Annotated in this window: 57 protein-coding genes, 1 pseudogene and 1 riboswitch (1 of these 59 running past the window's edge); of the genes and pseudogenes, 30 read left to right on the forward strand and 28 right to left on the reverse strand. The window is 58.7% G+C overall.

The features are described 5' to 3' along the window. The 7 genes and pseudogenes from Q0955_RS00005 to Q0955_RS00035 form a co-directional block, all read left to right on the forward strand. A pseudogene (locus tag Q0955_RS00005) lies at positions 1–516 on the forward strand (acetyl-coenzyme A synthetase); the annotation flags it as partial. Between the two features lie 4 nt (positions 517–520). After that, positions 521–1,204: an adenylate kinase gene (locus Q0955_RS00010; RefSeq protein ID WP_299418484.1), complete on the forward strand. Its 684-nt coding sequence runs from the start codon at positions 521–523 to the stop codon at positions 1,202–1,204. A gap of 70 nt (positions 1,205–1,274) precedes the next feature. Then, positions 1,275–1,535 carry a DUF4212 domain-containing protein gene (locus Q0955_RS00015; RefSeq protein WP_168591549.1) on the forward strand — a complete coding sequence of 87 codons (261 nt, stop codon included), beginning with the start codon at positions 1,275–1,277 and terminating at the stop codon, positions 1,533–1,535. Between the two features lie 17 nt (positions 1,536–1,552). After that, the gene (locus Q0955_RS00020) at positions 1,553–3,340 is read left to right on the forward strand and encodes a sodium:solute symporter family protein (RefSeq protein WP_299418487.1); all 1,788 of its coding nucleotides are present in this window, start codon (positions 1,553–1,555) and stop codon (positions 3,338–3,340) included. A 177-nt stretch (positions 3,341–3,517) separates the two neighbouring features. Further along, positions 3,518–5,353 carry a DUF294 nucleotidyltransferase-like domain-containing protein gene (locus tag Q0955_RS00025; protein WP_299418489.1) on the forward strand — a complete coding sequence of 612 codons (1,836 nt, stop codon included), beginning with the start codon at positions 3,518–3,520 and terminating at the stop codon, positions 5,351–5,353. A 22-nt stretch (positions 5,354–5,375) separates the two neighbouring features. Continuing rightward, on the forward strand, positions 5,376–5,897 hold the full coding sequence (locus Q0955_RS00030) for a hypothetical protein (RefSeq protein WP_299418491.1): 522 nt from the start codon (positions 5,376–5,378) through the stop codon (positions 5,895–5,897). After that, entirely contained in the window at positions 5,897–7,321 is a 1,425-nt protein-coding gene (locus Q0955_RS00035) for a 3'-5' exonuclease (RefSeq protein ID WP_299418493.1), read from the forward strand. Before Q0955_RS00030 ends, Q0955_RS00035 begins: the two co-directional genes overlap by 1 nt. Positions 7,322–7,332: 11 nt before the next feature. Here the strand turns inward: Q0955_RS00035 and Q0955_RS00040 are convergent, their stop codons facing one another. The 7 genes from Q0955_RS00040 to Q0955_RS00070 all read right to left on the reverse strand — a co-directional run bounded on the left by Q0955_RS00040 (position 7,333) and on the right by Q0955_RS00070 (position 14,538). Next, the gene (locus tag Q0955_RS00040) at positions 7,333–7,755 is read right to left on the reverse strand and encodes a PaaI family thioesterase (RefSeq protein ID WP_299418495.1); all 423 of its coding nucleotides are present in this window, start codon (positions 7,753–7,755) and stop codon (positions 7,333–7,335) included. Positions 7,756–7,864: 109 nt separating this feature from the next. Then, on the reverse strand, positions 7,865–8,527 hold the full coding sequence (gene pdeM / locus Q0955_RS00045; protein WP_299418497.1) for a ligase-associated DNA damage response endonuclease PdeM: 663 nt from the start codon (positions 8,525–8,527) through the stop codon (positions 7,865–7,867). A 114-nt stretch (positions 8,528–8,641) separates the two neighbouring features. Next, positions 8,642–11,065 carry a ligase-associated DNA damage response DEXH box helicase gene (locus Q0955_RS00050; protein WP_299418499.1) on the reverse strand — a complete coding sequence of 808 codons (2,424 nt, stop codon included), beginning with the start codon at positions 11,063–11,065 and terminating at the stop codon, positions 8,642–8,644. A gap of 3 nt (positions 11,066–11,068) precedes the next feature. Continuing rightward, on the reverse strand, positions 11,069–11,359 hold the full coding sequence (locus tag Q0955_RS00055) for a metalloregulator ArsR/SmtB family transcription factor (protein ID WP_299420973.1): 291 nt from the start codon (positions 11,357–11,359) through the stop codon (positions 11,069–11,071). Positions 11,360–11,462: 103 nt separating this feature from the next. Beyond that, complete coding sequence (locus tag Q0955_RS00060; protein ID WP_299418501.1) at positions 11,463–12,692, reverse strand: mandelate racemase/muconate lactonizing enzyme family protein; 1,230 nt, start codon at positions 12,690–12,692, stop codon at positions 11,463–11,465. 122 nt (positions 12,693–12,814) lie between these two features. Then, positions 12,815–13,414 (reverse strand): HD domain-containing protein, encoded by a 600-nt coding sequence (locus Q0955_RS00065; RefSeq protein ID WP_299418503.1) that lies wholly within the window; start codon positions 13,412–13,414, stop codon positions 12,815–12,817. Further along, entirely contained in the window at positions 13,411–14,538 is a 1,128-nt protein-coding gene (locus Q0955_RS00070; protein WP_299418505.1) for a TauD/TfdA family dioxygenase, read from the reverse strand. Before Q0955_RS00070 ends, Q0955_RS00065 begins: the two co-directional genes overlap by 4 nt. Positions 14,539–14,645: 107 nt before the next feature. On the opposite strand from Q0955_RS00070, the gene Q0955_RS00075 reads away from it, so the two are divergent. After that, positions 14,646–15,509, forward strand: a complete 864-nt coding sequence (locus Q0955_RS00075) for a LysR family transcriptional regulator (protein WP_299418507.1) — start codon at positions 14,646–14,648, stop codon at positions 15,507–15,509. Here Q0955_RS00075 and Q0955_RS00080 read toward each other — a convergent pair whose 3' ends face one another. The 10 genes from Q0955_RS00080 to Q0955_RS00125 all read right to left on the reverse strand — a co-directional run bounded on the left by Q0955_RS00080 (position 15,510) and on the right by Q0955_RS00125 (position 24,446). Next, positions 15,510–15,869: a hypothetical protein gene (locus Q0955_RS00080; RefSeq protein WP_299418509.1), complete on the reverse strand. Its 360-nt coding sequence runs from the start codon at positions 15,867–15,869 to the stop codon at positions 15,510–15,512. Between the two features lie 39 nt (positions 15,870–15,908). Beyond that, positions 15,909–16,997 (reverse strand): Zn-dependent alcohol dehydrogenase, encoded by a 1,089-nt coding sequence (locus tag Q0955_RS00085; protein WP_299418511.1) that lies wholly within the window; start codon positions 16,995–16,997, stop codon positions 15,909–15,911. Positions 16,998–17,090: 93 nt separating this feature from the next. After that, positions 17,091–18,296, reverse strand: coding sequence for a TCR/Tet family MFS transporter (locus tag Q0955_RS00090; protein ID WP_366140639.1), 1,206 nt, complete (start codon positions 18,294–18,296; stop codon positions 17,091–17,093). Positions 18,297–18,467: 171 nt separating this feature from the next. Continuing rightward, on the reverse strand, positions 18,468–19,232 hold the full coding sequence (locus tag Q0955_RS00095; protein ID WP_299418513.1) for a hypothetical protein: 765 nt from the start codon (positions 19,230–19,232) through the stop codon (positions 18,468–18,470). A 4-nt stretch (positions 19,233–19,236) separates the two neighbouring features. Then, positions 19,237–19,947, reverse strand: a complete 711-nt coding sequence (locus Q0955_RS00100) for an alpha/beta fold hydrolase (protein ID WP_299418515.1) — start codon at positions 19,945–19,947, stop codon at positions 19,237–19,239. After that, the gene (gene pcaD, locus Q0955_RS00105; protein ID WP_299418517.1) at positions 19,940–20,728 is read right to left on the reverse strand and encodes a 3-oxoadipate enol-lactonase; all 789 of its coding nucleotides are present in this window, start codon (positions 20,726–20,728) and stop codon (positions 19,940–19,942) included. Before pcaD ends, Q0955_RS00100 begins: the two co-directional genes overlap by 8 nt. A gap of 2 nt (positions 20,729–20,730) precedes the next feature. Then, positions 20,731–21,933, reverse strand: a complete 1,203-nt coding sequence (locus Q0955_RS00110; protein WP_299418519.1) for an endonuclease/exonuclease/phosphatase family protein — start codon at positions 21,931–21,933, stop codon at positions 20,731–20,733. Continuing rightward, the gene (locus tag Q0955_RS00115) at positions 21,934–22,908 is read right to left on the reverse strand and encodes a threonine/serine dehydratase (RefSeq protein WP_299418521.1); all 975 of its coding nucleotides are present in this window, start codon (positions 22,906–22,908) and stop codon (positions 21,934–21,936) included. It abuts the gene before it with no gap. Continuing rightward, positions 22,905–23,750, reverse strand: coding sequence for an alpha/beta hydrolase (locus Q0955_RS00120; protein ID WP_299418523.1), 846 nt, complete (start codon positions 23,748–23,750; stop codon positions 22,905–22,907). The genes Q0955_RS00115 and Q0955_RS00120 overlap by 4 nt, the downstream gene beginning before the upstream one ends. Continuing rightward, the gene (locus Q0955_RS00125; protein ID WP_299418525.1) at positions 23,751–24,446 is read right to left on the reverse strand and encodes a haloacid dehalogenase type II; all 696 of its coding nucleotides are present in this window, start codon (positions 24,444–24,446) and stop codon (positions 23,751–23,753) included. 141 nt (positions 24,447–24,587) lie between these two features. On the opposite strand from Q0955_RS00125, the gene Q0955_RS00130 reads away from it, so the two are divergent. Beyond that, complete coding sequence (locus Q0955_RS00130) at positions 24,588–25,016, forward strand: peptidylprolyl isomerase (protein WP_299418527.1); 429 nt, start codon at positions 24,588–24,590, stop codon at positions 25,014–25,016. A gap of 59 nt (positions 25,017–25,075) precedes the next feature. On the opposite strand, the gene Q0955_RS00135 is transcribed toward Q0955_RS00130, so the two are convergent. Next, on the reverse strand, positions 25,076–25,405 hold the full coding sequence (locus tag Q0955_RS00135; RefSeq protein WP_299418529.1) for a hypothetical protein: 330 nt from the start codon (positions 25,403–25,405) through the stop codon (positions 25,076–25,078). Between the two features lie 283 nt (positions 25,406–25,688). Here Q0955_RS00135 and Q0955_RS00140 point away from each other — a divergent pair, with 283 nt between their 5' ends. After that, positions 25,689–26,744, forward strand: coding sequence for a nitronate monooxygenase (locus Q0955_RS00140; RefSeq protein ID WP_299418531.1), 1,056 nt, complete (start codon positions 25,689–25,691; stop codon positions 26,742–26,744). 61 nt (positions 26,745–26,805) lie between these two features. On the opposite strand, the gene fabB is transcribed toward Q0955_RS00140, so the two are convergent. From fabB to fabA, 6 genes are all read right to left on the reverse strand, one after another. Further along, positions 26,806–28,035 (reverse strand): beta-ketoacyl-ACP synthase I, encoded by a 1,230-nt coding sequence (gene fabB / locus Q0955_RS00145; RefSeq protein WP_299418533.1) that lies wholly within the window; start codon positions 28,033–28,035, stop codon positions 26,806–26,808. Between the two features lie 158 nt (positions 28,036–28,193). Then, on the reverse strand, positions 28,194–28,601 hold the full coding sequence (locus Q0955_RS00150) for a GFA family protein (RefSeq protein ID WP_299418535.1): 408 nt from the start codon (positions 28,599–28,601) through the stop codon (positions 28,194–28,196). 83 nt (positions 28,602–28,684) lie between these two features. Next, positions 28,685–29,485 carry an ABC transporter ATP-binding protein gene (locus Q0955_RS00155; RefSeq protein ID WP_299418537.1) on the reverse strand — a complete coding sequence of 267 codons (801 nt, stop codon included), beginning with the start codon at positions 29,483–29,485 and terminating at the stop codon, positions 28,685–28,687. Then, positions 29,482–30,543, reverse strand: a complete 1,062-nt coding sequence (locus Q0955_RS00160) for an iron ABC transporter permease (RefSeq protein ID WP_299418539.1) — start codon at positions 30,541–30,543, stop codon at positions 29,482–29,484. Before Q0955_RS00160 ends, Q0955_RS00155 begins: the two co-directional genes overlap by 4 nt. A 70-nt stretch (positions 30,544–30,613) precedes the next feature. Continuing rightward, positions 30,614–31,768, reverse strand: a complete 1,155-nt coding sequence (locus Q0955_RS00165; RefSeq protein WP_299418541.1) for an ABC transporter substrate-binding protein — start codon at positions 31,766–31,768, stop codon at positions 30,614–30,616. 458 nt (positions 31,769–32,226) lie between these two features. Continuing rightward, the gene (gene fabA, locus Q0955_RS00170; protein ID WP_299418543.1) at positions 32,227–32,733 is read right to left on the reverse strand and encodes a bifunctional 3-hydroxydecanoyl-ACP dehydratase/trans-2-decenoyl-ACP isomerase; all 507 of its coding nucleotides are present in this window, start codon (positions 32,731–32,733) and stop codon (positions 32,227–32,229) included. A 180-nt stretch (positions 32,734–32,913) separates the two neighbouring features. On the opposite strand from fabA, the gene irrA reads away from it, so the two are divergent. Together irrA and Q0955_RS00180 are read left to right on the forward strand one after the other, a co-directional pair. After that, positions 32,914–33,330 (forward strand): iron response transcriptional regulator IrrA, encoded by a 417-nt coding sequence (gene irrA, locus Q0955_RS00175; RefSeq protein ID WP_299418545.1) that lies wholly within the window; start codon positions 32,914–32,916, stop codon positions 33,328–33,330. Positions 33,331–33,417: 87 nt separating this feature from the next. Then, on the forward strand, positions 33,418–34,401 hold the full coding sequence (locus Q0955_RS00180) for an NADPH:quinone reductase (protein ID WP_299418547.1): 984 nt from the start codon (positions 33,418–33,420) through the stop codon (positions 34,399–34,401). Positions 34,402–34,405: 4 nt separating this feature from the next. On the opposite strand, the gene Q0955_RS00185 is transcribed toward Q0955_RS00180, so the two are convergent. Both Q0955_RS00185 and Q0955_RS00190 read right to left on the reverse strand, forming a co-directional pair. Continuing rightward, complete coding sequence (locus Q0955_RS00185; protein ID WP_299418549.1) at positions 34,406–35,944, reverse strand: phosphatidylserine/phosphatidylglycerophosphate/cardiolipin synthase family protein; 1,539 nt, start codon at positions 35,942–35,944, stop codon at positions 34,406–34,408. Then, entirely contained in the window at positions 35,935–36,804 is an 870-nt protein-coding gene (locus Q0955_RS00190; protein WP_299418551.1) for a hypothetical protein, read from the reverse strand. Before Q0955_RS00190 ends, Q0955_RS00185 begins: the two co-directional genes overlap by 10 nt. A 122-nt stretch (positions 36,805–36,926) precedes the next feature. Here Q0955_RS00190 and miaB point away from each other — a divergent pair, with 122 nt between their 5' ends. The 14 genes from miaB (at position 36,927) to cmk (ending at position 50,533) form a co-directional block, all read left to right on the forward strand. Further along, positions 36,927–38,261: a tRNA (N6-isopentenyl adenosine(37)-C2)-methylthiotransferase MiaB gene (gene miaB, locus Q0955_RS00195; RefSeq protein ID WP_299418553.1), complete on the forward strand. Its 1,335-nt coding sequence runs from the start codon at positions 36,927–36,929 to the stop codon at positions 38,259–38,261. Positions 38,262–38,568: 307 nt separating this feature from the next. Continuing rightward, positions 38,569–39,075, forward strand: coding sequence for an OmpA family protein (locus tag Q0955_RS00200; protein WP_299420978.1), 507 nt, complete (start codon positions 38,569–38,571; stop codon positions 39,073–39,075). A 12-nt stretch (positions 39,076–39,087) separates the two neighbouring features. Continuing rightward, complete coding sequence (locus tag Q0955_RS00205) at positions 39,088–39,387, forward strand: hypothetical protein (RefSeq protein ID WP_299418555.1); 300 nt, start codon at positions 39,088–39,090, stop codon at positions 39,385–39,387. Between the two features lie 182 nt (positions 39,388–39,569). Then, a complete protein-coding gene (locus Q0955_RS00210) occupies positions 39,570–40,595 on the forward strand; it encodes a PhoH family protein (RefSeq protein ID WP_299420981.1) in 1,026 nt (341 codons plus the stop codon). A gap of 67 nt (positions 40,596–40,662) precedes the next feature. Further along, entirely contained in the window at positions 40,663–41,178 is a 516-nt protein-coding gene (gene ybeY, locus Q0955_RS00215; RefSeq protein ID WP_299418557.1) for an rRNA maturation RNase YbeY, read from the forward strand. 27 nt (positions 41,179–41,205) lie between these two features. After that, positions 41,206–42,102 (forward strand): hemolysin family protein, encoded by an 897-nt coding sequence (locus tag Q0955_RS00220; protein ID WP_299418558.1) that lies wholly within the window; start codon positions 41,206–41,208, stop codon positions 42,100–42,102. Beyond that, positions 42,095–43,600, forward strand: a complete 1,506-nt coding sequence (gene lnt, locus Q0955_RS00225) for an apolipoprotein N-acyltransferase (RefSeq protein ID WP_299418560.1) — start codon at positions 42,095–42,097, stop codon at positions 43,598–43,600. Before Q0955_RS00220 ends, lnt begins: the two co-directional genes overlap by 8 nt. 35 nt (positions 43,601–43,635) lie before the next feature. Continuing rightward, a riboswitch (SAM-SAH riboswitch) is annotated at positions 43,636–43,684 on the forward strand. A 4-nt stretch (positions 43,685–43,688) separates the two neighbouring features. Next, entirely contained in the window at positions 43,689–44,870 is a 1,182-nt protein-coding gene (metK, locus tag Q0955_RS00230) for a methionine adenosyltransferase (protein WP_299418562.1), read from the forward strand. Positions 44,871–44,885: 15 nt separating this feature from the next. Continuing rightward, a complete protein-coding gene (locus Q0955_RS00235) occupies positions 44,886–45,881 on the forward strand; it encodes a bile acid:sodium symporter family protein (protein ID WP_299418564.1) in 996 nt (331 codons plus the stop codon). Positions 45,882–45,939: 58 nt separating this feature from the next. After that, positions 45,940–46,677 (forward strand): tRNA (guanosine(46)-N7)-methyltransferase TrmB, encoded by a 738-nt coding sequence (trmB, locus tag Q0955_RS00240; RefSeq protein WP_299418566.1) that lies wholly within the window; start codon positions 45,940–45,942, stop codon positions 46,675–46,677. 55 nt (positions 46,678–46,732) lie between these two features. Continuing rightward, positions 46,733–47,779, forward strand: a complete 1,047-nt coding sequence (locus tag Q0955_RS00245) for an amidohydrolase family protein (RefSeq protein WP_299418568.1) — start codon at positions 46,733–46,735, stop codon at positions 47,777–47,779. Between the two features lie 104 nt (positions 47,780–47,883). Further along, a complete protein-coding gene (gene aroA / locus Q0955_RS00250; RefSeq protein ID WP_299418570.1) occupies positions 47,884–49,230 on the forward strand; it encodes a 3-phosphoshikimate 1-carboxyvinyltransferase in 1,347 nt (448 codons plus the stop codon). A 90-nt stretch (positions 49,231–49,320) separates the two neighbouring features. Further along, positions 49,321–49,833, forward strand: coding sequence for a hypothetical protein (locus Q0955_RS00255; RefSeq protein ID WP_299418572.1), 513 nt, complete (start codon positions 49,321–49,323; stop codon positions 49,831–49,833). A gap of 85 nt (positions 49,834–49,918) precedes the next feature. Further along, a complete protein-coding gene (gene cmk / locus Q0955_RS00260) occupies positions 49,919–50,533 on the forward strand; it encodes a (d)CMP kinase (protein ID WP_299418574.1) in 615 nt (204 codons plus the stop codon). 11 nt (positions 50,534–50,544) lie between these two features. Here the strand turns inward: cmk and Q0955_RS00265 are convergent, their stop codons facing one another. After that, positions 50,545–50,931 (reverse strand): helix-turn-helix domain-containing protein, encoded by a 387-nt coding sequence (locus Q0955_RS00265; protein ID WP_299418576.1) that lies wholly within the window; start codon positions 50,929–50,931, stop codon positions 50,545–50,547. A 139-nt stretch (positions 50,932–51,070) separates the two neighbouring features. Here Q0955_RS00265 and Q0955_RS00270 point away from each other — a divergent pair, with 139 nt between their 5' ends. From Q0955_RS00270 to Q0955_RS00285, 4 genes are all read left to right on the forward strand, one after another. Beyond that, entirely contained in the window at positions 51,071–51,706 is a 636-nt protein-coding gene (locus Q0955_RS00270; protein WP_299418578.1) for a nitroreductase family protein, read from the forward strand. 134 nt (positions 51,707–51,840) lie between these two features. After that, positions 51,841–52,101, forward strand: coding sequence for a DUF6525 family protein (locus Q0955_RS00275; RefSeq protein ID WP_299418580.1), 261 nt, complete (start codon positions 51,841–51,843; stop codon positions 52,099–52,101). A 219-nt stretch (positions 52,102–52,320) separates the two neighbouring features. Further along, complete coding sequence (gene rpsA, locus Q0955_RS00280; RefSeq protein WP_299418582.1) at positions 52,321–54,000, forward strand: 30S ribosomal protein S1; 1,680 nt, start codon at positions 52,321–52,323, stop codon at positions 53,998–54,000. Positions 54,001–54,143: 143 nt separating this feature from the next. Further along, positions 54,144–54,980 carry a prolyl oligopeptidase family serine peptidase gene (locus Q0955_RS00285; RefSeq protein ID WP_299418584.1) on the forward strand — a complete coding sequence of 279 codons (837 nt, stop codon included), beginning with the start codon at positions 54,144–54,146 and terminating at the stop codon, positions 54,978–54,980. On the opposite strand, the gene Q0955_RS00290 is transcribed toward Q0955_RS00285, so the two are convergent. After that, a protein-coding gene (locus Q0955_RS00290; protein ID WP_299418586.1) for an isocitrate lyase/phosphoenolpyruvate mutase family protein crosses the window boundary here: on the reverse strand, positions 54,977–55,586 show its 3' portion. 158 nt of this gene lie beyond the right edge of the window; 610 of the gene's 768 nt are visible here — the last part of the coding sequence; the start codon falls outside the window, past its right edge; its stop codon occupies positions 54,977–54,979. The two genes, Q0955_RS00285 and Q0955_RS00290, sit on opposite strands and share 4 nt — an antisense overlap.

Here is a 55,586-nt window from a genome sequence, read left to right on the forward strand (position 1 = left end):
GGCGATCACGAGCGCTTTGAGAAGACCTACTTCAGCGACTACAAAAACTACTACTTTGCTGGCGACGGCTGCCGCCGTGATGCGGATGGCGACTACTGGATCACCGGCCGTGTCGACGATGTGATCAACGTGTCCGGTCACCGCATGGGCACCGCTGAGGTCGAAAGCGCACTGGTGGCGCATGCCGCTGTGGCGGAGGCCGCCGTGGTTGGCTACCCGCATGACATCAAAGGTCAGGGCATCTACTGCTATGTGACCTTGATGAACGATCAGGAGCCGTCTGACGAGCTCAAGAAAGAGCTGCGCACCTGGGTGCGCACCGAGATTGGCCCCATTGCCAGCCCGGATTTGATCCAATGGGCGCCTGGCCTGCCCAAAACCCGCTCCGGCAAAATCATGCGCCGCATCCTGCGCAAGATCGCCGAGAACGACTATGGCAGCCTGGGCGATACGTCGACTTTGGCGGATCCATCTGTGGTGGATGATCTGATCGAACACCGGATGAACAAGGGCTAAGCGCATGTTGGATACAGTGAAAACTAACGCGCCAGTCTTGATCCTGCTTGGTCCCCCCGGGGCCGGCAAAGGCACGCAGGCGCGGATGCTGGAAACCAAATTTGGTTTGGTTCAACTGTCGACTGGTGATCTGTTGCGGGCGGCTGTGGCCGCAGGCACCGAAGCCGGTTTGGCCGCGCGCGCGGTGATGGATGCTGGTGGTCTGGTCTCGGACGAGATTGTGATTGCCATTCTGCGCGATCGTTTGGCGGATGCGGATTGCGCCAAAGGCGTGATTCTGGACGGGTTCCCGCGTACCGGAGCTCAGGCGGAAGCGCTTGATGCGCTGTTGGCGGACAGTGGTCAGCGCATCAACGCCGCGATCAGCCTTGAGGTGGTTGACGATGCCATGGTGAGCCGGATTTCCGGCCGCTACACCTGTGGTGCTTGTGGCGAAGGCTATCACGACAGCTTCAAGAAACCTGCCAAAGACGGCGTGTGTGATCAGTGTGGAGGCGCTGACTTCAAACGTCGTGCGGATGACAATGCGGAAACCGTTGCAAGCCGTCTGGAGGCTTACCACGCCCAGACTGCGCCCCTGATTGCTTACTACGAGGGCAAAGGTGCGTTGAAGAAAGTGGATGCGATGGGCGCGATAGACGTCATCGCTAACGAACTGAGCGCGATCGTTTCTGAAACGACCGCATGAGGGAAAGCACGCGCGCGTCCCATTGGGGCGCGTGGGTGTGGAGGAAAGAACCGAGAGGGAGGAGACATATATGTCCGACAACTCATCCAACGACGCGTATTGGAAAGCCAATGTGCGCATCATTTTGATCAGCCTCGTGATTTGGGCGCTGGTCTCTTTTGGGTTTGGCATTCTGCTGCGCCCAATGCTTGCGGGGATCTCCGTAGGCGGGTCTGACCTGGGCTTCTGGTTTGCCCAGCAAGGATCGATCCTGGTCTTCCTGGCGCTGATTTTCAACTACGCCTGGCAGATGAACAAACTCGACATCGCCCACGGCGTTGACGAAGAATAATAAGGATCTGAGGGACAATGAGCCAATTCGCAATCAACCTGCTGTTTGTGGGCGCGTCATTTGCGCTTTACATCGGCATCGCGATCTGGGCCCGCGCCGGGTCCACGTCTGAATTCTACGCCGCGGGTCGCGGCGTTCACCCGGTCACCAATGGTATGGCGACAGCGGCGGACTGGATGTCCGCGGCCTCGTTTATCTCCATGGCTGGCCTCATCGCCTTTACCGGCTACGACAACTCTTCCTTCCTGATGGGCTGGACCGGTGGCTACGTGCTGCTGGCGCTACTGCTTGCGCCGTACCTGCGCAAGTTTGGCAAGTTCACCGTGTCGGAATTCATCGGCGATCGTTTTTACAGCCCAACCGCCCGTATTGTGGCTGTGGTCTGCTTGATCGTTGCCTCCACCACCTACGTGATCGGTCAGATGACCGGTGTGGGCGTGGCTTTTGGCCGCTTCCTTGAAGTCTCCAACACGGCTGGCCTGTTGATCGGTGCCTGTGTTGTGTTTGCTTATGCTGTGTTTGGCGGCATGAAAGGTGTGACCTACACTCAGGTGGCGCAGTACTGTGTTCTGATCACCGCCTACACAATTCCAGCGGTTTTCATCTCGCTGCAGTTGACCGGTACACCAATTCCGGCGCTGGGTCTGTTTGGTGATCACGTTGCTTCCGGTGAGCCTCTGTTGGCCAAACTGGATGCGGTAGTGACTGAGCTGGGCTTTAAAGAATACACCGCCCACCACGCCGACACACTGAACATGGTGCTCTTCACCCTGTCTCTGATGATCGGTACTGCTGGTCTGCCACACGTCATTATGCGCTTCTTCACTGTGCCTAAAGTTTCGGACGCCCGTTGGTCCGCAGGTTGGACACTGGTGTTTATTGCGCTGCTGTATCTGACGGCGCCTGCTGTTGGTGCGATGGCCCGTTTGAACATCTCCGAGCTGATGTGGCCAAATGGCGGCATCTCCGGTGAAGCTGTGACCACTGAGCAGATCGCAAACGATCCTGAGTATGACTGGATGGCCACATGGCAGAAAACCGGTCTTCTGGATTGGGAAGACAAAAACGGCGACGGCAAGATCCAGTTCTACAACGACAAGAACGAAGATCTTCAGGCAATGGCTGCGGAAAAAGGCTGGGAAGGCAACGAGCTGACCAAGTTTAACCGTGACATTCTGGTGCTGGCGAACCCTGAAATCGCAAACCTGCCTTCTTGGGTAATTGGTCTTGTGGCTGCAGGTGGTCTGGCGGCAGCACTGTCGACAGCTGCCGGTCTGCTGCTGGCGATCTCCTCGGCCGTGTCTCACGACCTGATCAAAGGCGCAATCAACCCGAGCATCTCTGAGAAGAACGAGCTTCTGTCTGCGCGTATTGCGATGGGTGTGGCGATTGCTGTGGCAACTTGGTTGGGTCTCAACCCTCCAGGATTTGCGGCACAAACCGTGGCCCTGGCCTTTGGTCTGGCAGCGGCGTCTATCTTCCCGGCGTTGATGATGGGGATCTTCTCCACCAAGATCAACAACACTGGCGCAGTTGCTGGCATGTTGGCAGGTCTGACCGTGACTTTGGTATACATCTTCCTGCACAAAGGCTGGCTGTTTATTCCGGGCACCAACTCCTTCACCGATGCTGACCCACTTCTGGGTACGATCAAATCGACCAGCTTCGGTGCCATTGGTGCAGCGGTTAACTTTGCAGTGGCCTACCTTGTGGCAGGCATGACCAAAGAAACACCAGCTGAGATCAAGGCGCTTGTTGAAAGCGTGCGCGTTCCCCGCGGCGCAGGTGCAGCTCAGGACCACTGAGCCCCTGTGTCCCCTGACGGCGGGTTGTCCCCCCAATCCGCCGTCATTTTAGTCCCGTTGCTTCCGATCCTGTCGGGGGCAACTTTTCTCTTCATATGCAATGCATTGCTCTTGAGAAAAACGCTGCGGCAGCGCGTCCGCTTGCCGTAAACGCCCGCCACATGACAAGGTGCCCCCATGTCACTTACTCATGATCAAATCACCCGTTTTTTGCGTTCTGTTCATCCCTATGATAGCCTGTCTGACGAAGCGTTGCAGGAACTGGGCGCGTCTTTTGAAGTTCAGGTTCTTGAAGACGATGCTCAGATCTATCGCCTCGGACAGAAACTTGATGGCCTGTATCTGATTTATAGCGGCACCGTTGAGGTGACTGATGAAAATGGCGCGGTGGTATCCCATTTGGGATTGCGCAATTCCTTTGGCGAAAGGGGGCTGCTGCGCGATGGCGTGGCGGTGACCAGTGCCCGTTGCGAAAGCGAAACCACCTTGTTGATGTTGCCGGTTGCGGCGTTCCAACAGGTGCGCTCCACCGAAGGTGCCGTGCAACGCTTCTTTGATCGGGCTGGGCCGGTGGGGCGCAAGGCGCCGACCAGTGACCTGGCAACAACAGAAGTGGCCACAATGATGGCCCGTGATCCAATCACCCTGACACAAGCAGACACAGTACGGGCTGCGGCGCAGAAGATGCGCGCCTCCGGGATTTCGTCGCTGTGCATCACCGAAGGCGAGGCGCTTGTTGGCATCATCACCACCGGTGATCTGGTGGGCAAAGTTCTGGCGGACGATCGCGCACCTGAGACTGCGTTGGCTGAGATCATGACCCATGCGCCACGCACATTGCCGTCCACTGCCATCGGCTCGGACGTGCTGCACATGATGATGGAACACGGCATTGGCCATATTCCGATTGTCGACAAAGACAAGTTGGTGGGCATTGTCACCCAGACCGATTTGACCCGCTTTCAGGCTGTCACCAGCGCCGAAATGGTGCGCGAGATCGCCCGTGCTAAGACCGCGGAAGAGATGGCCAAAGTCACAGCACGTATTCCGCAGCTCCTGGCGCAACTGGTGGGCACCGGGCATCGGCACGACATTGTAACCCGCTTGATCACTGATGTCGCAGATACCGCCACGCGGCGGTTGTTGGTCTTGGCGGAAGATCGCTTTGGTCCGCCACCTGTGCCCTATGTCTGGCTGGCCTGTGGCTCGCAGGGGCGGCAGGAGCAAACCGGCGTGAGTGATCAGGACAATTGCCTGATCCTTGATGATGCTGTGACCGACGAAATGCGGGATGGCTATTTTGCGGATCTGGCGCAGTTTGTTTGCGATGGGCTCAACACCTGCGGTTACGTTTATTGTCCGGGGGACATGATGGCGACCGCCGATCGATGGCGGCAACCCCTGCGCGTCTGGCGTGAGTACTTTGTCGGTTGGATCACAACGCCCAATCCCGAGGCGCAGATGCTGGCCAGCGTGATGTTTGATTTGCGACCCATTGGGGGCACGCTGGGTTGCTTTGCACGGTTGCAAAACGAGACCTTGGCCGCCGCATCCCATAACTCGATTTTTGTCGCTCACATGGCGGGTAATGCGTTGAAGCACCACCCACCGCTCGGAGTATTGCGTGGGTTGGCGACCATTCGCTCCGGCGAGCACAAGAACCAGATTGATATGAAGCACAACGGGGTTGTGCCGGTGGTCGATTTGGGGCGGTTGTGTGCCTTGCAGGGGCGGCTGACACCTGCGAATACAAGGGCGCGGTTGCGGGCGGCCAGTGATGGATCGGCGGGGATTTCAAGCGCGGGTGCGGCAGACTTGCTGAACGCCTATGACTTGATTGCGGAGATGCGGCTGGACCATCAGCTGCGCCAAATCCATGCAGGGCAAGCGCCGGACAACTATTTGTCGCCGGCAGATTTGTCGGACTTTGAACGCAGCCATCTGCGTGACGCTTTTGTGGTTGTGAAATCGCTTCAATCCGCGATTGGCCATGGGCGCGGCGCATTGAGCTAACGAAAGAAGAGGGGGGAGCGGGATGTTTCTGGAACTGATCGCGGTGATTTTTGCAGGCATGGCAGGCGGCGGTTTGATGGCCATCATCATCAAGTTTTCCGGTAGTCGGTTGCCCAAGTGGCTGACGCCTTTGGCCGCTGGCGGCGCCATGATTGCGGCCACAGTGAGTTCTGAATACAGCTGGTACACGCGCACGGCTGATACGTTGCCGGAGGGCTTCACCATTGTGGAAACGGTAGAAACCAACGCCTTTTATCGCCCTTGGACCTACGTTGTACCGTTGACAGAGCGCTTTGTGGCGCTGGATGGAGCTTCTGTTCAAACCAACGCGGCCCAGCCGGATTTGCGCTTGGCACAGGTGTATTTCTATGGCCGCTGGTCTCCGCTCAACCGCTTGAACGTGGCGGCGGATTGCAACGCGAGGCGGCGTGCAGCCCTGACCGATGGGATCAGCTTTGACGACGCTGGAGCCATTGAGGGGGCGCAGTGGGTAAACGTACCGGACGAAGACGCGCTGCTGGATGGCATATGTGAGGTGCAGTGATGGGTCGTCCGGTTTTGGCAGGGTTGTCCCTGCGGTTTCGGATTTTGTTGTTCTTTGCTTTGCTCGCGCTTGGCGGTCTGGCGGTGATGTTTGGTGCACTCTGGGTGGGCTATCGCAGCGCGCTCACGGACGGTGTTGCGAATGGTTTTGTGTTGGCCGGGATAATTGGTGGGTTTGGCTTTTTAGGTCTGGCCGTTGGTATCTGGTTTCTGTTTGACGAGAACGTGGCAAAGCCGATCCAGGCTTTGTCGACCACTTTGCGTGCAAGAGCGCATTCTGGTGTAAACGCTACGGTGGACACACATTCCGCCCGCTACTTGGGCGATTTGGCCCCTGCAGTTGAGGCGGTGTCGACACGGCTGAGCAACGCCACGATTGATATTGCCCAAACCGTTGCTCAGGAGACTGAGACACTGAGTTCGGATCGGGAGCAGCTAACCGCCTTGCTGACGGAGATCCCCGTGGCGATCCTGTTGGTCGGGCCAGATCATCGGATTGTACTGTACGACGGGCAGGCGGCGGGCACCTTGGCGCAGATTGCGCCGCCGCGCCTAAACGCTTCGATCTTTGACTATCTTTCCAAAGAACGCGTGCTGGATGCGCATGAAAAACTGCTGCGTGTTGGTACAGAGGTGGAATTTGAAGCGTTGTGTCCAGATGGGCGGGTGTCCTTTGATGCACGGCTAAAACCGCTCCGGGGCACGCACAGCTATATGATTTTGATCGATGACGCTCATGCGGAGATCGCACCAGACGCGGAACGCCCGCTGACGTTTGATTTCGAACTTCTGGGGGATCAACCCATTTCCGACCTTGCGGCGCGGCGCCTCGATCAAATCCCTTTTGTGGTGTTTGATTGTGAGACCACGGGGTTGCTGCCGCACAAAGACGAGTTGGTGCAGCTTGGCGCCGTACGGGTTCTGCGTGGTGAGATTGTACAAGGTGAGGCCATGGATCGGTTTATCCATCCTGGACGCCCCATTCCGCCAGCCTCCACCAAGGTGCATCACATCACCGATGCGATGGTGGCCTCTGCCCCGCCGCCAAAATCGGTGGTGGCGGAGTTTCATCACTTTGCTCGCGACGCGGTGATTGTGGCCCACAACGCGCCGTTTGATATGGCCTTTATGCATCGTCATGGCAACGAGATGGAGATCGACTGGCCGCAGCCCATTCTGGATACAGTGCTGCTGTCGGCTGTTCTTTTTGGCACCACGGAGAAGCACACGTTGGACGCGCTTTGTGAGCGCTTGGGGGTGGTGATCCCAGAGCATCTACGCCACACGGCGTTAGGGGATGCGCAGGCGACGGCTGAGGTTCTGTGTCACATGTTGCCGATGCTGGCAGCGCGGGGGCATACCACCCTTGGCGATGTGTTGGAGCAGACCCGCAAGCATGGCCGCTTGTTGGACGACATGAATTAAGGCGACTTGGCTTATCTCGGCAGGATCGGGACCATAGTGCCGGTCATCAGCGCGATCTGCGTGCGTTTGGAACGCACGAGGGCAAAGACTTCGGCCTGTACTATCACCAGCCGCTTGCCGGGCTTAATGACTTTGCCGACGGCTTCCAGGCGTTCGCCTTGAGCGGGGGCGAGCAGGTGAATTTTCATTTCACTGGTGAGAACTTCGGCTTCCAAAGGCATGACAGACAAAGCGGAATAGCCAGCGGCGCTGTCGCCGAGACCAAAGGTCAAAGCGGCGTGACCAAAGCCGTGTTGCTGCTGGCAGCTTTCCAGAACCGGGGCAGCTAAAGTGACGCTACCGTCGGACACATCGGCGACGGTTGCCCCCATGGTTTGCATCATGGATTGCTTGGCAAAGCTGGCGCGAATTTTGGCGTCGATTTCTGGTGACATGCTGCGTTGCTCCCACTTGGACTCTTGTATCCTGTAGGGGGCGGAGCGTGTCGGTCAATCAGTGACGTTGCGGATTTCTTTAGGTTTCCTAAAGAATTGGCCGGTGCGTTTAACGCGGCATGGGCAGTTGGCGTGGGGTTTGACCGGTGATGATCGCCATGGCCTCGGGGCGCATCAGCGCAGCCAAGGCAGTGTCGTCAGAGCGCAATCCGCCTGTGTAAGTGCCATACGCGGGCAAAATGACCCGGTCGCTGTCAAACAGGAAAGCGGGGCGCGAGATGCTGCGTAGGCGGGTTTTTACACGAATTTTGGGGTGGTAGTGGCCTGAGATTTCACCACTTTTCCCGTTCTGGGCGATATGGCGAAAGGTCAGAGGCGGCACAGGCAGTTCGGCCAGATGCGCGCCGCCGAGGTCAATTGGGCCAGGATCATGGTTGCCTTCGATCCAGACCCAACGGCGCCCTGCTTGCAGGCGGGCAATCCAAAGGCGATCTGCCTCGGATAAGGTCTTGGCAGCTTCGACGTCATCAAAGCTGTCGCCCAGGCAAATTACCGTTGCCGCATTGCTGGCCTGAAGGTCATTTTCCAATCTTATCAATGTGTCACGGGTCTCATATGGCGGCATCGCAGGGCCGCCACGGCGCAGGACACGCTCGGTTTTGCCAAGGTGTAGGTCCGACACGATCAACATGCGCTGATCCCCCCACCATAGGGCACCAGAGCCCAGAGCGATGAGGGTAGTCCCAGCCAGTGAAAAGGAAACTCCGTTCATGATATGTTCGTATATCGTGTCCCCAATTGGATCAAGGGGGTAGTTTCGCGCCTTGCATAATTCGAACATTTTTTCGGCTGCTTGCGCAGTTTTGTGCGTGCTGGACTACACAACTTAAACTTTTGAAAGCCCGCTGTCGTTCATCAGTGCCGTTGTCTCCTCCGCCAGCAGGCGCTCTTCCGCGCTGCCACTTTGAACCGGCACTTTGCCAACTTCTAACAACAACGGCGCGGCGAGTGGCGTGACATGCGGCGCGGCAACGTGGTCAATGCGATTCCCAACATTTTTAAACAACACTTCGATCCGCGAAAAATCCACCAGACCGCGCAACGCCTCTTCGCGGGTGATTTGCATCAAGACGTGATCAGGATCGTATTTGAGCAGGGTTTCGTAAAGAATGTCTGAACTGAACGTTGCCTGCCGACCGGACTTGCGCGCACTTGGGGTGTTGCGCTCGATCAGGCCGGCGATGGTGGCCGCGCCCCGGAAGGTTTTCTTCATCAGCGCATTGCCAGCGAGCCAACCGTCCAGACCGTCTTTCAGGGCTTTAAGATCAAACAGAGGGCGCGGATCGATCACTTCGTCCAGCCCCCAAATGAGCGTTGCGTAGTCTGACGAGACAAAGCCCATGGGCGCGAGGTCCATGTCTTCCATGCGTTTGGTCAGGAGCAGGCCCAGAGTTTGCTGCGCGTTGCGCCCGGCAAACCCATAAACACACATGTTTTGGCGGCCATCACGCTCGAAAGTTTCGACCAGAAGTCGCCCCGGCTCCGGCAAGCGTGATATGCTGCGTTGGAGGTGCAACCAGTCGGCGGTGTGCGCCGGTAGATCTGGCCAGTTATTGGCCTGCAGGTAACGTAGGGTGCGTTGGGAAAGCTGTGTAGAGGTTGAGAATTTGCTACCGGAGAACACGGCCACGCGTGGTTTACGGCTGGCGTTGCGGGAGACCTCTACGGTCATGTCACGCAGGCCTTCGTAGCGTACAATTTGACCGCCAATCAGAAAAGTGTCACCTGCTGATAGGGTCGCGGCAAAGGCTTCTTCGACTTCACCCAAAGGTTTGCCGCCGCGATTGCGCTTGAGCTGAACCTTGAGCGTGTCACTGTCCTGAATGGTGCCGGCGTTCATACGTAGGCGGGCGGCGGCGCGGGGATCTCGCAATTGCCATTGGCCGTCTGGGCGCTGTTGCAGTCGTTGCCAGCGGTCATAGGCTTTGAGGGCGTAGCCGCCGGTGGCGCAGAACTCCAGACAGGTGTCAAAGCCGTCGCGGGTGAGATCGGCAAAGGCGCCAGCGCTGGTCATTTCGGTATAGAGCGCGTCCGCGTCAAAGGGGCTGGAAGCGGCCCGCAACAGGATATGCTGGCACAGCACGTCGCGGGGGCCAGGGCCACGAGGATCGCCGTCGAGATCGCCTTCCTGAACAGCTTGCAGAGCGTTGATGCACTCGACAACTTCCCAGCGGTTGGCAGGCACCAACAGGGCTTTGGACGGGGCATTGTAGCGGTGGTTCGCGCGGCCAATGCGTTGCACGAGGCGTTTGACGTTTTTGGGGGCACCCACCTGGATGACAAGGTCGACGTCGCCCCAATCAATACCCAGGTCGAGACTTCCGGTGCAGACGATGGCGCGCAAGTCGCCACGCACCATGGCGGCCTCTACCTTCTCGCGCTGCTGGCGATCAAGGCTGCCGTGGTGGATACCGATTGGCAGGCTCTCGTCATTGGCAAGCCACAGATTGTGAAAGAAAATTTCCGCCTGCGCACGGGTGTTGTGGAAGATCAGCGTGGTCTTGTGCGCCTTGACTTGTGCAAGCACGGCGGGGATAGCGTAGGCCGCGCCGCCGCCGAGCCAGGGCGGGGCCTCCTTGGTTTCCAGCATGGCAATGTTCGGGGCGGGACCGGGATCTGCGTAGAGGATTTTGCACGGGTCCGGATTGCGCGCGAGCAGTTTGGCGATGTCTTCCGGGTGGTCCACCGTGGCGGAGAGGCCAACCCGTTTGAGATCGGGACAGAGCGATTGTAGCCGGGCGAGCGCGAGGAAAAGCTGATCGCCGCGTTTGCTTTCGGCCAGGGCGTGAATTTCATCAACAACCACACGTTTGAGGCCTTTGAAGATGCGGGGCGCATCTTCGTAAGAGGTTAAAAGGGCAAGGCTTTCCGGGGTTGTGAGGAGGATGTGCGGCGGGTCCACGCGCTGGCGTTTCTTCATGGTTTGCGAGGTGTCGCCGGTGCGGTCTTCGATGCGGATGTCGAGGCCGATCTCCTCCACCGGGGCGCGCAGATTACGTTTGATGTCGGCCGCCAGCGCTTTAAGCGGGGAAACGTAGAGCGTGTGCAGGCCGTCATGCGGCGTGGTGGCCAGATCCGCCAATGTGGGCAGGAACCCGGCGAGGGTTTTACCGCCGCCTGTGGGTGCGATCAGCAGGGTGCAGGGATCGTCGGCGCGGGCGAGCATGTCGCGCTGATGCGGGTGCGGCTGCCAGTTTCGGTTGGCAAACCACGCTTCGATATTGTCGGGTAAAGCCGTCGTCTCCGGCAAGGGTCAGGTCGCGTCGGGGGCGCAGAAAAGGTTATATAACAGGGAGATAACCTGTGAAGTGTTGTCATCCGCCAGACTGTAGTAGATGGTCTTTCCGTCGCGCCGTGTGGCGACAAGACCCTCTTCGCGCAGGCGTGCCAGCATCTGGCTGACGGCGGCTTGGCGCAGATCCAGAAGCGCTTCCAGTTCCGACACGGATTTTTCACCGGACCCTAAGTGGCACAAGATCATCAAACGGCCCGAATGCGCCAGCGTTTTAAGGTAAGCTGCTGCGGCTTCGGCGTTTTTCTCCATCTCGGAGGGCGGTGGCGGCGGGGTTTGGATATTCACGGTAATGGGCCCAGTTTCTCCTGACTGTGCCTCATATAGCATCGACCGCCGCGGTTTTCGAGATGTCTTACGATTTTAGTGGGGCACCGCCGGCAAAAGCGTTGCCGTTGACGTAGTCGCAGGGGGCGTCCTGCATTTGTAGATGTAGGCCGTTGCCGTCAAATTTATGTTTTCTGGCAAGGGTTTCGTTGACCTCAATGCCCAGTCCTGGGGCTGTTGGCGGGGTTACAAAACCGTTTTCAACCTTGATGGAGGATGTGATGAGCGCGTCGTGGAATTTGGTCTCGATGGTCTCGATCATCAGGAGGTTGGGAATGGAGGCGGCAAGGTGAATATTGGCGGCCCACTCAACGGGGCCGGCATAGAGGTGTGGGGCCATTTGGGCGTTGTAACACTCTGCAATTGATGCAACTTTTTTCATTTCCCAAATGCCGCCTGCACGTCCCAAAGCGGGTTGCAGGATCTCGGCGGCACCGGTGCGCAACACGGCGGCGAACTCGGATTTGGTGGTCATACGCTCGCCGGTAGCCACTGGAATCCTTACGTTTTTGGCCACACGCGCCATGTCTTCGATGTTGTCCGGCGGGGTGGGTTCTTCGAACCAGAGCGGGCTGAAAGGTTCCAAAGCTTGGCCCAACCGGATGGCGCCCGCCGTGCTAAATTGACCGTGGGTGCCGAAGAGTAAATCTGCTTTGTTTCCAACAGCTTCGCGTATGGCAGCGCAGAAGGCGACGGACATATCGATGTCGCTCATCGCAGGCATGTGGCCGCCGCGCATGGTGTAGGGGCCCGCGGGGTCGAATTTCACCGCTGTGTAGCCTTTGTCGACCATGGCCTGCGCGCTTTCGGCGGCCATTTCCGGTGAGGTCCAAAATTCGGAAATGTCATGGTGATCAAGAGGATAGAGGTATGTATAGGTGCGCAGGCGTTCGTTCATCAACCCGCCTAGGAGGGCATAGACGGGGCGGTCGCGGTCTTTGCCCAAGATGTCCCAGCAGGCGATTTCGAGACCGGAAAAAGCGCCCATAACCGTTAAGTCGGGGCGTTGCGTAAAGCCGGATGAGTAGGTGCGGCGGAACAAACGTTCAATGTTTTCAGGGTTTTCGCCCTCAAAATACCGTTCAAAAACGTCACGGATCACCGCTTCCATAGCCTCGGGGCCAACGGAGGAGGCGTAGCATTCGCCCCAACCCGTTATGCCGGTATCTGTTTGAAGTTTCACCAAAATCCAATAGCGCCCGCCCCAGCCAGGGGCGGGAGGCGCGGTGACGATGATATCCAGATCGGTGAGCTTCATCGGCTTAATCCTTACGACAGCGTACGATGAAGTAAGGGGCCCTTTTGACCACAAAATCAACGTCGGTATTTTGTCGGTATCGCGACTGTTTTGCGGTGGTGCGTATTTGTCCGTTGTGTTTGTTAACCTGAAGATGCGTTAAGATGTGCATCCACCACGCGCTGCACCATCGGGGCAAAATGCCAATAGTCCGGCGTGACCATGTCGGCGCGTTTTCCAGCCTCGTCGAGGTAACGAACCTGAATGATCTTCACCAAGTTGGGGTTGGCTTCAAAAGTGGTGACTTCGTCCTCAGACATTGGTCCGCCTTGTAACTCCAATGTGTGCACCGAGGCAGCGGAGAGGCGTTTGAAGTATTCCGGCTTGGTGGCACAGAGATAGCGTTTGGCGGCGACGTGGTAGAGCACACAATCGGTGACTACAGATGGGAAGAAGGGGGCAAGCACTTCGGCGCCCGCGTCTTCGTGGTGGCGGTCTTCGGTATCGTCGGGATGATAGGTGCCAAACTCGGAGGTGAAGTGACCTATGTCATGCAGGAGGGCGCTTACGATGACGTCTTCGGGCATGCCGTTTTGCTCGGCAATGGTGGCGCCTTGTAACATGTGTTCCGCCATGGTGACTGGCTCACCGAGGTATTCTTCGCCGCCGCGACGGTCAAAGATGTCTCCCAAGAAGGCGACGATGTTGTCCTGCGATAGGGTAGAGAAATCTGGCTTGCTCATGCCTTTGCCTCCAGCGCTGCGAGGGTGGAGAGCAACCCGTCTTTGTCCGCGTAGCAGCCTTGCAGCCAGCGTTTGCCTGCGCCGGAGTAACCTTTGCGGGCGTGCAACACGCGGGTGTTGTCCACAATGAAGGCCTCGCCAGGGGTAAGCTTGAAGCGAACTTCGGATGCTGGATCGTCGATGATGTCTGAAAGCTGACGCATGGCGGCATAGTACGCGGGCATTTTGTCAAATGGTACATCCACCGGTGCGGCGGCGGAGCGGGCGTTGAAGCGGATGTTTTGCAACGTGCCTTCGGGGGTGAGGCCAATCACCGGACGGCGGGAGGTGAGTTTCACACCAGCCTCACCTGCGTATTCAAAGCGCGCGGAACAGCTGTGCAGAAGTGCAAAACCTTCTGGGTAAATCTCGCGCAGCTTTTGCGCCGCTGCAAAGCCATCAACCACCATGTTGTCGCCACCTTCGGCGGAATTCTCAAGGCAGGACAGGACTTGCAGGGTTGGTACCGGATCGCGGTAGGGGTTGTCTGTGTGGGCTTGAAGCCCAAGGCCGGTGAAGGCGAGGTTGGTTGGGTTGACCTCTGTGCGGACCTCAAAATGACGGCCGTAGTTGGTCTCGCGCACAAAGCCGAAAAGGTCGACCACCTTGAACAGGGCGCCGGATTCCGTGGGCAGGCCGGTAACCTTGGCAAAGCCATAGCGGCGGATGGCGGCGAGCCATGTGCGTTTGGCCTCGGCGTTTGTGGCGAGGTCGGGGTAGTGGCCGGTGGGCACGGTGTCGTTGAGGGCTTCCCCCCAGGTTTCTGCATGTTCCGGCAGGTGGCCGGGCGTGGTGTCCTGTGGGCGGTCATAGGCGTTTGCGAGCAGCCACGCGATGGGGAAGGAAACCGATTTGTTGTCGTCTGTAAAAGAGATTTCAACGGCGCTCTCGGAGGCTTCTGCCGTGGCGAGCGCGCAGTTGTCTGGCAGGTCGGCCAGAGTGATCAGCCGCTGGCCGTTGCCGGGATCGCGGGTGTCCGCATCCAGCGCGTTGTGGCGCAGCCAGACGCCATGGAAGCGGTGGCTGCCGGAGCTGGTTGTGAGCGTGAGGACCTGATTGTCGGGGGAGAGTTGCACCTGGGTCATGCGATGTCCTTGGGTTGGGCGAGGGCAATGATATCTTGTCGACAAACTGGGCATGCGCAGACATAAACTCAAATTATCCTTTTTCATCCTGAGAGGCTGTTTCACTTATGGACAAGGCTGGGTTTGATCATCTGCCATTGGAGTGGGTACGGGCGTTTGAGGCGGCGGCGCGGTTGGGCAGTTTCACGGCGGCGGCGCAGGAAACCGGATTGACGCAATCGGCGATCAGCCAGCGGATTGGCAATTTAGAGGCACGGTTGGGGACGCAGCTGTTTGTGCGGCAGGCGCGACGGATCACCCTGACGGTGGATGGCGAGGCTTGGCTGCCGCATGTGCAGGCGGCGTTGGTGGGGTTGCGGGACAGCACAGAGGCGTTGTTTGGCGTGTCGCGCAATCGGTTGACGATTTCGGCAAGCGCGTCGGTGAATGAGCTGTGGCTGGTGCCGCGCTTGGGGCAATTGGCGGAGGTCAGCGGGGCGCAGATCACGCTGAGCACGATGGTGGTGGCCTCCGGTGATGCCAAAGACGATGCGGCGGTGCGCATACGCTATGGCAGTGGGGATTGGCCGGTGGCCTATGCGGCGCCGCTCTATGAAGAGCGGTTGAGCCCGGTTGCGGCTCCGGCGTTGCTGGCCCAAGGCGAATGGCAGGCCTTGCCGCGTCTATCAGTGTCCGGTCCACGCCCAAGCTGGCGGCGGTGGTGTGCGGAGACAGATACGCCAACGACCCCCGTGGCGCATTTGAGGTTTGACAGTTTTTGCGCCGGGCTGGTGGCGGCGCGGGCCGGGCAAGGGGTGCTGCTGGCGTCTTTGCCCTTGGTGCAGGCGGAAATGGACGCGGGACGGTTGGTGCGGGTCATAGACAAAGTGCTGCGCCACCATGAGACCTATTGGTTGCTTGGTACCAAAGAGCGGCTGTCGCGGCGGCAGTGGCGGCAGTTGTCGGGCTGTTTGGTGGACGGCGCGGCGTAGTTAGGTCCCGATGGATTCGGCGAAGGCTTCGAGCTCGCGCTCGATTTCGCTGATCGCGGCTTGGGTGCTGAAGAAATAGAGGTCCGGGGCGTCGACGTCATCCATGAAGGCTTCGATTTCCATTTGGATCGGTTGGTCGTCGATCGCACCGGTGACGCGCCAGCGACGGGTGTCCTCAACCGCCATGCAGGCGAGGTTGCGACGGACCTCTTGGGCGAGGTCTGCCGGAAAATCCAGCCGCGGATTGTTGGCCAGTTGGGTGAAAAATGGCGCGACCTCGTCGGACGCGAAGTTCATCGAGGTCTGGGATGTCATTGGCGGCAGGGGCTTTGGTGCTGCTGGTTTGAAAAGGTCTTTCATGAGCTGGAACATTGCGCGCCTTTCGACATGTGTGATGGTTCAGCCGTCAAATACAATCACATTGCGCTTTGCGCTACCGGTTTTGGTGTCGGCGATGGCCTCGTTGATCTGATCCAGCGTCCAGCGGCCGGAGATCAGCTCGTCGAGTTTCAGGCGGCCTTGCTCATAGAGGTCGACCATCCATGGGATGTCGCGCTTGATCACCACGTCGCCCATTTTGGAGCCCTGCATGCCCTGGCCGATGGCGGCGAGGATCACAGGCTCGTAGGTGGATTTTGCGCCGGAATGCGGCATGCCAACCATGATGACCTTGCCGCCGGGCGCGAGATAGCGGGGCGCATCGTCATAGGCGAGGATGGCGCCAACGGTCACGATCACCGCGTCGGCCCCGCGACCCATGGCGCGCATGGCTTTGATGAAGGGCTTTTTATCGGTGGCGAGCACGCCGTCGGTGGCGCCGAATTCCTTGGCGATGGCCAGTTTCTCTTCGCTCATGTCGACAGCGACGATGCGGCGGGCGCCGGCGATACGCGCGCCTTGGATGGCGTTGAGGCCAACCCCGCCAGCGCCGATGACCACCACGTCCTGACCAGCGCGGATTTGGGCAGCGTTGACCACCGCGCCAACGCCGGTGATGACGCCGCAGGCGATCAGGCTGGCGGCTTCCATCGGGATGTCTTCAGAGATTTTCACCACTTGGGATTGGTCCACCACGACCTTTTCAGCAAACGCGCCGCAGGCCATGGCTTGGTGCAGCTTGCCGCCGTCCACAGTGGTCAGCGGGCCTTTGTCGCCATCATAGGGCGTGGAACAGATCACCGGCTTGCCGGAGGAGCAGGTGGGGCAGGTGCCACAGGCGCGGATCAGGGTCACAATCACCGGGTCGCCTTCCGCGAGGCCGGTCACGCCGTCGCCAACAGAAGTGATGTGTCCGGCGGCTTCGTGTCCGTAGACCGCAGGCAGGCTGCCGCCCCAGGCACCGTCGGCAAAGGAGATGTCAGAATGGCAGATGGCGACGGCGGAGAGTTTGACCTCGATTTCGCCCATTTGCGGCGCACGCAGGGTGACGTCCTCAACAACAAGGGGCTGGCCAAACTCATGGCAGACGGCGGCTTTGATGGTGCTCATGGGCTAGTCCCTTGTGTTTGATGTCACATCCAGTTTGGTCCAGCTTAGGCACGCACTGGTGGTACAATCCAGACAAAGGGTGTCGTTTTTTGCCTAAGTGGCGCGACGTGACTTTGCAAAAACCACAATTGCGATCATCAAGAGGGCGGCGGCGAGCACAAAGGGGGCGCCGGGCAGATAGAGCACGGCGTGTTTGTCGGAAAAATAGGCAAAGGTCTGTGTCATCACCAAAGGCGCGGCGATGTGGGCCAGAGAGGTGAGCGAGGCGGAGATGCCTTGCAATTCGCCCTGCGCGTCATCGGAGACGCGCCGGGACATGATGCTTTGCAAGGCAGGCAGGCCCACAGAGGAAAGCGCGGCCACGGGAATGCCGATGAACAAGAGGATGCCGTTGGAGATCACTGCGAGATAGATCAGGGCGACTACTTCCAGTCCAAGGCCGATCACAACAGTACGACGGTTGCCAAACCATTTGGTGAACGGGCCAATCAGGGTCGCTTGTACAATGGCAAAGCAGAGACCATAGGCGGTGAGGCTGAGGCCAATCATGGCTTCTTCCCAGCCAAAACGCTCGATGATGAAGTAGGGCCAGATGGCCGGATAGACCGCGGCGGCGATCTGATAAAAGAAGAACACAATCAAAAGGTTGGTCATGGATGGCAGTTTGCCAAGCGCTTGCAGCGCGCCCAGTGGATTGGAGCGACGCCATTCAAAGGCGCGGCGGTTGGCGTCTGTCACGGTTTCCTTGAGCACCATCCAGCCCAACAGCGCGTTGCCTCCGGCCAAAGCAGCGGCGGCCCAGAATGGCGCACGGGTGCCAAATTGCCCCATGAAGCCGCCCAGGGCGGGGCCAAAGACAAAGCCCACGCCCATGGCGGCACCGATCATGCCGAAGGCTTTTGCCTTTTCCTTGGCATCCGACATGTCCGCCATATAGGCCATGGCGGTGGCGTAGGTGGCCGCAGTGATCCCGGCCACAATGCGGCCAATCACCAAAATCCAGATGTTGTGGGCCATGGCCATAATCACATAGTCCGCCGACATCACGGCCAACGACACCAGCAGCACGGGACGGCGTCCAAAACGATCTGACAGATTGCCAAGAAGCGGGCCGCAGAGGAACTGCATGAAGGCAAAGACAGTGGACAGAATACCGCCCCAGACAGCCGCTGCGCCAAGGTCGCCGCCGGTCACCTCTTGTATGAGGTCGGGCATCACCGGGATGATTAGGCCAATGCCCATGGCATCAATCATCACCGTGGCCAGAATCACAAATATTGGCAGACGGTTGCGCATCATAATCGCTTAAACTCTATGGTTGTATCAGGGCAGGAAAACGCGGGTCGGTCAACTGATTACTAAGGTGGTGGGCCACATTCTGATGGCGGCATATGGCACAGCCGTACGGACAGAGCGAAAATTGGCGTGCCCCCCAAAGGGGCGCAAGCCTTCCGTTACGGCAAAAGTCGCTTAGACAGCGGAGGCCATGTTCAACAAGGACAGGCTGCTAAGCGCGATTTGTGACAGATAAAGGGCTTCGCTGGCAGCATCTGATGTTTCTTGAAACAGCGCATTGAGCCCCAGTAGCTGGCCGCGCAGGGCGGCGTTGGTTGGCGAGGCCGGAGCGGTGTTTGCAGCCGTGTCGCCGGCTTGGGTCAGCCAGTTGGCAATGGAGCGGATGGGGGCGCGGGCGTCTTGGGGTGCGCCAAGTTTGAGTGCCTCGCCGATCGCTGTGCCGGTGTCCGGTGCGTCGGTGAAAGCCACCCGCAAAAAGGTGTCGCGGATCATCGGCAGATCAGCCAGCAAGGTGGCACGGCTGTCGCTGTCAGGCAGGGCTTTCAGCGCGGTTTCTGTCAGCGTCAGCAGTTGACGCAGGCGCAGCATGAGCGCTGTGTCGGAAACATCTTGCGGATCGGTGTTATGCAGCAGGTGCTGGCTGTGTTCCGGCGCTTCCATGGCTTTGTCAAAAGCCGCCACCAAAGCGGGTACGTAGGTGCCATCCCGGGCAACGCCATTGGCCAGTCCCGCAGGGTCGATCTGCACCTCCATAGCGCTGCGATGGATAAAAAAGGCGCTGTCTTCGGGGATGTCACCCCGGGTGCCTTGGACCTTGGCCAATGTGCCCAGCACCAGCAAGGCGGCGCGGATTTCGGCGCTGTGGGTGAACAGGCGGCCTGCTTCGCCCACCGGGTAAAGCTTGGTAAACATCGGGCTGTCAAAAACGGAGGCGGTCATTTGGTCAGTCTTTCAGGATGTGATCGATCAGGGCGGCGAGGCCTTCTGGATCGGCAAAGAAGGGAGAGTGACTGGTGGGCATCTCATAAACGTCTGCGGCGGGCCAGTCCTTGGTCATGGTGACTTGAAACTCCGGTGGGATGGCCTGGTCATTCATGCAGCGAATATAGCTGCGCGGGGTTTGGCGGTGGCCGTCACCCAGAGTGATTTTGGTCTGTTGGGCGGCAATGGATTGCGGTGACAGATGGGCTAGGGCGTAGTCTTCGGTGCCGGGTGGGCAATCGTGGTACAGAGCGTCGCGGACCTTGGTGGGGTCGAAGGTGTAGCTTTGCCCGTCTTCGTGGCGATGGATGGCCTGCATCAGCGGTTGGCGTGGCGCGGCAATACGCATGTCGATGGTGGAGTGGTTGTCCCACGGGGTATAGGCGCAAAGGTAGATTAGGCGGGCGATGCGGCCGGGGGCCAGGTCCGCGGTGCGGGTGATCGGGAAGCCGCCCCAGCTGTGGCCCAGAACCACGGTGTTCTCGCCGAGCGCGTCGATGACAGATTGCGCGCAGCTGTCCAGGGTGACGTCGGCCACCGGTGTTGTGTCTTCGCCGTGCGACGGCATGTCGATGGCGCGGGCGCTGTGGCCTAAGGCTTCGAGGGCCGGGATCAGATCGCGATAGCACCATGCGCCGTGGCAGGAGCCGTGCACGAGTAGGATATCAGACATGGCCGGTTTCTTTCATGAAGTCAGTGAGGAGTGCGGCGTATTCGGCGGGTTTCTCGACGCAAGGCAGGTGGCCGGTGCGACGCAACAGTTCCAGACGTGCGCCGGGGATCAGCTCCACAGTTTCGCGCACCAGATCAGGCGGCGTGGCGCCGTCCTCGGAGCCGGCAATGCCCAATGTGGGCAGGCGCAGGCCTGAGGTGGGCGTGTAGAAATCGGTCCCTTGGATAGCGGCGCAGCAGCCTGCGTAGCCTTCGGGTGGGGTCGCTTCCAGCATGGCTTTCCAGTGGGTCAGCTCCGGGCGGGTTTGGAAATCACGGGAGAACCAGCGCAGCATGATGTCGTCCGACATGGCGGGCAGGCCTTTGGTCCGCACCGCGTCGATCCGCTCTTCCCACATCTTGGGAGAGCCGATTTTGGCGGCGGTGTTGGACAGCACCATGGCGCGCACCAGATCGAGGCGTTTCACGGCGAGGCCTTGCGCGACCATGCCGCCAATCGACAAGCCGACCACCAACGCGTCTTTGACATTGAGATGCTCCAGCAGGGCCTCGGCATCTTTCACCAATGTGCCCATTGAGTAGGGGGCGGGTGGCACGTCACTTTCGCCATGGCCGCGCATGTCATAGCGGATGATGCGCAACCCGTCTGGCAAGTACGCCAGGATCGGGTCCCAGAGGTGCAGTGTGGTGCCGAGCGAGTTGATGAACAGCGCCGGTGCGCCGTCAGGGTCGCCCTCGTCGCGGTAGTGGGTGTCGATTTGGTTGAGCGTCGCGGTTGGCATGGTCAGTCTTGGTCTTCGGTTTTGAGGCGCATGTGGGCCATGATTTGCCCGTGGTCAGAGGCAAGTTTGTTGTAGGGCGCTTCGGCGTGGCTGCCATCAGTGAGATGGTCATTGAACACGCTGAAGTAGTCCATGTCGCCGAGGCGGTCCGGGTTGTCCGGGTGGAAGTGCTGGCTGAGATAGATTTGATCGATGCTTTCGTAAACCCCTCCAAAGGCGGTGGTGTAGACCATGTCGCGCAGGGATTTGCGGGTGAACAGCGCCTCTGCCGAGGTCAGGCGGACGGAGGTGACGGCCTGTTGGATGGCGTCGTTTTCCGCGCGTTTATACCGGTCGTTGGCGTGTTTGGCATCATGCCGCAGCATCCAGCTGTAGTTGCGGAAGGGCACTTCGCCGGAGATGATTTCGGAGCTGACCGCATGTTCGCCGTCGTTGAAATCCCCCAGCACCATGACCGGGCGGCCTTGGTTGAGCTCATCGACAATGGCGCGGCGCAGGACCCAAGCTTCGGCCATACGGCGCAGGGCGGCGCGCATGGCCCCCATGGCGCGGCCCAGCGGGTCATAGTTGGTGAGGTCAGCCTCAGACGCATTGCCGTCTGCATCGCGGGGGAACTCGCCCAGTTTGGACTTCAGGTGGCAGTTGAAGACGGTGATGACTTGGTCGCCAACAGGAATGCGGGCTTTGAGGATCGGGCGCGAGGTGCGGCGTAGCACAAAGGCACCGGAATCGTCGCCATCAAGGCCCTGAAAGGGGATTTCGACGGGGGTGTCGAGGTCTTGGATGATCTCGGGTGGTTCGGCAAAGCCATAGCGCGACAGGATGGCAACGCCGGGGCGGCGATGACCGGGCTCGCCGGTGTCGTTCACGTTGGGCGCGACAAACAGGCCTCCGTCGCCATAGGGCGTGTAGCCGAGTTTGCGGAAGATGGCTTTGCGGTGGTAGCGCTTGGATTTGTCAGGGATCACGGCCTCGTTGGACTCTTCACCGATGCGGTCCGCCTCTGCAATCACGGCGCGCAGGGACGGTTCATCAAAGATCTCCTGAAAGCCTACGATGTCAGCATCCATGGAGAAAAGTTGACTGGCGGTCCAGTCCTCTTTCCAGGCGTGTTCTTCGGGCGTGTAGGACTGAAAGGTGTAATACTCCTGATCCGGGCCAATCAGGTTTTTCACGTTGAAAGAAGCGATGGTGAAATTGGTCATTTACGGGAACCTTTTAAGAGCATCAGCAAAGACATTGGCGTCGACATTGCCGCCGGTACAGACGGCAACCACGGCGTTGCCTTCGATTTTGTCGCCATGAAACAGCGCAGCGGCCAGTGCGCAGGCGCCGCCGGGTTCGGCGACAATTTTCAAGCGTTTGAAGGCGAGGGACATGGCTTGAAGCACCTCGTCCTCACTCACCACAAAACCGGGGCCAACCAAACGTTGCAGGATTGGGAAGGTGAGGTCGCCGGGTTGCGGCGTGATGATGGCATCGCAGATCGAGCCGGTCTCATGGGCATTGCGTTGGATGCTGCCGGTTTCCAGAGAGCGCGCGGTGTCGTCAAAGCCCTCAGGCTCTGCTGGTCGCGCGCGCATGTTGGGGGCTTCGGCTCCCAAGGCCAAGGCGATGCCCGCAGTCAAACCACCGCCGCCGCAACAGGCAATCACGTCACCGGAGGTCACACCAAGCTCGGCGGCTTGGGCCGCGATTTCCAGACCCACGGTGCCTTGGCCCGCGATCACTTGCGGTTCGTCATAAGGCCGGATCAAGGTAAGGCCGCGCTCTTCGGCGATCTTGTCGCCAACTTGCTCGCGGCTTTCGCCGCCGGCGCGGTCATAAAGCACCACTTCGGCCCCTAAGGCGCGGGTGTTGTCAATTTTCAGCTTCGGGGCGTTCTGCGGCATGATGATAACGGAAGGCGCGCCGTGCGCGGTGGCTGCGGCGGCCACGCCTTGCGCGTGGTTGCCTGAAGAAAAGGCGATCACACCACGTTTGCGGGTGGCTTCGTCCATGGCAGAGACCGCAGACCAACCGCCGCGAAATTTGAAAGACCCGGTGTGTTGCAGATTTTCAGCCTTCACCAGCACGCGACGGCCTGCAATTTCATCCAGAAACGGAGAGGTCAGCACGGGCGTAACGCGGGCGTGGTCTTTAATGCGCAAAGCGGCGGCGCGGATCATGTCGATGTTCATGCAGGCTCTCCGTCGGGCAGTTGGGCAATCCATTGGCGCAGAACGTCGAGGCACTCTGGCTCATCAAGGAACGGCACGTGGGCGCGGTCTTTGACCTCGGTGGCCAGCATGGGCGCGCGGCTCTGCATCTCGGTGCAGGTCTCTTGGCTGAGAATGTCGGAGTTCTCACCGCGCAGGACGGCGAGGGGGCGGCCTTTGAGCTTGTCGAATTGGGGCCACATGTCGCCTGCGGGGGCTTTGGGATCAAACTCGGCCAGCACGGCGTTGCGCAGTTTGGGGTCGTAGTTGATGTTCAGACCGTCGTTGGTTTCAACAAAATGGTGTGCGGCTTCCTCGGCCCAGCGGCTGGCCGGGACATTGGGGAAGCCGGGCAGGCGGGTGGCGAGGGCTTCGGCGGCTTCGGCGCGGGTGGTCCAGACCGGCTTGCGGCCGATGAAGACTAGGATGACTTCAAGGCCGTCGGTTTCGATCACCGGCCCCACGTCATTGAAGCAAACGCCGGTTATGCGGTTGGGGGTCATCTCCATCAGGGTGAGGGCAATCAGGCCACCCCGCGAGGTGCCAAGAATGGCGGTTTTTTCGATGTTCAGATGGTCGAGCAGGCCAAGCGCGTCTTGGGCTTCGCGCACAAGATTGTAGGTGGTGAAGTCTTCCGCCCATTCCGATTGGCCGCGCCCTCGGTAGTCCATGCGGATCACGCGGGCGTTTGTGAGATGCGGCAACACATAGTCAAAATCACTGGCGTTGCGGGTCAGGCCGGAGAGGCAGAGCACAATGGGGCCGAGCCCGCCGGTGTCGTCATAATAGAGCGACAGGCCATCAGAGGTGGTGAAATGGGGCATTTACAGTCTCAGCAAATCAGGAACAAATTTCAGGTCGGTCAAAACAAACTCAGGCTTCCACGGCAGGCGATCCACCTGTTCGCCGCTGTTGCGATGCACCCAGCAAGAGCGGAAGCCAAAGCCAGCGGCACCGGCGGCGTCCCAGCCATTAGAGGAGACAAAGATCACCTCTTCGGGTTGGCAGTCAAAGCGTTTGGTGACCAGCTCATAAACCTGGTGGGCGGGTTTAAAAATGCCGACGTCTTCGACGCTGAGCACATCGTCCAACAGGTGGCCAATGCCGGCGTTTTGCACCGCGCCATCGAGCATTTTGGGGGAGCCATTGGACAGAATAGCGGTGTTCATGCCGGCGTCTTTGAGCTCTTGCAGTGCTTTGGGCACTTCGGGATAGGCGCTGAGTTCCCAGTACAGTTGCAACAAGCGTTCACGTAGTTCCCAATGCTCCGGTGCGTTGAGTTTCACGACGTCTAGCGCATTATCGAGCGCGTTTTGCGTGACCTCCCAGAAATCTGTGTGGGCGTTGGTGATGGCGCGGATCCATGTGTATTGCAGTTGTTTTGCGCGCCAGACCTCCGCCACCTTGGGCCAGTGTGTGGCAAACTCCTCACGACCTGGCTCTGCGGCGAGTTCTCGGGCGGCAGCGGATACATCAAAAAGCGTGCCGTATGCGTCAAAGACAAAGGTTGTGGTGGCCATCGTTTCCTCCCAATTTGGAGGCAGATTGGCAGGTTTGACGCAGGGCGAAAAGGCCTGTTTTACAAATAGACGTGAGGGCTATAGGGTGCGCCGCTCAAGCCGGCTGGAAGGGTCGGGGCAAGCTGACAGATGGGACATTTTATGACCGCAGCAAAATCGGGCGATACCGTCCGCATCCACTACACCGGCACCTTGAGCGACGGCTCCACGTTTGACAGCTCCGAAGGCCGTGACCCACTGGAGTTCACACTGGGCTCCGGTCAGGTGATCCCAGGGTTTGACACCGCTGTAGACGGCATGACTGTTGGTGAGAAAAAAGTGGCGGAGATCCCGGCGGATCAGGCGTATGGCCCGCGTCACGAAGAAGCCATTCAGGATGTGCCACGGGAACAGATCCCGGCAGAGATCCCGCTTGAGATTGGCCTGCAGTTGCAGATGCAATCGCCAACCGGCCAAGTTATGCCAGTGACCGTGGTGGAGATCACAGACGAAGTGGTGAAGCTGGATGCGAACCACATGCTGGCGGGTAAAGACCTGACCTTTGCCATCGAGCTTGTGTCGATCAACTGAGCTGAGCTTTTGTGAGGTAGTTTGGAAAGCCCGCCGTTTTGGCGGGCTTTTTGTGTTGGTTACCGTGCGAGATTTTGCGTGTCGGTGACAAATCCGTTGCGTTTGCAATAAGCCATGTCGCCGGAAAAGGTCGCCACGCCGCCCAACCGTTTTGTGCAGTGTCGGCTGAATTGAAACTCGTGCAAGATTGATTTGGGGCGGAAGTTGCGCGGGCGTTCTGCGCTGTCGGAAATGGTGCTTTGCAAGGCGATAAAAACAATCACCAGGCTGAGGATTACCAAAAAGGGTTCGGCCTTCTTTAGCAAGGGGCGCCCAGTGAAGGCGTTGGTGGTGAGAAACACCAGGAGCGCCAGGCCGGAAGCTGCCAGAATGATCGCGGGAATGGGCATTAGCAAAAAAGTCCACAGAGACAAAACCAAATATGCGCGGTCTATACTGTGGGGATTGCTCAACCTCCAAGGCGTTTATCGGTGCCAAATTCGCCTATTCGTTATGTGTTTTTTGCATGGCTCCGGCAAAGGGCTGATTTTAATGGTCTAATTGGTAGGGAAAGTTGACCGATTGATGGTTATTGGAAATTTTGAAAGTGTTTTGTTCGGGCTTTGTCCCCGTAGTTTGACGGGCTTTTCTTTTGGTGGGGCTGCGTTAGCGTGGGGGAAGGGAGGACGTCAGATGGATTTGACCGCGTTGCTAGACCTCAAATGGCCGCTTTTGCAGGCACCGATGGCGGGGGTGTCGACACCCCAGATGGCGGCGGCAGTGAGCAACGCCGGTGGTCTCGGAGCGCTGGGCCTTGGCGCGGCGGGCGTGGAGGGTGCGCGGGAGATGATCCGGGCAACACGGGTGCTGACGGATCGTCCGTTTAATGCCAATGTGTTTTGCCACGCGCCAGCGCTGCGGGATGCGGATGTGGAGGCGGATTGGCTGGCAGCACTGGCACCGACGTTTGCGCGGTTTGACGCAAAGCCCCCTGAAGCGTTGCATGAGATTTACACCAGCTTTGTGGTGGATCGGTCGATGTGCGACATGCTGATCGAAGAAGCGCCGGGGGTGGTGAGCTTGCACTTTGGCCTGCCGGAGAAGGCGTGGATCGCGGAATTGCAGTCGGCGGGCAATTTGGTGTTTGCCAGTGCCACAAACGTGGCCGAGGCACGGGCCTGTGAAGCGGCGGGCGTGGATGCGATTGTGGCGCAGGGCATTGAGGCGGGCGGGCATCGCGGGGCGTTTGATCCAGATGTTGAGGATGAGGCATTGCCGGCACTGGCTTTGGTGGAACGGGTGGCTGTGAGTTGTGAGCTGCCGGTGATTGCGGCAGGTGGCTTGATGGATGGCGCGGATGTGGCGCGGGCATTGGCTCGTGGGGCTGCGGCGGCGCAGCTGGGTACGGCGTTTTTGGATTGCACGGAGTCGGCGGCGGATGCGGCCTATCGCGCGGCGTTGCGGGACCCGGAGCAGGGGCCGCCGGTGCTGACCACATCTATCTCAGGGCGCGCGGCGCGGTGTATGCGGAATGACTTTGTGGCTCTGGGCCAAGGGTTACATGCCAAGGTGCCGGACTATCCGGTGACTTATGATGCGGGCAAGGCGCTCAACGCGGCGGCGAAGGCAGCCGGTGAGACAGGGTTTGGCGCGCAGTGGGCGGGCACCGGCGTGGCGCGGGTGCGCTCTGGGGGGGCAGCACAGATTTTGGAAGCCATTGGTGCGGAGCTCCACGCGGCGCAAGCCTGACCCCAGAAAAGCGAAATGCCCCGCGTGGGGGCATTTCAGAAAGTTTGTTCGTGGGGCTTGATTAGCCGCGATACTTGGACAGCAGCATGGAGCCGTTGGTGCCGCCAAAGCCAAAGCTGTTGGTCATCACCGTGTCCAGCCCCGCGTTTTCCACCAAATCGGTGGCCACTTCGCCCGGGTTGATGGCCGGGTCCAATGTTTCCACATTGATCGATGGGGTGATGAAGTCGCCATCCAGCATCAAAAGGCAGAAGATTGCTTCCAATGCGCCCGCTGCACCCTGGGCGTGGCCAGTCATGGATTTGGTGGAGGAAATCGGCGGTGTGGTGCCCTCGCCAAAGACACGACGTACTGCCTCGACTTCGCCAACATCGCCAACAGGCGTGGAGGTGCCGTGGGCGTTGATGTAGCTGACCTTGCGGTCTTCTGGCAGTGTCGCTGTTGCCAGACGCATGGCGCGTTCGCCGCCTTCACCGGATGGGGCAACCATGTCGTGACCGTCAGATGTTGCGGCAAAGCCGGTGACTTCGGCGTAGATTTTTGCACCACGGGCCAGCGCGTGCTCGAGGTCTTCCAGAACCACAATGCCGCCGCCGCCGGAGATGACAAAGCCGTCGCGGTCCGCGTCAAAGGCGCGGGAGGCTTTTTCCGGGGTGTCGTTGTATTTGCTGCTCATGGCGCCCATGGCGTCAAACAAGCAGGACAAGGTCCAGTCGAGTTCTTCACCGCCACCGGCAAACATCACGTCTTGCTTGCCCATCATGATCTGTTCCGCCGCGTTGCCGATGCAGTGCAGGGAGGTGGAGCAGGCGGAGGTGATCGAGTAGTTGATGCCTTTGATTTTAAAGGCAGTCGCCAGGTTGGCCGAAATGGTCGAGCTCATGCACTTTGGCACGGCAAAGGGCCCAATGCGCTTGGTTGCGCCGGTTTTGGCTACGGTCTGGTGTGCCACCAGCATCGCCGAGGTGGAGGGGCCACCGGAACCTGCCACAAGACCGGTGCGCTCGTTCACAACTTGATCGTCAGAGAGACCGGCGTCAGCGATGGCCTGCTGCATGGCGATGTGGGCGTAAGCTGCGCCCGGACCCATGAAGCGCAGGGTGCGTTTGTCGACCAGCTCTTTGATGTCGATGTCGATGTGCCCGGCAATCTGGCTGCGGAAGCCGTGCTCCGCCATTTCGGCATTGGCGGAAATGCCGGATTTGCCCGCTTTCAGCGAGGCGGTGACTTCTTCGGCATTGTTGCCAATCGAGGATACGATACCCAGTCCGGTAACGACGACGCGACGCATGTGCGCTCTCCCTTAGTTTGTTGAGCACTATGTAGGGGATGAAGGGGGGGCGGCGCAAGGTAGGGCGTGGCGACAGGTCGCCTAGGGGCGGGAAATTTGTGACCCCATGGTTGGTGCCGCCGCCAGCCCCGGTGTTGGAGGCCGCCAGCGGCGCCGCTTCAGCCCGGCATTTTCTCAAATGCGGGAAGACCGTCCTCCAGAACTGTGGCGTCCAATTTGCTGGACACGTAGACGTTCACCTTAGGGGCAAACTCTTCTTGTTCTTTGATGTTACCAGCGCGGATGCCCAACATGCCTTCGCGGGCGGAGTTTTGTGTAAAAAGCGGCGTGCCACAGGTGCCGCAGAAGTGTTTGGTCATTGTGGTGCCTGCATCCGAGCCGTGTGAGAAGGTTTTCGGAGTGCCGGTGATTTTCACGTCATCCTGCTTCATAAACATCAGCGTGGCATAAGCGCTGCCGGTGGAATGACGGCAGGCGGTGCAGTGGCAATTTGCCATAACCGGCACATCGCCATCCGCTTCATATGAAATTTCGCCGCAGAGGCAGTGACCTGTGAGTTTTGTCATGGGATGTCCTTCGCTGTTCGCACCATTGCCCGGCGAGAGTACGGCAATGGCGCAATCCATCAAGGTTTCTTCTGACGGTTCACTTAATGGTGTAGTGCGCCCACCGTGCCTTCGTGGGCCAGACGAGCATCCACATAGAGCACGTTGCGCTGGGTGCGCTCCAGGTCTGTGAGCACGCGGTAGGTTTCTTCGATCTGGGGCAGGGCGAGGATGTGCTCGGGTTTGCCATCCGCCAGGATGGCCCCGTCGCGCAGGAGCACCAAGCGGTCACAGAATTTGGCTGCCAAATTGAGATCGTGCAGGGCGGCCATGACCACGGGTTTCTTGCGGTCCATCTCGTTGCGGACTGAGGTCAGGATCGAGAGTTGGTGGTGCAAATCAAGCGCGCTGGTGGGTTCATCCAGCAGGATCACATCAGGCGCGCGCACGATGGTTTGGGCGACTGCGACCATTTGTGCCTGTCCGCCGCTGAGATCCGCGACGCCTCGGTTGGCGAGGTGGGACAGGCCAAGGGCGTGCAATGTGTCGGACACGCGGTCGAGGTTGTCGTCGTTCACCCGCCAGCCGGTGGTTTGTTTGAGCGCGAGCAATACGCTTTCAAACACCGAAAGCAGCGCGTTGCAGCCGTAAGCTTGCGGCATGTAGGCGACGCGTTTGGCGCGGTCTTTGCGGCCCAGTTGGGTGACGTCCTCGCCAGCGATGCTGATGGCGCCTTTGGTAGGGGTGATCAGCCCGGCGATGGTTTTGAATAGGGTGGATTTGCCCGCGGCGTTGGGGCCGATGAGGCCAACAAAGGCACCGGGGGGGATGTTGCTGACGGTCACGTCTTGTAGGACATTGGTGCGGCCGTAGCCCGCGGACAGATTGGCGATGGTCAGGGTCATTGCAGGCGCTCCTGTCGTGAGCTGAGGATGATTGAGATGAAGATCGGCACGCCAATCAGCGAGGTGATGATGCCGATGGGGTAGATGATGCCCGGCGTGATGGTTTTGGAGATCAGCGAGGTGAGCGACAGCACCAGGGCGCCCACCAAGGCCGAGAGCGGCACAAAGTAGCGTTGGTCTTCGCCCACCAGCATGCGGGCAATATGTGGCCCAACGAGGCCAACAAAGCCTACGGTGCCGACAAAAGATACGGCGGTGGCGGCCAGCAGTGAGATACAGATCAGCATTTCCACCCGCAGGCGGCCAACGTCGACCCCCATGCTTTGCGCGGTGGCCTCGCCCATGCGCAGGGCGGTCATTGGCCAGGTGCGGTAGAGGCTGAAGGGGATGGCAAAGCAAAGGAGGATGGTGCCGAGGCCGATCTTTTCCCAGCTGGCGCGGCTGAGCGAGCCCATCATCCAGAACACAATGCGGGCGATTTGGTCCTCTGAGGCCATGTATTGCATCAGCGCCAGCAGGGCGGAGAAGGTGAAGAAAATTGCGATGCCAAAAAGGATCATGGTTTCAGAACCCACCCCTTTGAGGCGGGTGGCCAGCAGGATGAAACCACAGGTGCAAAGCGCAAAGACAAAGGCGTTTACAGTGACCAGCAGGGGGCCGACGGCGGGGATGACACTGATGCCAAGTACAATGGCCAGCGAGGCTCCAAAGCTGGCGGCGGCGGAGACCCCGAGGGTGAACGGTTCGGCCAGCGGGTTGTTCAGGATGGTCTGCATCTGCGCGCCGGCTACTGCCAGAAGCGCACCAACCAGAACGGCGGTTACAGCGACTGGCAGGCGATAGTCCCAGACAATGACCTTCAATCGCGCACCATGGGACATTGGATCAAACAGCACTTCGGCAACGGTGGACAGGCTGTAGCCACCCGGTCCGGTGGTGATGTCCAGTAGGAAGCTCAGGCACAGAAGGCCAAAGACGGCGGCGATGACGCCGTAACGGCGGGATACACGCGCCACATAGGCGTGGCGCAGTGCCACGGGATCAACATTGAGGGTCACGAGGGAGGTCTCCGGAGGAAAAAGGTGTTCGGCCCCGCAATTTGCGGAGCCGAGTGTTGGCGGGGGGGGATTAGCCGCCAACGTCCAGACTGCCCCAGAACACGCCCGAGTAGTCGATCGGAAGGAACTTATCGTGCAGCTCCTTCATGGAGGCCTCCGGATCTACGTCCTCAAACAGCTCCGGATGCATCCATTTCGCAAAGGCTTGCATCGCGACGAAGTGGTAGGGGCTGTTGTAAAACTGGTGGTAGACCGAGTGGAACCGGCCGTTTTTCACCGCCGATAGCTCGCCCCAGCCCTCGCGGGAGGCCAGCGCGGTCAAGCGTTCTTGCACCTGTGTTTGCTCAGCTTCGTACCCAAATAGCACGGCCGTGGCGGCGGGATTGGCCTCAGACCAGTTGGCTCCGGTACCGATGATGATTTCCGGATCATCCGCAAAGATTGCCTCAAGGCTGACGCTGGTTTTGAAGCCCGGGAATTTCAGAGAGCCCCAGTTGCGGCCACCGGCGAGGTCGACCAGGCGGCCGAGGTTGGCAGCACCAAAGGTGTTGCAGCATTTGTTGGGGTTATAGCCCGCAGCGTTTTCAATGAAAACAATGGGGCGGTCTTCCACCGGGATCTGTTCTACGCGGGAATAGATCTTTTTCATCTGCTGTTGATAGTAATCGCTGAAGGCGTCCGCATTGTCGCGCTTGTCAAAAATGCGCCCCATCAGCTGAATGCTGGGCACGGTGTTCTCTGTTGGGTTCTGTCGGAAATCAACAAAGACCGTGGCCACGCCAGCCTCTTCGAGTTTCTCAATGATGCCGCTTTCCTGTGCCTTGAGCAGGTTGCCGAGGTTCATAAACACAACTTCGGTGCCCAGAGTGATCACGGCCTCTAGGTTCCACTCATCAGAGTAGGGGCTGCCAAAGCTCTTGAGGTCGGCAATTTCGGGGTATTTGGCGAGGTATTTGCGGTAGGCGTCCGGGTCATATTTGACCATGTCGTCTTTCCAGCCAACAACGCGCTCAAACGGGTTTTCCTGGTCCACAACCGCAATGGAATAGATCATGCGGCCTTCGCCGATGACAATTTTGGATGGGTTTTTCTCAACTTCGACAACGCGGCCTGCGACGTCGGTGACGGTGATGGTCTCTGCGAGGGCGATCGTGGCGGACGTTAGGGTAAACGTCATAGCTGCGGCAGCGGAGCAAAGACCCCGTGTCAGTGTACTGACTTTCATGGGTCTCTCCTTGGATGTGTCGCGATCAGAGTCGCGATCTGCGCGTAAATGACATTAGCGCACTAAAAGAGTCAAGTATTGGTTGTGGCTTTTACCATCAGGCACAAACGAATGAATTTGCCCGGAAATTTGCTTAGTAAGAGGGCTGTGGGGCTCGATAATCTGGACGTACCAGCACAAAACATGTGTTGTTCGAAATTGCTTTGCGTCTCGATTGCCAAATTCCGTGATGAAGAGGCGCGCAGTCCTGAGGCAGTTTTTTGGGGGGGAGCGATGTCCAATGATGGTGGCGCGACATGGGAAACAAATTGGACTATGGATTTTGAGCGCGCCGGCTGACCAATTATCTGTAATGCGGAGACAAAGAAGCTAAAATCAAAAAGCTCCCGAAGACATCTTCGGGAGCTTGAAATTGTCATTTGGGCCGATTGTGGACAGCCCGTGGTCCGTCGCGCAGCTTACTCTGCCGCCAGGCCAACCTTCATGTCTTTCACTTCATAGATCTCTTCGCCGTCGGCAAAGACTTTGCCGTTGGCCACGCCGAGCTTGAGCTTGCGGTCGATGATGCGGGTGAAATCCACGTGGTAGGTCAGCATTTTGCGGTCCGGTTTGACCATGCCTTTGAGCTTCACTTCGCCCACGCCCATGGCCATGCCTTTGCCCGGCATGCCGCGCCAGCCAAGGTTGAAGCCGGTCAGCTGCCATAGGCCGTCAAGGCCAAGACAGCCGGGCATGATTGGGTTGCCGGGGAAGTGGCATTCGAAGAACCACAAGTCCGGGGTGATGTCGAACTCAGCGACAACGTGGCCTTTGCCAAATTCGCCACGGTCTGCGGAGATGTCGGTGATGCGGTCCATCATCAACATGGGGGGCAGCGGCAGTTGCGCATTACCCGGACCAAACAATTCGCCACGGGCGCATTTCAGCAGGTCGTCTTTGTCAAAGCTCGTGGGATAGTCGGCCATTCTGGGAGGTCCCTTGTCATTTTGGTGTTGCTTTTGCCTGCTTTATCATCTGCCAGCGTGGTCCTGCAAGGCAACAGTCGCGGCGGGGTGGTGGGCTGCAAATATGTTTGCGACTCATTTTCATTTGAAATTGTGGTGCGGATTGCGCTAAATATGCAGCTGACGCACAGGATAAGATTTATGACCACTGAGGCACTTCGCAACGGCACCCAATGGCTCGCTTCCGCTGGACTGCGCCCAACCCGGCAACGCGTGGCGTTGGCGGCGCTTTTGGTGGGCGATGGCCAGGACCGCCATGTGACGGCAGAAAGCCTGTTTGCCTCAGTGCGTGAGCATGGGGACCGCGTGTCTTTGGCTACGGTTTACAACACGTTGCGGGCGTTTTGTGACGCGGGGTTGATGCAGGAAATCACCGTGGATGGCTCCAAGAGCTATTTTGACACCAACACCGGAGACCACCCGCATTTCTTCTGGGAAGACGACCGTGTGCTGACCGATGCGCCTGCGGAAGAGCTGGAGATCTCCAAGCTGCCCGGCGCGCCTGAGGGCGCGGAGATTTCGAAGATCGACGTGGTGATCCGCTTACGCCGGACCTGAGCGCGACGCTGGGTCAAACCTTTCTGAGAGCAATTGTCCTTGATTTGGGCCTGTGACAGCATGGGCCCTAAGCAGGGAGGATATGGCATGAAAGCAGTGACGTGGCGGGGCTTTGGGCCTGCGCGAGCCGTGTTGAAGGTTGAGGATCTGGCAACACCAACAGCGGGGGCCGGTGAGGTGTTGGTGCGGGTGGCCTATTCCGGCGTGAACCCGTCGGATTGCAAGGCGCGCAGCGGATCGCGCCCGGGGGTGACCAAACCGCCGTTTGAGGTGATTGTACCGCATAGTGATGGGGCTGGCGTGATTGAGGTGGTGGGTGACGGCGTTGATGCAGCGCGTGTTGGTCAGCGCGTTTGGCTCTGGAACGGGCAATGGCAGCGGCCGTTTGGCACCTGTGCTGAGTATGTCGCTGTGCCGGCAGAACAGGCGGTGGCCTTGCCTGATGGCGTGTTGCTGGAAGACGGTGCCGTGATGGGCATACCGGGGCTGACGGCGGCGCAGACGGTGTTTGGGGGCGGCGATGTGTCCGGGCAGACCGTATTGGTGTCTGGCGGCGGAGGCTCGGTTGGCTATCTCGCGGTACAGCTCGCGGCTTGGGGCGGGGCGACTGTGATTGCCACTTGTGGCGCGCGGGATGTGGAGCGGGTAAAAGCTGCCGGTGCATCACATGTGTTTGACTATGCCAGCCCGACATTGGCAGCGGATACCCTCGCCGCGAGTGGCGGTGGTGTGGATCGGGTTGTGGAAGTCGAACTTGGGCCGAACTTGGTGCTGTTGACCGAGGTGTTGAAGCCGTTGGGCACCATTGCGGCTTATGGATCTGCCAAGGACATGGCGCCGGAAATGCCGTTTGGGCCGATGCTGTTCAAGGCGCTGAAGCTGGATATCTCGCTGATTTACATCCTGCCGCTGGCAGCACGGGAGGCGGCGATTGCGCGGTTGCATGCAGCCTTTGCGGACGGGGCTTTGAAGCTGGACGCGCCCAATGTGTTCGACCTTGAAGAGGCGGCCGCAGCGCATGAGTTGGTGGAGGCCGGTGGGCGCACCGGGGCTGTGTTGGTGAAGTGCTGACTCGTTAAGTTAGCCCTTCGAGACCAAACCATTGGGGTAGCACCGACATGAACCGCCGCCAGAGACCTGCGTCCGGGTCTTTGGTGACCACCGTGGGCGCAACTTCTTTGGGCTGATGCGTCCACTGCAAACCTGTGTCCTCGGCGCTGACCTTGTAGGCGAAGTCCGCGAGGTTTTGTTCCAAATTGTTCAGGATGGTTCTTGCGTAAGCGGGGCTTTGCACGAGGAGGCCAATCTCGGCGTTGGTCTTGATCGAGCGTGGGTCGAGGTTGAGGGAGCCAACCAGCACGGAGGTGTCGTCGATCACGGCGAGCTTGGTGTGCAGCGTGATGTGCGGCGGGTTTTTTATGTCGGTCAAGTTGAGCGCCTCGATGGCGTCGTGGCGCAGCTCATACAGTTCCACTCCGGCGGCCAAAAGATCAGCGCGGTGGCGGGCGTAGCCGCCATGCACATAGGCGTGGTTGGTGGAGGCCAGCGAATTGGTCACGATCCGCAGTTTGACGCCCGAGCGGGCCAGATTGGCGTAGAAACGCGCGCCGTAGTCTTCGGGCACAAAATAGGGGCTGATTAGGGTGACGTGAAATCTGGCCTCGCCGATGGCGGCAAAGAAAGCTTCGCCGAGGATGTGCGGGCCTTTGCCATCGGGATTGCGCAGCTTTTGTGGAGTGTCGGCGATGATGCGCGAGGTGCCGCGGAATGGGGCAACCCTGCGGTTGGCAATGTCTTGCAAATAAGGCGCGTTGATCGCTTTGGTGTAAGCGGCAACTTCTGGGCTGTAGGGGTCATAGGCCCAATCCGACAGGGTGATCCGCGGCGGCTGCGGCGCGGATTTGGCGCGCAGGTTTGCAACGGGGATGGCGTAGGTGTCGTTCCAGTAGGTGTCAAAGATCGGGTTGATCTCGGCTGCTTCCGGCCCAAAGACCGCGAGGTCGTAGTCGGCAAAAACTTCGGTGGGTTTGAGTTCGTAGTACTCATCCGCAAAATTGCGCCCGCCGATGATGGCCATGTCGTTGTCGACCACAAAGGTCTTGATGTGCATGCGCCGGTTCACACGTTTGAAATCCCAGAGAAACCCCATGGCTTTGGGGGCGTTGCGTGAGCTGGGATTGTATATGCGGATCTCGATATTGGGGTGGGTGTCCAGCACTGCGAGGTCGGTGTCATCGGCGGTGGTAAAGACGTCATCCACCAAGAGCCGCACCCGCACGCCGCGGTTGGCGGCGTCAAACAGGCGGTGGGTGAGAATGCCACTGGCGGTGTCCGGTTTGATCAGGAAGGTGGCAATGTCGATGCTGTGCTTCGCGCTTTCAATCATGCGCAAGCGCGCGCCTAGTGCGTCGGTGCCGTTGGTGAGCTCGAAATAGGCGGATTGCGCGCCGGTTTGGGCGGTGACGGCGCGGCTAACCGCGTCTGAAGATGTATCGGCGGTGAGGGCGTATGATGGCGTGCGCGGGGCGTCAAACGGGACTTTGGCGCAGGCGGCGAGGGCGGTCGAGACCGCAAGGAGTGCTGCAAGTCGTCTGGTTTGTTTACTTAGAACCACTGGCCGGGTTCCATCAGGCCGAGGTCCAGAAGCTGACGCGAGTGCCAGTCAAAGCGCACAGAGTTGTGCCACGTGAATTCGTTGATGTCGAAAGTGGACCCGGGGTTGGCCTTGAGCGCCTTGGCTGTACGGAAGGAGCAAACCGCCGCTGTCAGGTTGTTGTGCCAAGGGCAAGCGTAGGTGTTGTATTCTTCGTCCGTGAAAGTGAAATCATCACGCAGTTGCAGGTCGGGTTTGGCACGGAAAATCGAGATGCGGTCAATCTTGCGTTTGTTGGCTGGAATGTGTTCTTCAAACCGCCAGCGGAGACCACCAAAAAAATCCAGTTGCCGTTCTTTTGGGTGGTCGTGATTGTCAGCGTCGCGGCGAGCCAATGCATAATACCCAGAGCGGTCCAACTGAGCATCCTCCAGCGACACGGCGTTGGGGGTGACGCTAAGGTCCGGCGAATAGAGGTCAATCACATAGGTCAGCATCGCGTCACGTTGCTCTTCGGTGTGGAAAGCCAGCATTTCGCCAATGCCGCGGGTCTCGCAAAACGGGAAGAATAGATACTCGGCGTTGAAGCAGTAGTAGAGCCAAAGTGATGGGGCTGCTTCGATGAATTTGTTGATCGCGTCTACCATGGGCTGGCCGCGCGGGGCGTCCATCGTGATGCGCGGGCATTGTTCCGCCAGTTCGGCAGACAGAGGGAAGGCGGCAGGCATAAAAACGATGACTTTTTTGAAGCCAAGATCGAGGTGATGATAGAGCGTGCTTTCGATCTCTACATCGTCTTCCACAAAGATCAGTGCGACCGGGCCCTTGACCAGATTGGCCTGACCTTCGCGCAGAAACTGCTCCACCGAGTCGTATGTCATGCGCGGCCCATTTCTCGTGTTTTTGTCCTTGTTGCGCTCAAAATCCGCTAAAAGCGAGCGCATTGCAAGCGCCCCTCGTTTTCTGTAGGGAGACGGCTTGAAACCGCTGCAGGATAAGTCTCATGTCTGACAACACCACCGCTGAGAAAAAGAAGCTCTTCATCAAGACCTACGGGTGTCAGATGAACGTCTATGACAGTGAGCGTATGGCGGAGGCCATGGGTGGGGCGGGGTATGAGACCACCGATAAACCCGATGATGCGGATATGATCCTGCTCAACACCTGCCACATTCGTGAAAAGGCGGCGGAAAAGGTCTATTCGGAATTGGGCCGGTTCAAGGGGCTGAAGGCCGATAAACCGGACCTCAAAATTGGCGTGGCAGGCTGTGTCGCGCAGGCCGAGGGCAAAGAGATCATGCGCCGTCAGCCAATGGTCGACTTGGTGGTTGGACCGCAGGCGTACCACCGCTTGCCGGAGATGGAAGCCAAGACACAGGAAGGCGTGAAAGCGCTGGACACGGATTTCCCGGAAGAAGACAAGTTTGAGAAACTCAAAGGCCGCTCCAAGGCAAAACGACAGCCCGCGGCGTTTCTGACGGTTCAGGAGGGCTGTGACAAGTTCTGCGCGTTCTGTGTGGTGCCGTACACTCGAGGCGCCGAGGTCAGCCGCCCGGTGGACCGTGTGCTGACGGAAGCGCGGGATCTGGTTGAGCGCGGTGTGCGGGAAATCACCTTGCTGGGGCAGAACGTGAATGCCTACCACGGCGCGCACAGTGGCGGCGACATGACTCTGGCCGGGTTGATCTGGGAGCTCGATAAAATCGACGGGCTGGAGCGTATTCGCTTCACCACCAGCCACCCCAACGACATGATGGACGACCTGATCGAGGCACATGGCACTTGCTCGAAGCTGATGCCGTATCTGCACCTGCCGGTGCAGTCGGGCTCCAACAAGATCCTGAAACGTATGAACCGCAGTCATGATCGGGAAAGCTATATCAAGCTGATCGAACGTATCCGTGCGGCGCGGCCGGATCTGATGTTGTCTGGTGACTTCATTGTCGGCTTCCCAGAAGAGACCGAAGCGGATTTTCAGGACACCATGGACCTGATCCGCGAGGTCAAATACGGGCAAGCCTATAGTTTCAAATATTCGACGCGCCCAGGTACACCTGCCGCGGAGCGTCCGCTGGTTGATGCGGACGAGGCCAACGACCGTTTGCAGCGATTGCAAGCCTTGCTTGGGCAGCAGCAGAAAGAGATTCAGGACAGCATGGTCGGCAAAGAAGTCAATGTGCTGTATGAGAAGACCGGGCGCCTGGAGGGGCAGATGGTTGGCAAGTCCGATTACCTGCACGCGGTCTATGTGACTGATCCGGCGGGGCAAATCGGTGACATCAAACGCGTGAGAATCGTGGAAAGCGCGGCCAACTCTCTTGGGGGTGTCCTGATCTGAGATTGACGCTACGTCGGAAACAATCTTGGTTAATTTGAGAATATTGATGCGCGCGTTCTGCTTTGAGTAGGGCGCGCGTGACACATTCTGGACATATTTTAGGTCTCGCCTTGCGTGAATTAAGGATTTCTTCTTCACATGAGAGGCAACTCGGTGCATCTTGAACGGATTGAGAAAGCTTTGATTTCGAACACTGTTTCAAGAAAATAGCTTTCGGGGGATAGGAGAGGTACTCGCTGTGGCGATCAAAATCAAAAATACGGCGCGGGCGGCGCTTGGAGGTGCGGCGGCTGCCTGTGTTGCGCTTCTGGCCATTGCTCAGCCCGCTGCGGCCCAAAACCAACGCACTGTTCTGGGCCAACCATACGTTCCAACGGTTTGGGTTGATCCGGACGGCTGTGAGCACTGGGTGATGGACGATGGTGTCGAAGGGTATATGACCCCGCACGTGAACCGTCAGGGTATTCCTGTGTGTCGTCGTGGCAACGTCTGCGGTGTGATGAACTCTGACCAATTTTTTGCCACCGACAAATACGCGATCAATACGGCCAACCGTCAGCGCTTGGCTGAGTTCTTTAATAGTTCTACTGCGTCGGCCTTCATCATTGCCGGTCACACCGACAGCCGCGCAAGCGACGATTACAACATGCGCCTGAGCTACAACCGCGCCAATGCCGTGGCCAAAGTGGCCCGCAGCACCGGCGCCCGCGTCGCCGATGTGCGTGGCTATGGCGAGCGTATGCCGCGCGCCACCAATCGTACGTCGGCTGGCATGGCGGAGAACCGCCGTGTCGAAATCATCTGTCTGCGCTAAGGGAGAGGCGATATGAAACTGACCAAAAGCGTTCTGCTTCTCGGCCTCGCAGTGAGCGTGTCGGCCTGTGTCGACAACAAGGTTGATAAGACCGTGGACAACTTCACCGACGATGGCCACCTCAGCAATCTGATTGCCGGTGTCTGGGTGGATCCAAACGGCTGTGACCACTGGATCATCGACGACGGCGTCGAAGGTTACCTGTCCCAGCGTCTGGACCCCTACGGTAAGCCCGTGTGCTCCGGCGCAGCCCCTCCCGGCGTGGCCACCGGCCCGTTCAAAGCTGGGCAGGGCATCGGCGACTGGATTTGATGCACAACGGCTAAACGTTTCAGAAGGTCGCCGGAGTTTTCGGCGACCTTTTTCTTTGCGCGAAACCTTTGCTGTGCGTCCGTCACGGAAAATTCACGCCCCCGCGCTTGCGACTCCCCGCGCAACTTGGCACCATGGGAATGTAACCTTCTTCACAGGAGATGTGATTGCCCACTGGCACCATGACCCCACCGCCTTCATCCGATACGCCGAAAAAGACCTCGGTGGAATTTCCGGACAACCGACTGCTGATCGAGCTTTGCGGCGAATATGATCGCAACCTCGCGGATATTGAGCAGAAACTGGGGGTGCAGATCCTACGACGGGGAAACCTGCTCGACATTCATGGCGAAGAGGCCGCCCAGACCGAGGCGGCTGAAGTTCTGACCGCGCTCTATACCCGTTTGGAAAGTGGCAAATCTGTTGAGGGCGGCGACATTGATCGCGAGATTCGTATGGGCGGCTCTGAAGAAGACACCGGCGTGCGGGACGGCGATCAGATTGAGATGTTCAAAGGCGGCGCGGTGGAAATCAAAACCCGCAAAAAGCTGGTCGAGCCGCGCACCGATGCCCAGAAAGCCTACGTGCTGTCGCTGTTTGACAATGAATTGGCCTTTGGCATTGGCCCGGCTGGTACGGGCAAGACCTATCTGGCGGTTGCCGTTGGCGTGAGCATGTTCATTTCCGGCCAGGTGGATCGGATTATTCTGTCGCGTCCTGCGGTCGAAGCCGGCGAGAAGCTTGGCTATCTGCCCGGTGACATGAAAGACAAGGTCGATCCCTACATGCAGCCCCTGTATGACGCGCTGAATGATTTCCTGCCGGCCAAACAGCTGGGCAAGCTGATCGAAGAAAAGAAAATCGAAATTGCGCCACTGGCCTTCATGCGGGGCAGGACTTTGGCCAATGCCTTTGTGGTGCTGGATGAGGCGCAGAACGCCACCACCATGCAGATGAAGATGTTCCTGACCCGTTTGGGTGAAGGCAGCCGTATGGTAATCACTGGCGACCGCAGCCAGATTGACCTGCCTCGTGGGGTGCCTTCAGGGCTGAAAGATGCGGAGCGTTTGCTGAGCAACATTCCAAACATCAGCTTCAATTACTTCACAGCGGATGATGTGGTGCGTCACCCGCTTGTGGCCGCCATCATCAAAGCCTATGACGCCGATGCCATGCGGGCGCTGAAAAATAAGGACACCAAATCCTGACCCTTCATTTGACTAAAAATATCCACGGGGGTGTGGGGGCCGTCAGCCCCCACGCGATGCAGGGACAATGCTGACCGACACCATTATAGAAGACGGCCGCTGGAGCGAGGTGGCGTTTGAAACGCTGGCCGAAACCGCGGCGCAGGCGGTTTTGGCGCATCTTGGCATGGCGGCTGAGGCGTTTGAGATTGCGGTACTGGCCTGTGATGACACGCGCATTGGGGTGCTAAATGCAGATTTTCGCGACAAAGCCAAAGCCACCAACGTCTTGAGCTGGCCCAGCGACGAACGCGGTGTTGCCACCGACGGGGATGTGCCGGACCTGCCAGAGCCGAGTTTTCCGGACATGCCTGAGGAGTTGGGAGATATTGCGATCTCCTATGACACCTGCGCGCGGGAAGCGCAGGCGGCGGGCAAACCCATGGCGGATCACGTGATGCATTTGATGGTGCATGGCACCCTGCATTTGCTGGGCTATGATCATGTGCGTGACAAAGATGCCACTTTGATGGAAGGTTTAGAGACCACCATACTTGGCAAACTGGGTCTGCCGGACCCATATGATCACAACCAGCGGCTATAAGACCGCGTTAAACCTTGGAAAGGGCCCATGGGCGACAGTGCAGACGGATCTTCTAACGCAGCGCCAAGCGCGCAGCCGGAAGGCCAGAATAGTAAACCAAAAGGTTGGATCAGCCGCCTGTTTGGTATGAGTGACACACAAGACGCCGTGGAAGAACGCCCGGCTCCCGTCAATACGCCGGTGCCGCAAGCACATGGTATGATGAACCTGCGCCGCATGCGGGTGGAAGACGTGGCCGTGCCCAAAGCCGATATTCAATCGGTGCCCACCACCATCACCAAAACCGAGCTTGTGCAGCTGTTTCGTGACAGTGGGCTGACCCGTGTGCCGGTGTATGAAAACACACTGGATACGCCAGTGGGGTTTGTACACCTGAAAGACTTTGCTTTGCGGCACGGGTTTAACGGCGACAACGCCAAGGATTTTGATATCACCAAAGTGTTGCGGCCGCTGTTGTTTGTGCCGCCAAGCATGTCGATTGGCGTTTTGCTGACAAAGATGCAAGCAGAGCGGCGCCATATGGCGCTGGTGATTGACGAATATGGCGGTGTGGACGGCTTGGTCACCATCGAAGACCTGATTGAGCAGGTCATTGGGGAAATCGAAGACGAACACGACGTGGAAGAGGCTGATCTCTTTGTGGAGGAAAAGCCGGGGTGTTACCTGGCATTGGCCAAAACACCTTTGGATGAGTTTGAAGCGGCCGTTGGCCGGTCGTTAAGCCACCACGAGGAGGTCGACCCTGAGGAGATCGACACCCTGGGCGGGCTGGTATTTATGCTCGCCGGGCATGTGCCGGCGCGCGGCGAGGTGGTCGAGAGCCCGGACGGCGTGGAGTTTGAGGTGGTGGACGCGGATCCACGCCGGATCAAACGCTTGCGGGTGTTCCTGCCAAGCCCGTCTGTGGTGGTACAGGATGGCTGACGGCGCTTTGCGCCGCCGGATGCGGGCTGTTCCCTGGAAGACGTTTTGCACCGGCGGTGTCGTCGGTGTGATCGCTGCGCTGGGGCATTCTCCATTTGACCTCTGGTTGCTCTCACTTTTGGGATTTGCAGCGGCCTTTGCGATGCTGCGGATCACCGCAAGCGGGTTTTCAGACGCGGTGTTTGGGCTGGGCTTTGGCACCGGTTATTTTGCGCTGTCGCTGAGTTGGATTGTGGAGCCGTTTCTGGTCGACCCATTGGTGCACGGCTGGATGGCACCGTTTGCGATCCTGTTCCTGTCCATGGGGTTGGCGCTGTTCTGGGCGGTGGCGTTCTGGGGGGCAAAGTGGGTCAGTAAAACGGGCTGGGCTGTGATCTTGACGCTGACGCTGGCGGAGCTTGTGCGGGCTTATGTGTTCACCGGCTTTCCCTGGGCAATGCCGTCTTATGTGTTGGTCGACAAGCTGGTGGCGCAGAGCGCAGGGTTCATGGGGCCTCACGGGTTGAACCTGGTGTTTTTCCTTGTGGCCTGGGGTTTGGCGCGCGCGCTGGTGTATGACAGGCGTTTTGCCATCAAAATTGGTCTGGCAGTGCTGGGCGTTGTGGCCTTGGCAGTGCCTTTGGGGGAGGCGGACCAACAGGTGCCGAGCGCGCGTCCCGTGGTGCGCTTAGTTCAGCCAAATGCGCCGCAGCATCAGAAATGGGATCCGCAATACGCTGGTGTCTTTTTTGAACGTCTGGTGCAGTTCACCCGCGCGGGCGAAGAGCGGCCGGATCTGATTGTCTGGCCGGAGACCGCGGTGCCGGTGTGGCTGCACAATGCTGCAAGGACTTTGGGGATTATTTCTGACGCTGCAGGGGATGTGCCGGTGGTGTTGGGGATCAACCGAGCGGAAGGCACGCGGATTTTCAATGCGGTGGTGTTGATGGATGCCGCGGGCCGCGTGACGCAGACCTATGACAAACACCATCTGGTGCCGTTTGGGGAATACATCCCGCTGGGCAACCTGTTGAGCAAGATTGGCATCCAAGGATTGGCCAGCCGCGATGGGGATGGGTTCTCGCCCGGTGTTGGTGCGGATGTGCTGGACTTGGGCGCTCTGGGCAAAGCCTTGGTGTTGATCTGTTATGAGGCGGTGTTTCCGCAAGATGTACGCGCCGCGCCAGAACGTCCGGATTTCATATTGCACCTGACCAATGATGCTTGGTTTGGCAATTTTTCTGGTCCGTATCAGCACTTGGACCAAGCGCGGATGCGGGCCATTGAAAGTGGCCTGCCGGTGTTGCGGGCGGCCAATACAGGCGTGAGCGCGGTGATTGATGCCAAAGGCCGTGTGCTGGACGCCTTGCCGCTGAATACGGCCGGGTATCTGGATGTGGCGTTGCCAGTAGCGCAGCCCAAGACGTTGTATGCAAAGGTCGGGGATCTGCCGATCGCCATTGTGGTTGTGCTGCTCTTATTAACCGGGCTTTTACTGCGTCGACGCGAAACGCATTGACCCTTCGGTGACGGAGGCGTAAGGCAGACTGGAAATTATCGCCACAACGGCTTCCTGACGTGGCGATCGACTTATATTGGAGCACTTCATGACACGACAGAACTACACGTTTACTTCCGAAAGCGTTTCGGAAGGGCACCCTGATAAGGTGTGTGACCGCATTTCCGACGCGGTTTTGGACGCCTTTTTGGCAGAGGAGCCTGAAGCCCGGGTGGCGGCGGAAACCTTTGCCACGACAAACCGGGTGGTGATTGGTGGCGAGGTTGGTCTGTCGGATCAAGACAAGCTGCATGACTACATGGAGCGCATCGACGAGATAGCGCGCGCCTGTATCAAAGACATCGGCTACGAGCAGGAAAAATTCCACCACGAGACCGTGGAGATCACCAACCTGTTGCACGAGCAGTCCGCGCATATTGCGCAGGGCGTGGATGCAGCGGCTGACAAAGACGAAGGCGCCGGTGATCAGGGCATCATGTTTGGCTATGCCACCACCGAAACCGAGGCGTTGATGCCTGCGCCGATCCAGTACAGCCATGCGATCCTGCGGCGACTGGCAGAGGTGCGCAAATCCGGTCAGGAGCCGACGCTGGGCCCGGATGCCAAATCTCAGCTGTCTGTGGTCTATGACGGCGGGAAGCCCGTGGGCGTGAGCTCCATCGTGTTGTCGACCCAGCACATGGATGAAAACATGACCAGCGCAGATGTGCGCGCGGTTATCGAACCCTACATTCGCGAAACCCTGCCAGAGGGCTGGATCACCGATGCCACCGCGTGGCACGTGAACCCAACTGGCAAGTTTGTGATTGGTGGGCCGGATGGCGACGCGGGTTTGACCGGGCGTAAGATCATCGTGGACACCTATGGCGGCGCAGCCCCACATGGCGGCGGCGCGTTCTCTGGCAAAGACCCAACGAAAGTGGACCGCTCTGCAGCTTACGCAGCGCGCTACTTGGCGAAAAACGTCGTGGCGGCGGGCATGTCTGAGCGCTGCACCATTCAGCTGTCTTATGCGATTGGCGTGTCGGAGCCTCTGTCGATCTATGCCGACACACATGGCACCGGCGACGTGGCGCCTGCGGACATCGAGAAGGCGATCCGCAAGGTGATGTGCCTGACGCCACGGGGCATTCGCGAGAAGTTGCAACTGAACAAGCCGATCTATGAGCGCACGGCGGCTTATGGCCACTTTGGTCGCAAGCCAAGCGCCGATGGTGGCTTCAGCTGGGAGCGCACAGATCTGGTTGAGGATTTGAAAAAAGCCATCTGATCCTCAGCACAGTGCATGATAGAAAAGCTCGCCGGTTTTCTTGGCGGGCTTTTTCTATGTCTGGAGACTGAGCTCGAGCAAGCTGCCCCAACGGAAGTCTTTGGCATCGCAAGTCACCTGTGCCACGTTTGGGCCGGGAAATGGGAGGAATGCGCGATGTTGATCGATGTGGCTTTGCCGCTGTCGTTGGCGATTATAATGTTTTCATTGGGGTTTGGGCTAACCTTTGCCGATTTTGGCAGGGTGCTGACCATGCCGCGCGCGGTGATTGTGGGCGTAATGATGCAGGTGGTCGCGGTGCCTGCAGTCGCGTTTCTGTTGGTGTCGTTCACAAGCTTGCCGCCTGCGATGGCTTTTGGCGTGATGTTGTTGTCGTTTTGCCCAGGCGGTGTGACGTCCAACATCCTGACCAAATTGGCGGGGGGCACGGTGGCTTTGTCTATCACACTAACAGCGGTGGTGAGCCTGTTGTCGGTGCTGACCGTGCCCGCGCTGACCGGCTGGGCGGCGACCACGTTTCTGGGCGGCGATGCGCCGGTGATCAATGTGACCGCGATTGGCATCAGCATGTTTGTGATCACCGCCGTGCCGGTGGCGATTGGTGTATTGCTGCGGTTTGTGGCGCCGACGTTTGCGGACAATAACGAAGGCCGCGTGTCGGCCTTGGCGCTGATCTTGTTTGCGGTGATTGTCGCGGCGGCGCTGGCGACCAACTGGAGCATGTTCATGGAGAACATTGGCGGATTGGGGCCGGTGCTGATGGCGCTGAATGCGGTGTTGCTGATTGCCGGTGTTGTGGTGGCGCGTGTGCTGGGACTGTCGGGGCCGGATGGGCTCTGTATCTCTGTGGAGATGGGTGTGCAGAACGCGACCCTTGGCATCGCGGTAGCAGGGATTATTGCGCAAACCGGTGGTATTCCCGAGTTTGCGGTGCCGGCCGCAGTTTACGGGATCACGATGTATATTGTGACCATTCCGGGTATGTTCATTTTGCGCAAGATTTTTGGCTGAACTTGACCTTTGCTGCGGGTTTGGGCAAAGGCAGGCCCGCAGCATAAGGTAATTTGGCATGTCCGACGACAAACACCCCGGCAAAGATTCTGGCAGACACGCAAGCGGTGCGCCGTGGCGCAACTTCTATGGCCGCTTCAAAGGCAAAGGCCTACGGCCTAGCCAAGAGGCCTATCTGGACGAAGATCTCGCGGCACTGTCTCCCGGCAAGGTGGGCTGGGAAGAGAACCCAGAGCGCGAGAACCTTGACCTTGAGGCGCTGTTTGGTGGCAAGGATGTTTGGCTCGAAGTGGGCTTTGGCGGCGGCGAGCATATGGTGCATCAGGCGGTGCAGAATCCGGATGTGGGTATCATTGGCTGTGAACCTTACATCAATGGTGTTGCCATGCTGCTTGGCAAAATCCGTGAAGCCGGTGCGGAGAACATCAAGGTGCATCCCGGCGATGCGCGCGACATGTTTGACGTGCTGCCGGATCAAAGCCTGAGCCGGGCGTTTTTGCTGTACCCTGATCCGTGGCCCAAGAAGCGGCATCACCGTCGCCGGTTTGTGACGCCTGAACATCTGGAGCCATTGTCACGCAAGCTGAAGCCAGGAGCAATTTTCCGGGTGGCGACGGACATTGAGGATTATGTGCGTCAGACCTTGGAGGAAGTGCCACGTCAAGGGTTTGAGTGGTTGGCAGAGAAGCCGGAAGACTGGCGTGAGCCGTGGGGGGATTGGATTTCCACGCGCTATGAGCAAAAAGCCTTCCGCGAAGGGCGCACGCCGCATTATCTGACCTTCCGGAAGACTTGATAAAGGCGCGGGTTTGCACAATTCTGGTGGCATTTAGTTATATATTGAGTGCCCCATGTCAGATCGCCATATCATCAATTGTCACCTTCACTTGTTCACGCTGGACAATGTTCCGGAGGACTTTCCAAGCCCGATTGTGGGCAAACTGCGCAACAAGCCGAGACTGATCAGTTTTCTTGCAAAAGTGCTTAGGGGCGTTGCGCCGCAGATTGAGCGCCTTGCACGAATGGCGGATGTCGGGCGGCTTGAAACGCAGGAGAAGGTCCTGCAACGGGTGCTGCCGCATTACCCAGATGATACGCAGTTTGTCATCCTGCCGATGGATATTGCGCCGGGAGGCTATCGTGAAGCGCCGGTCGGGTTGCGAGAGCAGCATGATATTTTGGCGCAGCTTTGCAGAGCTGAAGAGTACGCCGACAGATTGATCCCCTTTGCCGCCGTGCATCCAGCGCGCCAAGGTGCGTTTGATGAGTTCCGCCGCTGTGTCGAGGAGCATGGATTTCGCGGGCTAAAGCTGTATCCAAAGTTGGGATACTACCCGTACCATCCTGTCTTAATGGATAAGGTATACCCCTATTGCGTTGACAACAATCTGCCGGTGATGACGCACTGTTCCCGCGGCGGTGTGTACGGAAAAAATGCCGCAGGGGTATGGGGGGAAGATTTAGGTGCGCCGCACCGGTACATCCCGGTGATGGCGCAGTTCCCGGCGCTGCGTATTTGCTTGGCACATTTTGGCGGCAGTGACGAATGGGAAGACTATGTGGCGGGGATTGACCCGTTGGACCCGGACGCACGGATTGTGAATTGGGTGACGATGATCCGCGACATGATTAAGTCGCCGAAGTACCCCAACCTGTTCACTGATATCAGCTATACGATGTTCGATTTTGAAGAGAACCTGCCGTATCTTGATATTTTCCTGAAAAATGATGCGCTGCGCTCTCGTGTTTTGTTTGGCTCCGATTACTACATGACCAAGCAGGAAGATTTGTCAGAACGGGCGGTGTCGATGCGGATGCGGCATGCGTTGGGAGATGATCTTTATTACCAGATAGCCCATGACAATGTGCGGCACTGGTTGACCGGTGAGGCGGTTTGAGGTGGCGCTTGCCGGCATGACGCAACAATCGCGTCAATCGCGCCATGGACCTTAGGCATTTGTTGCGCTAACAGCGTGGGCAAAAGCAATAAGGATGACGCGCTATGTCCGGCCACGGCACTCCAATTCCAATGACCTCTTCCCCCTGCGGCCCGCTGAAGGGCGAGGCGCATGTGCCTGGTGACAAGTCGATCAGCCACCGCAGCCTGATCCTTGGCGCAATGGCCGTGGGCGAGACCAAAATCTCCGGCCTGCTGGAAGGCGAAGACGTGCTCGACACCGGCAAGGCCATGGCGGCGTTTGGCGCGGAGGTGATCAACCACGGCGAAGGTAACTGGTCGGTGCATGGGGTCGGTGTCGGCGGTTTTGCCGAGCCGGACAATATCATCGACTGCGGCAATTCTGGTACTGGCGTGCGGCTGATCATGGGCGCGATGGCGACCAGCGACATCACCGTGACCTTCACTGGCGACGCCAGCCTCAACGGCCGTCCAATGGCGCGGGTGACGGACCCGATTGCGTTGTTTGGGGCGACCTCGGTGGGGCGCTCTGGTGGGCGTTTGCCGATGACCATTGTTGGGGCCAAAGATGCGGTGCCCGTGCGCTACGAAGTGCCGATGCCGTCGGCGCAGGTGAAATCTGCGGTGCTTTTGGCGGGGCTGAATGCGCCGGGGCAAACTGTGGTGATCGAGAAAGAAGCCACACGGGACCACACCGAGCGTATGCTGGCAGGCTTTGGTGCCGAGATTTCGGTGGAAGAGACCGATGAAGGCCGCGTGATCACCTTGACCGGTCAGCCAGAGCTGAAACCGCAGACGATTGTTGTTCCGCGCGATCCAAGCTCGGCAGCTTTCCCGGTTTGTGCCGCAATCATCACGCCGGGCTCTGACGTGTTGGTGCCAAATATCGGTCTGAACCCAACGCGGGCAGGTCTGTTCTATGCGTTGCAGGCGATGAATGCGGATCTGACATTCGAAAATGAGCGCGAAGAGGGGGGCGAGCCGGTGGCGGACCTGCGGGCGCGGTTCTCGCCTGATCTTACGGGCGCCGAGATCGACCCGGCGCGGGCGGCCAGCATGATTGACGAATATCCGGTGCTGTCGGTGGTGGCCTCTTATGCCAAAGGCGACACCGTGATGCGCGGTGTAAAAGAGCTGCGCGTGAAGGAAAGTGACCGTATCGACGCCATGGCCAAAGGCCTGCGCGCCAATGGTGTGGAGGTCGATGAGGGTGACGACTGGTGGATCGTGAAAGGTCTGGGCCACGGCAACGTGCCTGGTGGCGCGACCTGTGAAAGCCATTTGGATCACCGCATTGCCATGAGCTTCATGGTGATGGGCATGGCGACACAGCAGCCTGTGAGCGTGGATGACGGCGGCCCAATCGCCACGTCTTTCCCGATCTTTGAGCCGCTGATGGACGGTTTGGGCGCGAAGATCACCCGGACATAAGTTGCCCGACGCGGCCTCTGGCGCACGTTTTTGTTGATTTTGGCGAAGCCTCGGTCATGATCGGGGCTTAGTCATTTGTGGGCCTTTTGCATGAGCTATATTCAGCGGGTTTTTTGGGTCAGTTTTACTGCCGCCACTGCCATCTATCTGGTGATGGTGTTTTGGACCATGCCAACCATCAGTGCTGCCGCCGGAGGGTTGGCGCCGTTTGACATGCGGCCCTTTGGCTATACGCCACAGGAGGCGCGCGGTTTTTTGTCGGCGCTGACAGTTGAGGGGCGGGACTTCTACATCACTGTGCAACAGCGGCTTGATCTGGTTTATCCGGCACTGCTGGGGATAATGTTGATTGTTGGCTTTCAGAGCCTGTTCCAGCGGCCCTGGAGCATGGTGTTTTCTTTTGTGGCGCTGATCATGGTGTCGGCGGATTATCTAGAAAACTATATGGTGGCGACAATGCTGCACATCGGTCCGGACGCGGTGGAAGACAACCTCGTGGCTTTTGCCAGCTTTTGGACGCGCTGCAAATCGGCGGCAGCCACGGTGGCCTTTGTTGGACTTATGGCGGGCGCGGTGATGCAGATGCGCCGCCGGTGGGCGTAATCCGGCCCACAAGGCGGGCGGCGTCTTGCGTTGATGATCTTGCCTCGGTAGAGCCTCGGGGACGTTAGATAGAGCAGGGCAAGACATGCGGTTTACCATTGCAATTGATGGGCCAGCGGCGGCGGGCAAGGGCACAATCTCCAAAGCCGTGGCGGCGCATTATGGCTTTGCTCATTTGGACACTGGTTTGTTGTATCGCGCGGTGGGTGCCCGCACACTGGATGGAACGGATCCAATTGAAGCCGCCAAAGCCCTGACCGCCGAAGATCTTGATGCAGACAACCTGCGCACGCCAGAGGTGGCACAAGCGGCCAGTAAGGTCGCCGTGATTGGCGAGGTGCGGGCTGCCTTGGTGGATTTTCAACGCGCGTTTGCGCGCCGTGCTGGTGGGGCCGTGCTGGATGGGCGCGACATTGGCACCGTGATTTGCCCCAATGCCGAAGCCAAGCTGTTTGTCACCGCCAGTGCCGAAGTGCGGGCAGAGCGCCGCTATCTAGAGCTTGTTGGCAAAGGCACCGAGATTGATCGCGAAACCGTGCTGGCGGATGTGAAAGAGCGCGACGCGCGGGATATGGAGCGGGCTGAAGCACCGCTGAGGCCCGCGGAGGACGCGGTATTGATCGACACCTCCAACTTGGCCATTGAGGCAGCCATCGCGGCGGCTGTGGAAGCGATTGACAAGCTGCGTCCGGCAGAGTGAACCGTACCTGATCAGGCGGACCTTTTCTCGTCTGCCTGCAGATCATAGTCGGCGCGGGCTTCGTCGATGTTGGGCAGGTTGTCCAAGGCCCAGGTGCCAAGGGTTTTCACCGGCTCATAGAAAGAATAACCCAGCTCAGTCAGGGCGTATTCCACTTTGGGCGGGATCGTCGGGTGGTAGGTGCGGTTGACCAATCCGTCACGTTCCAACTCTCGCAGTTTCAAAGATAACATGCGCTGGGAAATGCCCAGATGGCGTTTGAGTTCGTTGAAGCGCAGCACTTTGTATTGCGCCAGTGAAAGCACGATCAGCACCGACCAGCGGTCTCCGACGCGGCCCAGAACCTCGTTGATACGGGAGCATTGCGGGCAGCCTTGGTGCGCAGACTTTTCAGGCATGGCGGTTCCTCTTGTGTAACCGGGTCTCAAACATGTGCCTTCTTGTGGCGATTTCTGGTGCCACTTATATCGCGGGTATCGAAAGTATACCACCCTCGGTTCCGGTGAGTTGCCGGCCCGCAAGAAGGATCATGTGAGAATGACAAGCCTGAAAGACCTGATGAATTGGCGCTATGCCACCAAGAAAATGGACCCAGCAAAAGCGGTTCCTGAAGAAAAGGTGGAGGCGATCCTGGAAGCGATCCGTATGGCGCCGACCTCCAGTGGTACGCAGCCGTTTGAGGTGTTTGTGGTGACCAACGACGAGATGCGTGAGAAGATCCGCAAGGTGGGCTGGGATCAGAGTCAGATCACCGAAGGCAGCCACCTTTTGGTGTTTGCGGCTTGGGATAACTATTCGGCGGAGCGCATTGATGCGGTGCGTGCACATATGGAAGAGTTGCGCGGCGAAAATGAGATGCTGTCGCAGTATTATGAGAACCTCAAAAACGTGTATCTGCCGCGTGACGAGACCGTGAACCACGACCACGCGGCGCGTCAGGCCTATATCGCGCTGGGCTTTGCCATGCTGGCAGCGGCGGAACTGGGCGTGGACACCTGCCCGATGGAAGGGTTTGATCCGGACGCCGTGGATGAGATCATGGGGCTGAAAGAGTTGGGCCTGAAATCCGTGACGCTGTTGCCGCTGGGCTACCGTCAGGAAGGCGCGGACTGGCTGCTGCCCATGGCGAAGGTGCGCAAGTCGCGTGAGACACTGGTGAACGAGGTTAGCTAAAGCCGTTTGGAAAAGATCACTTCTAGAAGGCGCTCCGGACTGGGGCGCCTTTTTGTGTCTTCGTGGGGTTGAAATTCGCGGCGGTAGAAATGTAATAACATAACTAAATGAATCTGTCGGATATGAGCGGTGCCATGGGACGGAATATCAAAAGCAATCTGCGTGGGCGGCGCAGGCAGGGCAATGTCATGCAAGCCTATGACGCGCTGCCACCAGAACTGCGCCAATGGTTGCATACCGCAGCCTTGCCTTGGAGCCCGGCCTCTGCGCGCGGGATATGGCGCAAAGCGGGCGGCGCAAAGAACCCAAAAGCGGCACTTGAGCGGTTGAATGCTGTGGAGGCTGCGACATTGCGCCGAGACCAGCAAATGCAGGGAATCGGCTTGCCGAACTAGGGGTTTGGGGCTATATCGCCCCTGTCTATAAGGCGCAAATGCCATAAAACAACGGGACGAGCAGGGTCGGAAACGCCGGCCCTCTTTGTTTTTTGTGTGTTTTTCCAGTTGTTTGGCGCGTCAAAGACCAACTTGTTCTGCCAGAAGGCGGACACCAACCAAGACCGGCGGAGACAACCGCGCGGCCAGTAAAAATGTTTGAAAAGGAAATGACGCCACATGGCTGATACAACCATGGAGGAATTCGAAGCCCTCCTTAACGAAAGCTTCGAAATGGACACACCGAACGAGGGTTCGGTTGTCAAAGGCAAAGTCATCGCAATTGAAGCGGGCCAAGCCATCATCGACGTAGGCTACAAAATGGAAGGCCGCGTTGATCTTAAAGAATTCGCAAATCCAGGTGAAGCTGCTGAAATCGCTGTTGGCGACGAAGTAGAAGTCTTCCTGCGCTCGGCTGAAAACGCCCGCGGCGAAGCGGTTATCTCCCGTGAGATGGCGCGCCGTGAAGAAGCATGGGATCGCCTCGAGAAAGCCTACGCAGACGAAGAGCGCGTTGAAGGCGCAATCTTTGGTCGCGTTAAAGGCGGCTTTACAGTTGACCTCGGCGGCGCCGTGGCCTTCTTGCCTGGCTCCCAAGTTGACGTACGTCCAGTACGTGACGCCGGCCCACTGATGGGTCTGAAGCAGCCGTTCCAGGTTCTGAAAATGGACCGTCGTCGTGGCAACATCGTTGTGTCCCGTCGTGCGATCCTCGAAGAGTCCCGTGCCGAACAGCGCGCAGAAGTCATCGGCAACCTGTCCGAAGGCCAAGCGGTCGACGGTGTGGTCAAAAACATCACCGAATACGGTGCATTTGTTGACCTCGGCGGCGTTGACGGCCTGCTGCACGTCACCGACATGGCATGGCGTCGTGTGAACCACCCATCTGAGATCCTGACAATTGGCGAAACCGTCAAAGTTCAGGTTATCAAGATCAACAAAGAAACCCACCGCATCAGCCTGGGCATGAAGCAGCTGCAGGACGATCCATGGGATCTGGTTGCTGCCAAGTACCCACTGTCTTCCGTGCACAAAGGCCGCGTGACCAACATCACCGATTACGGTGCCTTTGTTGAGCTGGAGCCGGGTGTTGAAGGTCTGGTTCACGTGTCCGAAATGTCTTGGACCAAAAAGAACGTACACCCTGGCAAAATCGTTTCCACCTCTCAGGAAGTGGACGTCATGGTGCTGGAAATCGACGGCGCCAAGCGTCGCGTTTCCCTGGGTCTCAAGCAGACTCAGCGCAACCCATGGGAAGTGTTTGCAGAAACCCACCCAGAGGGCACTGAGGTCGAAGGCGAAGTCAAGAACATCACCGAATTTGGTCTGTTCATCGGCCTGCCTGGCGAGATCGACGGCATGGTTCACCTTTCCGACCTGTCCTGGGACGAGCGCGGCGAAGAAGCCATCCAGAGCTACCACAAGAACGACGTTGTTCAGGCCGTTGTGTCCGAAGTTGACGTTGAAAAAGAGCGTATCTCTCTCTCGATCAAAGCCCTCGGCGGCGACAAATTTGCAGATGCAGTTGGCGGCGTGAAGCGCGGCTCGATTGTGACCTGTGAAGTGACTGCCATCGAAGACGGCGGCATCGAAGTGGCATACGAAGGCATGAAGTCCTTCATCCGCCGCTCCGACCTGTCCCGTGATCGTGCTGAGCAGCGCCCTGAGCGTTTCTCCGTTGGCGACAAGCTCGACGTACGTGTGACCAACATCGACAGCAAGACCCGTCGCCTGGGTCTGTCGATCAAAGCGCGTGAGATTGCTGAAGAGAAAGAAGCCGTGGAACAGTATGGTTCTTCGGACTCCGGCGCATCCCTGGGCGATATCCTGGGCGCAGCTCTGAAGACTGGCGACGAGTAAGATCAACCGATCTTTCGTTTCAAAATTTGGGAACCCCCGTCAGAGATGGCGGGGGTTTTCATTTGCGCGCCTGTGTTGCGCCAAAGGATTGCCGCAAACCTGCGCGATGTTGCCCGCGAAAAACAACATTGGTGAGGTCAGTCGTGATACGTGTGGTGGTTCTTTTTCTGGCGGTTGTGGTGTGTGCGGGCGCGGGCTTGTTTGTCTGGACGGCGCAGAGCGCCAAATCCCGCAACGCCGAAGCGATAATGCCGGTGGCAGAGCATACGCCGATCGCTGCGCCTTTTGTCATGGAAAGCGCCACGCAATTTCATGTGCGGCACCTCAAAGACTTTCGCTACGAGCCGTCCGAGAAAATTCAGACCATTGTGCCGTCTGACAGCACATTGGACGGGATCACCCCGGTAAAGTGGCACTATGTGGGCCCTCAGGTTGCGCGCCCGGTGCCTTTGGTTGTGCTGTTTCACGGGCGCGACCGGACGGGCCTGTCGATGATCGAAATGTGGTATGAAACCGCCCGCAACAACGGTTTTGCGATCCTCGCGCCAACCGCGCCAAGTGGGAATTGGCCCTATGAGGAACCATCGCCGTATGTGTTGGAAAAGATGATAGATCAGTTGCATGAGAAGCATCAGATTGATCGCGAGAAGGTGTTCCTCTTTGGGCATTCTGCCGGGGCGGTCTATGCGCAAGCCCTTCTCAACAAGACAAAAGGCCCGTGGCGGGCGGCCGCTTTGCATGGCGGGTTTCTACCAGCCAGCCATCAGATCGTGCCGCAAGAGGCCAAACCTTACCGGGCTTATGTTGGGCAGCATGAGACTGGCTTTGAGCTCGCAGACATCCGTGCCACGGGCGAGGAAATGGCAAAGCGTGGTGTGGCAAACGATCTGATCGTCATCCCACAACACACACATTGGTTTTATGATATCGGCGACCAGATTGCCGCCGACAGCTGGGCTTGGTTCAAGAGCCTGCCTTAGGTCTCACTGTAAAGGCGTTCCGCCTGTTGCGTCAGGGCTTTCATGGCGGCGCGGTAGGGCGCTGGACCAAAGCTGATACGGGACACACCCGTAGCGGCCAGAGGCGCCATGTCTGCGGTGACATCCAGACACATGGCGTTGACTGGCAAGGTAACCGCCTCGCAAATGCTGTGGATCATCTCTGGATCAGCGAGGCCAGGGATGAAGAAGCCGCTGGCGCCGGCCTCAGCGTAGGCTTTGCCACGGGTGATGGCAGCCTCAACATGTTGGCCATGTTCGGCGGGATCTGATTGCAAGAATAGATCGGTGCGGGCGTTGATGTAGAGCGGCACATTGTGGGCGTCGGCCTCAGCACGGATCGCGGTGATACGCGCGCTTTGGGTGTCGATGTCATGAAGGCCTTGGCCTTGCACCACACGGTCCTCAAAGTTGATGCCAATGATGCCCGCCGCCAACACACCCGCGATGTTTTTGCGCAGCGCATCGGTCTCAACGGCATAGCCGCCTTCAAAATCAAGCGAGACCGGCACATCGCAGGTTGCGGTGATACGGGTGGCGATTTGCAGGAGGGTCTCCAGTGGCAGAGCTTCCCCATCGGCATAGCCT

Origin of the sequence: uncultured Shimia sp. (assembly GCF_947493595.1) — a bacterium.
GTDB lineage: Bacteria > Pseudomonadota > Alphaproteobacteria > Rhodobacterales > Rhodobacteraceae > Shimia.

Coding starts and splice junctions, on each gene's coding strand:
- Q0955_RS00010 (WP_299418484.1), top strand. CDS start 521: ATGTTGGATACAGTGAAAACTAACGCGCCAGTCTTGATCCTGCTTGGT.
- Q0955_RS00015 (WP_168591549.1), top strand. CDS start 1,275: ATGTCCGACAACTCATCCAACGACGCGTATTGGAAAGCCAATGTGCGC.
- Q0955_RS00020 (WP_299418487.1), top strand. CDS start 1,553: ATGAGCCAATTCGCAATCAACCTGCTGTTTGTGGGCGCGTCATTTGCG.
- Q0955_RS00025 (WP_299418489.1), top strand. CDS start 3,518: ATGTCACTTACTCATGATCAAATCACCCGTTTTTTGCGTTCTGTTCAT.
- Q0955_RS00030 (WP_299418491.1), top strand. CDS start 5,376: ATGTTTCTGGAACTGATCGCGGTGATTTTTGCAGGCATGGCAGGCGGC.
- Q0955_RS00035 (WP_299418493.1), top strand. CDS start 5,897: ATGGGTCGTCCGGTTTTGGCAGGGTTGTCCCTGCGGTTTCGGATTTTG.
- Q0955_RS00040 (WP_299418495.1), bottom strand. CDS start 7,755: ATGTCACCAGAAATCGACGCCAAAATTCGCGCCAGCTTTGCCAAGCAA.
- pdeM (WP_299418497.1), bottom strand. CDS start 8,527: ATGAACGGAGTTTCCTTTTCACTGGCTGGGACTACCCTCATCGCTCTG.
- Q0955_RS00055 (WP_299420973.1), bottom strand. CDS start 11,359: ATGGAGAAAAACGCCGAAGCCGCAGCAGCTTACCTTAAAACGCTGGCG.
- Q0955_RS00060 (WP_299418501.1), bottom strand. CDS start 12,692: ATGAAGCTCACCGATCTGGATATCATCGTCACCGCGCCTCCCGCCCCT.
- Q0955_RS00065 (WP_299418503.1), bottom strand. CDS start 13,414: ATGAGCAAGCCAGATTTCTCTACCCTATCGCAGGACAACATCGTCGCC.
- Q0955_RS00070 (WP_299418505.1), bottom strand. CDS start 14,538: ATGACCCAGGTGCAACTCTCCCCCGACAATCAGGTCCTCACGCTCACA.
- Q0955_RS00075 (WP_299418507.1), top strand. CDS start 14,646: ATGGACAAGGCTGGGTTTGATCATCTGCCATTGGAGTGGGTACGGGCG.
- Q0955_RS00080 (WP_299418509.1), bottom strand. CDS start 15,869: ATGAAAGACCTTTTCAAACCAGCAGCACCAAAGCCCCTGCCGCCAATG.
- Q0955_RS00085 (WP_299418511.1), bottom strand. CDS start 16,997: ATGAGCACCATCAAAGCCGCCGTCTGCCATGAGTTTGGCCAGCCCCTT.
- Q0955_RS00090 (WP_366140639.1), bottom strand. CDS start 18,296: ATGATGCGCAACCGTCTGCCAATATTTGTGATTCTGGCCACGGTGATG.
- Q0955_RS00095 (WP_299418513.1), bottom strand. CDS start 19,232: ATGACCGCCTCCGTTTTTGACAGCCCGATGTTTACCAAGCTTTACCCG.
- Q0955_RS00100 (WP_299418515.1), bottom strand. CDS start 19,947: ATGTCTGATATCCTACTCGTGCACGGCTCCTGCCACGGCGCATGGTGC.
- pcaD (WP_299418517.1), bottom strand. CDS start 20,728: ATGCCAACCGCGACGCTCAACCAAATCGACACCCACTACCGCGACGAG.
- Q0955_RS00110 (WP_299418519.1), bottom strand. CDS start 21,933: ATGACCAATTTCACCATCGCTTCTTTCAACGTGAAAAACCTGATTGGC.
- Q0955_RS00115 (WP_299418521.1), bottom strand. CDS start 22,908: ATGAACATCGACATGATCCGCGCCGCCGCTTTGCGCATTAAAGACCAC.
- Q0955_RS00120 (WP_299418523.1), bottom strand. CDS start 23,750: ATGCCCCATTTCACCACCTCTGATGGCCTGTCGCTCTATTATGACGAC.
- Q0955_RS00125 (WP_299418525.1), bottom strand. CDS start 24,446: ATGGCCACCACAACCTTTGTCTTTGACGCATACGGCACGCTTTTTGAT.
- Q0955_RS00130 (WP_299418527.1), top strand. CDS start 24,588: ATGACCGCAGCAAAATCGGGCGATACCGTCCGCATCCACTACACCGGC.
- Q0955_RS00135 (WP_299418529.1), bottom strand. CDS start 25,405: ATGCCCATTCCCGCGATCATTCTGGCAGCTTCCGGCCTGGCGCTCCTG.
- Q0955_RS00140 (WP_299418531.1), top strand. CDS start 25,689: ATGGATTTGACCGCGTTGCTAGACCTCAAATGGCCGCTTTTGCAGGCA.
- fabB (WP_299418533.1), bottom strand. CDS start 28,035: ATGCGTCGCGTCGTCGTTACCGGACTGGGTATCGTATCCTCGATTGGC.
- Q0955_RS00150 (WP_299418535.1), bottom strand. CDS start 28,601: ATGACAAAACTCACAGGTCACTGCCTCTGCGGCGAAATTTCATATGAA.
- Q0955_RS00155 (WP_299418537.1), bottom strand. CDS start 29,485: ATGACCCTGACCATCGCCAATCTGTCCGCGGGCTACGGCCGCACCAAT.
- Q0955_RS00165 (WP_299418541.1), bottom strand. CDS start 31,768: ATGAAAGTCAGTACACTGACACGGGGTCTTTGCTCCGCTGCCGCAGCT.
- fabA (WP_299418543.1), bottom strand. CDS start 32,733: ATGGCCGACTATCCCACGAGCTTTGACAAAGACGACCTGCTGAAATGC.
- irrA (WP_299418545.1), top strand. CDS start 32,914: ATGACCACTGAGGCACTTCGCAACGGCACCCAATGGCTCGCTTCCGCT.
- Q0955_RS00180 (WP_299418547.1), top strand. CDS start 33,418: ATGAAAGCAGTGACGTGGCGGGGCTTTGGGCCTGCGCGAGCCGTGTTG.
- Q0955_RS00190 (WP_299418551.1), bottom strand. CDS start 36,804: ATGACATACGACTCGGTGGAGCAGTTTCTGCGCGAAGGTCAGGCCAAT.
- miaB (WP_299418553.1), top strand. CDS start 36,927: ATGTCTGACAACACCACCGCTGAGAAAAAGAAGCTCTTCATCAAGACC.
- Q0955_RS00205 (WP_299418555.1), top strand. CDS start 39,088: ATGAAACTGACCAAAAGCGTTCTGCTTCTCGGCCTCGCAGTGAGCGTG.
- Q0955_RS00210 (WP_299420981.1), top strand. CDS start 39,570: ATGACCCCACCGCCTTCATCCGATACGCCGAAAAAGACCTCGGTGGAA.
- ybeY (WP_299418557.1), top strand. CDS start 40,663: ATGCTGACCGACACCATTATAGAAGACGGCCGCTGGAGCGAGGTGGCG.
- Q0955_RS00220 (WP_299418558.1), top strand. CDS start 41,206: ATGGGCGACAGTGCAGACGGATCTTCTAACGCAGCGCCAAGCGCGCAG.
- lnt (WP_299418560.1), top strand. CDS start 42,095: ATGGCTGACGGCGCTTTGCGCCGCCGGATGCGGGCTGTTCCCTGGAAG.
- metK (WP_299418562.1), top strand. CDS start 43,689: ATGACACGACAGAACTACACGTTTACTTCCGAAAGCGTTTCGGAAGGG.
- Q0955_RS00235 (WP_299418564.1), top strand. CDS start 44,886: ATGATAGAAAAGCTCGCCGGTTTTCTTGGCGGGCTTTTTCTATGTCTG.
- trmB (WP_299418566.1), top strand. CDS start 45,940: ATGTCCGACGACAAACACCCCGGCAAAGATTCTGGCAGACACGCAAGC.
- Q0955_RS00245 (WP_299418568.1), top strand. CDS start 46,733: ATGTCAGATCGCCATATCATCAATTGTCACCTTCACTTGTTCACGCTG.
- aroA (WP_299418570.1), top strand. CDS start 47,884: ATGTCCGGCCACGGCACTCCAATTCCAATGACCTCTTCCCCCTGCGGC.
- Q0955_RS00255 (WP_299418572.1), top strand. CDS start 49,321: ATGAGCTATATTCAGCGGGTTTTTTGGGTCAGTTTTACTGCCGCCACT.
- cmk (WP_299418574.1), top strand. CDS start 49,919: ATGCGGTTTACCATTGCAATTGATGGGCCAGCGGCGGCGGGCAAGGGC.
- Q0955_RS00265 (WP_299418576.1), bottom strand. CDS start 50,931: ATGCCTGAAAAGTCTGCGCACCAAGGCTGCCCGCAATGCTCCCGTATC.
- Q0955_RS00270 (WP_299418578.1), top strand. CDS start 51,071: ATGACAAGCCTGAAAGACCTGATGAATTGGCGCTATGCCACCAAGAAA.
- Q0955_RS00275 (WP_299418580.1), top strand. CDS start 51,841: ATGGGACGGAATATCAAAAGCAATCTGCGTGGGCGGCGCAGGCAGGGC.
- rpsA (WP_299418582.1), top strand. CDS start 52,321: ATGGCTGATACAACCATGGAGGAATTCGAAGCCCTCCTTAACGAAAGC.